The sequence below is a fragment of the Paraburkholderia phytofirmans genome (assembly GCF_046028095.1).
Taxonomy (GTDB): Bacteria; Pseudomonadota; Gammaproteobacteria; order Burkholderiales; family Burkholderiaceae; genus Paraburkholderia; species Paraburkholderia phytofirmans_A.
Genome location: NZ_JAQQDJ010000004.1, coordinates 1 through 57671 on the forward strand (window position 1 = coordinate 1; position 57671 = coordinate 57671).

Genomic DNA, 57671 nt, shown 5'->3' on the forward strand with positions numbered 1-57671 from the left:
CACGGCGATGTTCACGCCGCTCTTCGTGATCTCGCGCACGGCCGGCTGGAGCGCGCACATCATCGAGCAGCGCATCGACAACAAGATCATCCGTCCGAGCGCGAACTACACCGGACCCGAGAATTTGAAGTACCTGCCGCTAAATAGGAGAAAATAGCGGTCGCTGTGCGCTTTCAAAGCGCGTGCAGTTCAACCACGCGGTCGCCAGGACCGGTAGCCCGCGGAATGTTTAACTGAAACTAGATATAAAGGTTTTCTCCATGAAAAAGCTGATGATCGCCGCCGTGATTGGCGCCCTGTCCACGACGATGCTGTCCGTCGCGACTGACGCCGCCGCGCAAACGGCGACCACCACGAAGCCGGCTGCCAAGGCTGTGCCGAAAAAGCCGCAGCCGAAACGCCTGATCAAGCGCAAAGCGAACCCGGCCAAGGAAGCGAAGGTCGATCCGGTGCCGGAAGGCGCGGAAAAGTGGTCGTGCAACGAAGGCCTGGCTTTCGACCTGAAGGGCGACATGAAGCGTGACCAGATCGTCACGGTTCACTGGGCTAACAAAAATTACAATCTGCCGCGCGAAGCGACCACCACGGGCGCAGACCGCTTCCACGACGCCGCAACCGGCATGGACCTGGTTGTGATCCCGACGAAGGCGATGTTGTTCTCGGACAAGGACAGCTCGCGTCTGGCCGACGAGTGCAAGACGGCAGCGATGCAGCAAGGCGCGCCGGCTCCGACGCAATCGAACGCGATCGACAAGACCAGCAACTAATCCTCGTCATCAGGAAAGCTCCCCGATGTCCGCTCCGATTTCCAACGTGCGACCCGCCCCGGACCAAGTCCTGGCCGATATCGTCGACTACGTTCTGGACTATCAGATCGACAGCACGCTCGCGCTGGAAACCGCGCGTCACTGCCTGATCGATACGCTCGGCTGCGGACTCGAGGCGCTTACCTACCCGGCCTGCACCAAGCTGATGGGACCGATCGTGCCGGGCACGATCGTCCCCAACGGCGCGAAGGTGCCTGGCACGTCGTTCCAGTTGGAACCGGTTCAGGCCGCCTTCAACATCGGCGCCATGATCCGCTGGCTGGACTTCAACGACACCTGGCTTGCCGCCGAATGGGGGCATCCGTCGGATAACCTCGGCGGGATTCTCGCGACGGCCGACTGGCTCTCGCGCGGCGCCATCGCAGCGGGCAAAGCGCCGCTGGCGATGAAAGACGTGTTGATCGCCATGATCAAGGCGCACGAAATTCAAGGCTGTATCGCGCTCGAAAACTCCTTCAACAAGGTCGGGCTCGATCATGTATTGCTGGTGAAAGTGGCATCGACCGCGGTGGTCGGCCAACTGATCGGCCTCACGCGCGACGAACTGATCAACGCGGTGTCGCAGGCGTTTGTCGATGGGCACGCGCTGCGCACGTACCGCCACGCGCCGAACACCGGCTCGCGCAAGTCGTGGGCAGCGGGCGATGCGACCTCGCGCGCCGTGCGTCTCGCACTGATCGCAAAGACCGGCGAGATGGGCTATCCGTCGGTGTTGACCGCGAAGACGTGGGGCTTTTACGACGTGCTCTTCAAGGGCAATGAATTCAAGTTCCAGCGTCCGTACGGTTCGTACGTGATGGAAAATGTGCTCTTCAAGATTTCTTTTCCGGCAGAATTCCATGCGCAAACGGCGGTGGAAGCCGCGATGAAGTTGCATGCGCAACTCAACGCCGCGGGAAGGAGCGTGGACGACATCAGCAAGATCACGATTCGCACGCACGAGGCCGCGATTCGCATCATCGATAAAAAAGGTCCGCTGAACAATCCGGCCGACCGCGATCATTGCATTCAGTACATGATCGCCGTGCCGCTGATCCACGGCCGCCTGACGGCCGCGGACTATGAAGATTCGATCGCGCAGGATCCGCGTATCGATGTGCTGCGCGCAAAGATGGAATGTGTAGAAGACCCGCAGTTCACGCAGGATTACCACGATCCGGAGAAGCGTTCGATCGCCAATGCACTGACAATCGAATTCAACGACGGCTCGACATTCGACGAGGTCGTAGTCGAATACCCGATCGGTCATAAGCGTCGTCGCGAAGATGGGATTCCGTTGCTGGTCGAGAAATTCAAGACCAACCTCGCGCGCCGCTTTCCGGTCAAGCAACAACTGGCGATTCTCGACGTGTCGCTGGATCAGGCAAGGCTCGAAGCCATGCCGGTCAATGAATACGTCGATCTGTACGTCATCTAGTCAAGTACTGTAGTTCCGCGATCAAACCAAGGAAAACACCATGGCCCACAACCTCCACAAAACGCTCAAGGAATTCGACAGCGGTTCCGGCAAAGGCAAGTTCTACTCCCTGCCGCAACTCGGCAAGGCGCTGAACATCAAGATCGACCGCCTGCCGGTTTCGATCCGAATCGTGCTGGAATCGGTGCTGCGCAACTACGACGGCAAGAAAATCGCCGAAGAACACATCGAGCAACTCGCCAACTGGAAGCCGACCGCCGCGCGCGTCGACGAGATCCCGTTCGTGGTGTCGCGCGTCGTGCTGCAAGACTTTACCGGCGTGCCGCTGCTCGCCGACATCGCGGCAATGCGCGGTGTCGCGAAACACATGGGCAAGGATCCGAAGTCGATCGAACCGCTGGTCCCGGTCGATCTGGTCGTCGATCACTCGGTGCAGATCGATCACTTCCGCGAAAAGAACGCGCTCGATCTGAACATGAAACTGGAATTCCAGCGCAACAACGAGCGTTACCAGTTCATGAAGTGGGGCATGCAGGCATTCGACACGTTCAAGGTCGTGCCGCCGGGCGTCGGTATCGTTCACCAGGTGAACCTGGAATACCTCGCACGCGGCGTGCACAAGAAGGCTGAAGGCGCGGACACGGTGTACTACCCGGATTCGCTGGTCGGCACCGACAGCCACACCACCATGATCAACGGTATCGGCGTGGTGGGCTGGGGCGTGGGCGGTATCGAGGCGGAAGCCGGCATGCTCGGCCAGCCGGTGTATTTCCTGACGCCGGACGTGGTCGGCGTCGAACTGAAGGGCAAGCTGCGCGAAGGCCTGACGGCGACCGACCTGGTCCTGACCGTCACCGAACTGCTGCGTAAAGAAAAGGTGGTCGGCAAATTCGTCGAATTCTTCGGCGAAGGCACGAAATCGCTGTCGCTGCCGGATCGCGCGACGATCGGCAACATGGCGCCGGAATACGGCGCGACCATGGGCTTCTTCCCGGTTGACGAAAAGACGATCGACTACTTCAAGGGCACGGGCCGCACCGACGCAGAAATCTCCGCCTTCGAAAACTATTTCAAGGCGCAAGGTCTGTTCGGTATTCCGAAGGCTGGCCAGATCGACTACACCAAGGTCGTCACGCTGGATCTCGGCACGGTGACGCCGTCGCTGGCAGGTCCGAAGCGCCCGCAAGACCGTATCGAAATCGGTCACGTGAAGTCGACCTTCAGCGACCTGTTCTCGAAGCCGGTGGCAGAAAATGGCTTCGCGAAGAAGGCGGAAGATCTCGAAGCGCAATACACGACGAGCAATGGCGTCGACGTGAAGAACGGCGACATCCTGATCGCCGCTATTACGTCGTGCACGAACACCTCGAACCCGAGCGTGCTGCTGGCCGCCGGCCTGCTGGCAAAGAAGGCGGTCGAAGCCGGCCTGACGGTCGCGCCGCACATCAAGACATCGCTTGCGCCGGGATCGCGTATCGTCACGGAATACCTGACGAAGACCGACTTGATGAAGTACCTCGACAAGCTCGGCTTCACGCTGGCCGCTTACGGTTGCACGACCTGTATCGGCAACGCGGGCGATCTGACGCCGGAACTAAACGAAGCGATCACGAAGAACGACATCGTCGCGGCAGCGGTCCTGTCGGGCAACCGTAACTTCGAAGCGCGTATTCACCCGAACATCCGCGCCAACTTCCTGGCGTCGCCGCCGCTGGTCGTCGCTTACGCGATCGCCGGCAACATCACGCGCGACCTGATGACCGAACCGGTCGGCAAGGGCAAGGGCGGCAAGGACATCTACCTGGGCGACATCTGGCCGACCAGCGAAGAAGTCGACGCGCTGCTCAAGTACGCGCTGGACGCCGACGCGTTCCGCAAGAACTACGCGTCGCTGACCAAGAAAGGCGACCTGTGGAGCAAGATCGAAGGCGAAGAAGGTCAAGTCTACGACTGGCCGAAGTCGACCTACATCGCTGAGCCGCCGTTCTTCGGCAAGGACTTCTCGATGACGCCGGCCGACAGCATCGCCGCCGTCAAAGACGCGCGCGCGCTGGGCATCTTCGGTGACTCGGTCACGACCGACCACATCAGCCCGGCTGGCTCGATCAAGGAAGACTCGCCGGCAGGCAAGTGGCTGAAGGAAAACGGCGTGCAGAAGGCCGACTTCAACAGCTACGGCTCGCGCCGCGGCAACCACGACGTGATGATGCGCGGCACGTTCGCGAACGTCCGGATCAAGAACCTGATGATCCCGACGAACGCAGACGGCACGCGCGTGGAAGGCGGCCTGACGATTCACCAGCCGAGCGGCGAACAACTGTCGATCTACGACGCAGCGATGAAGTACATCGATGCCGGCACCCCGACCGTCGTGTTCGCGGGCGAAGAGTACGGCACGGGCTCGTCGCGTGACTGGGCTGCGAAGGGCACGCAACTGCTGGGCGTGAAGGTCGTGGTCGCACGCAGCTTCGAGCGGATCCACCGTTCGAACCTGGTCGGCATGGGCGTTTTGCCGCTGCAGTTCAAGGGCTCGGATAGCGTGCAATCGCTCGGCATCACCGGTGAAGAAACGTACGACATCGAAGGCCTGGGCGCTGACTTCAAGCCGCAGCAGGAAGTGACGCTGGTGATCCGCGACAAGGAAGGCAAGGAAAAGCGCGTGCAGGTGCTGCTGCGTATCGACACGCCGATCGAAGTCGACTACTACAAGCACGGCGGGATTCTGCCGTTCGTGCTGCGTTCGCTGCTGGCTGCTTGAGGTATTTGCTTACCTGAGTAGTCGCTACGAGCTGTTTTGCAGGAGCTGCGCCCTGTGGAGGACGCAGCTGACTTTGAAGCCCGACCGGTGGTCGGGCTTTTTTTTGGCCGCTTACTTTTGGGCGCGGCCTGTCTGGAAAGCGTCCGGGCTGTCGGTGATGCGGCGCTGGGTCATGCGGGCGTTCCAGTCGGTGTCGCCCGGCGTGGGTGTGCTGGCGCGCGTTGTGATGTTTGAGCGACGCTGTTGCGCCGCCCAGTCGCGTAGTGCTGCGCGCTCGGCTGTGTCGGTTGCGGACGTGGGGCGCTCGCGCTGCTCAGTCCATTCGGTCCGTTCGGGCTGTTTCGACGCGGAGGGCTGCATGGTTGGATTGGTCGTGCGGCTGAGTGCGAGGCGTTTGTCGACTTGCGGTTTGCTGAGGCGTGCGGCTGGAGTCTGGTAATGGGCCTTTGCGAGTTCGGTCGGCACTGTGTGCCGTATGGACACGCGGCCGTTTGGCTGCGGCACGAGGTGTTCGACGTGTTGCGGTTGCGACGCACGGCGAACAGTCGTCCCCAGTGTCACGTCGGGTGGCGTAGCAGCGCCGGGAGCCGTCGACTTCGGCCTCGAGCTAGCGGCCAATGGCGCACTCCGCGCAGTCGTCTGGGCGAATTCGACCGATGGTTGCGCCGGTTTAGCTCGCGCTTGTGGATGAATCGCCATTGCACTGCCGTCCGTCGACGCGACCGATCGTGTTCCTACGCTGGCCGCTGCCGTCGTCCTGTCGGCATCATGCGCAGTACAGGTGGCCAGCAACCAGGCCAGCGCGATGCTACAGCTCGCGAAAATCGCCGCGCCGAGGACATGATCAGAACGGGTCGAACTCGGACGCGCTCCGCCCATCTCAAGGTAATACCGGGCTTCGGCCAACTGCTCCTCAAACCGTCGCGAATGGTCAGGTTGCTGCGGCAACTTGTAGAAAAAGAGAAACCTGGCGCCGGGTGGAACCGGGCTCGCTGTTGACGCCGGACGCCGCATCGCATTCTGGATCGCCTGTTGCGCGACGCCGGGTGCGGCGGGTTGCGGTTTACGTTGCGCCGCGGTCGGCGCCTGACGACGCCACGAACCGAAAGGCGGCGGCAAGGCATCGAACGGTCGCGGAATCGGCAGCGCCAGATCGCCTTCGATCAAGGCAAGCGGTCGGTTCATTGCGATCTGCTCCGGAAGGCGCAGGACGTGGCCTCAAGTTGCGTAACGAGTCTTCTGGCGCGCGCCGTTAGCGCGTCGATTGCCGCAACGCCCTGGTCCGGCGGCGACATACTCGCGCGCCGCAACGCGTCCATCAAACTGTGCGCGCCGACGAGCGCCACTGCTCCGCTCAGGCGATGCAGCACACTATGAAAAGGTTCGAAGTCGCCTTCACGGGATAACGCGTCGAGGCGCGCAAGGTCTTCATTCATTGCTTGACGCCAGTTGTTAAGAAACACGTCAAGGTCGACGCCCTCTTCGGACAACGCGTCCAGGTAACGAATTTCAAAGGGCTCAAGAGGAGCGCTTGATAAGCTGTCCGATGACTGCGCGACGCTGCTGAAAAGAGGCGACAAGCTCAGCATATTCATAGTCCGCAACCTACTCGACCAACCGGTGCAACGTCGCGAACTCGATGAGTCCTGCCAACGACGTGAGGCCGAGTTTCTCCTGGATACGGCTCTTGTATGTACTGACGGTTTTGTCGCTGATAAACAAGGCGCCCCCTATCGCCTTGTTCGACATGCCTTTCGAAAGCATCTGCAAAATCACAAGTTCCTTATCCGACAGCAACCCGATTCTCGCCTCCTCGCCTCCCCGACCGTCGGCGAGCGCGATGCCGCCGCCGTGGGTCGTCACCGGGAACACGGTGTAGCCGGCGAGCACCGCCTCGACGCCGCGCATGATCTCCTTCATCTCCTGCGACTTGCCGACGAAACCATGGACACCCGAGCGCATCGCGCGCGGCGCGAACGTGGCCGGATCTTGTCCCGACAAGACCATCAAGCGGATCTGCGGATGAACGAGCTTGAGCCGCGGAATCACATCGAGTCCACTGATGCGCGGGATATCGAGATCCAGTATGGCGAGCTCAGGAGTGTGTATCCGCGCCATCTCGACGGCGGCCTGGCCGTTATCGGCCTCGACCACATCTTCAACGCCAAGCAATTGCACGAGTTGCATTTTGATGACCATGCGAAACGCAGGATGGTCGTCGATAACCAGAATAGTTGACATTTTTCTTTATCCTTCTGAATACACAGGCTTTGCGACGTTGGTCGCTGCGTGTCTCAAACTCGAAGACGCATCGATGTGCGCGGCATGGTTGCTAGCTCTCGATCCAAAAGCACTACGAGCCCGCCGCGACAAGTTCGATCTCGACGCGTCGATTCGGCGCGAGGCATCGCAGCAACGCATCTCGCTGCGTTTGCCGGCAGGTCACCAGCGGATTCGCACTGCCCCTGCCCTGTGCGGTCACCGGCAAACTCACACCCCGCGACTGTAGATACAGCTCGACAGTCCGCGCTCGCTGCATCGACAAACCCTGGTTGTACGACTTGTCGCCGAGGCGATCAGCGTAGCCGGTGATCTTCAGCTCACGCATCAGGGGCATCTTCTTCAAACGAATTGCCACTTCGTTCAACTGTCGTTTGCCGGCGGGCAATAACGCGGCATCGTCGCCGCCGTTGAAGCGGAAAAGGGAGTCGGCCTTCAGAGTGATTTTTCGCGGCGAATTCGCAGCAGAGACGGTCACAGGCGCACTGACTGGCGCCGGCGCGGATACCGGCATTAGCATCTTCTGCTTGCATTGCAGCGCCGTTTCCGCCGACTGACGCAACTTGTCCTGCACATCAGGCAAGCGTCGCTCGGCGTCGGAGAAACTGCGCCGCCACGCGTCGTGGCCGGCCTGCATCAGTTCGACTTCGGCACAAGCAAGCGGCGGCTGTGCCTGCGGACATTGGGCAATCGTGGGATCTGATTTGATGGCGCTAACGATCTTCCACAGATCTGGTCGCACCGTGGACACCGTGCGCAGCGCCGGATTGACGGCGGATAACGGCGCACCGTTCTCCAAGCTCATCGTGATCATGGCCGCCTGGCCGATCGCTTCTTCGACGAAGCCCCAGTGGTCGTTAGCTTGCCGCGCCTGTTTAGCGGCATTGATCCAGCATTGTGCCTTGGCGTGAAAATAGCCGGTCTGATCGCCGGGCAGACGGTCGAGCCGCGTCTGCAGAAGTGCCAACGCCGTGCTGCTGCTTACCGCCGGCGCGTAAGTGCTGATCCATTGTGAGTTGGCCGCGCCCGCAGCTTCGTCTTGTGTGACGCCGAAGCCGCTATGCAGCAAGGTGGCGTCTTCAATGCCGAGCCGGTCTCGCGCGGCGTGGTTTGCGCAAGCCGTCATGGCCAACGCGCACACTAGCACCGTGAGCTGGTGTTTCATTAATACCCTGCGTCGAGCGCATCTTCTTATTGAGGGCTACGAGTATGAAGAGCCGCCGATGCATCGGGAATGGGAGCAGTCTTAGATTAATAAAAAGCTCATTGATTATTATGCGTTTTAAATGAAAGGCTCTTGCAAGCTTAATCGAATCTCAAGCCTTAACTGCTCGCGCTGCATTTCTCCCACGCAGCCATTCAAGCGCCAATAAAAGGCTAGTGGAAAAAACAATCAGAATTGTCGCCAGCGCGGCGATGGTCGGGCTGATATTTTCGCGAATGCCGGTAAACATCTGTCGGGGCAACGTAGTCTGATCCGCGCCCGCCAGGAACAAGGTGACGACGACTTCATCGAATGAAGTCGCAAAAGCGAACAGCGCGCCTGAAATCACGCCTGGCGCGATCACCGGCAACGTGATGCGAAAGAACGTCTTCACCGGATTCGCGCCCAGCGACAGACTTGCCCGCACCAGGTTGTAGTTGAAACCCTGCAACGTCGCGGCCACCGTCGTCACGACAAAGGGCACGCCGAGCGACGCATGCGCGAGAATCAGGCCGATGTAGGTATTGGCCAACCCGAGCGGCGCGAAGAACAGATACATGCCGACACCGACCACCACTACCGGCACGATCATCGGCGAAATCAGGATCGCCATGAGCAGCCCTTTGCCACGGAAGTTCGCCTTGGTCAGGCCGATTGCCGCCAACGTGCCGAGCACGGTTGCAACCACAGTCGCCGACGGCGCGACGATAAAGCTGTTCTTGGCGGCCATGCGCCATTCATCGGATGCGATCAGATTCTGATACCACCGCAGCGACCAGCCCGGAATCGGATACACCAGAAACGTGCTCGACGAAAACGACAGCGGCACGATCGCCAGCACCGGCAAGATGAGATACAGCAGCGTGAGCACGGCCAGCGCACGCAACGCGAAATACCACACGCGTTCGACGATAGACGTATGCGGCGCGAACAAAGGCTTGGCAAGTTTCATCGCAATAGACTCCGTTCAGCCGAGGCTCAGTGACGAGCGCGTGAAGCGCCCGTAAATGACGTACAGCACGAGCGTCGCGGCGAGCAGCAGACCGCCGAGCGCGCACGCCATGCCCCAGTTGATCGTCACGTTGGTGAAGTACGCGACGTAGTAGCTGACCATCTGATCGTTCGGTCCGCCGAGCAAGGCCGGCGTGATGTAGTAGCCGATCGCCAGAATGAACACCAGCAATGCGCCCGCGCCGATGCCCGGATAGGTCTGCGGTACATACACGCGCCAGAACGCGGCGAACGGATGGCTGCCCAGAGAGATCGCGGCGCGCTGATAAGTCGGCGGAATCGACTTCATCACGCTATAGAGCGGCAGGATCATGAACGGCAGCAGAATGTGCGTCATCGAAATGTAGACGCCGGTGCGGTTGAACAGCAGCGCCAGCGGATCGTGCAACAGACCGCTGCCGATCAGCGCCTTGTTCACCAGCCCTTCGCTTTGCAAAATCACGATCCATGCGGCAACGCGCACGAGGATCGAGGTCCAGAACGGAATCAGCACGAGAATCATCACGAGATTCGCGCGGCGCTCGGACAGCGTCGAAATCCAGTAAGCGAGCGGATAGCCGAGCAACAACGCGAAGAACGTCACCGCTGCGCCGATCACGAAGGTGCGGCTGAATACGGCGAGGTAGATCTGTTGATCCGGATCGGTCGGAATGATGTGGCCGAACGCGTCCTGTTTGTGATCCAGCGAAGCGAGCAGATAAAACGGTGAATACGCGCCGGAATTTTTCGCAATGGCTTGCCAGTACGCGATGTCGTTCCAGCGCTCGTCCAGTTCGGCGAATTTCGCGTGGATCTGAGCGGGCGTCAATTGCAATGGCTTGCTGTTGTCGTCGACGAACGGCATGGCGCGTGCTGACTTGGCGACCAGCGAACGGTAGCCCGGAATCTCCACGTTCAGGCGTCGCGCGAGTGCGCCCATGCCGTCGCTGTCGGCGATCGCGGCGAGGTCGACAGCCAGCGCGGCGTAGGCGGTATCCGGTGGCGGCGTCTTGCGATCCCACGCGCTCAATGAGGCCAGCGTATGCGGCAGCGCGTTGACGACCTCGGGATTTTGCGCGGCACGCGTGAGAAGCGCGCCGATCGGCACGACGAATATCAGCAGCAGAAAAATCGCGAGCGGCGCGATCAGCAGCAGCGCCATCGCGCGCTTTCTGGCTTCCGCGGCCTTCAACTCGCGCTTGAGTCGGCCACTTGATTCAGGCGTCGAATCGGCAGCGATCGTCATCGTAGTCACACCTGTCTCCAGCTCTACGTTGGAACCGCGCGCACATCCATACGAAATGCGCGCGCGTCATTTCACGTGTAGAAGGCGCGGCTTCACTCAACCCACCACGCCCTCTCACACACCACTCATTACTTCGAAGCCCACGACGAAAAACGCTGCTCCAGTTCATCGCCATGATCCGTCCAGAACGCGAGGTTCTGCAGCACCGCGTTCTTTCCATTAGCCGGCGAGTTCGGCAGATTCGCAAGCGTCTTCGGATCGAGCGCCTTGATCGCCGCCACATTCACCGGACCGTACGCAATGTGGTGCGCGTAGTCCTGCTGCGGCTTCGAACCAAGCGAATAAGCGATGTACTTCTCGGCCAGCGCCTTATTCGGCGTGCCCTTCGGAATCGCCCAGTAGTCGAGGTCGTAGATGCTGCCGTTCCACACCACCTTCAGGTTCTTGCCCTCCTTCTGCGCGGCGTCGATCCGGCCGTTATACGCGGTGGACATCACTACGTCGCCCGCGACGAGGAATTGCGGCGGCTGCGCGCCCGCTTCCCACCACTGGATGTTCGGCTTCAGCTCGTCGAGCTTCTTGAACGCGCGGTCCTGGCCTTCTTTCGTGGCCAGCACCTTGTAGACGTCCTTCGGCGGCACGCCGTCGGCCATCAACGCGAATTCGAGGTTGTAGCGCGCGCCCTTGCGCATCGCGCGCTTGCCGGGGAATTTCTTGACGTCCCAGAAATCGGCCCAGCCGGCCGGCGCCGTTTTCAGCTTGTCGGCGTTATACGCGAGCGCCGTCGACCACACGAAGAAGCCCACGCCGCAAGTTTGCGGTGCTTCGGGAATCAGATCCGACTTCTTGCCGATCTTCGACCAGTCGAGTTTCTCGTACAGCCCTTCATCGCAACCACGGCCGATATCGCCCGATTCGACTTCCACCACATCCCAGTTCACATGCTTGGCTTCGACCATCGCTTTTACTTTGGCCTGCTCGCCGTTGTATTCGACGGCGGTGACTTTATTGCTGGTCTCTTTCTCGAACGGCTGGTTGAATGCAACCTTTTGCGCGTCGCCATTCGCGCCGCCGAAATTGACGACCGTCAATTCCGCTGCATTGACTTGCGCGGCGCCCAGCGCGAGCGCTACAGCACCGACAGCGATGGCGCAGCGCGATTTCCCGATCTTGCTCATGGTGTGTTGCTCTCCTTTGGTGGTGTGCTTCAGTACGTTCAGTGCGACTTTGTTATGTGCTGCCTGACCTGCTCTGCCTGCGTTGAACACATTGCGTATTCGACGCGTTCACGCCCCTGCGAAAACCCGCAGATGCTCGGGTGCGAATTCGAGTGCGACCGGTGCGCCGGGCGCGAAGGTGTCGAGCACGCCGGTGCCGAGCGGCACCTTCACGAAGCACTCGTCCTGTTGCGGCAGACCGCACCGCATGCGCACGTGGTCGCCGAAATAGATCAGCCCGCGCGCTTCACCGGCCAGCGCATTGGCGCCCGGACGTGACGACCCGTTGGCGAGCTTCATGCGCTCGGGCCGGATGCACGCAACCGCGGGCGTGCCCGCTCGCGCGCCACCGATATTGCGGCCGGTAAGTCGCGTGCCGTCGATCAGATGAAATTCGCAATACTCACCGTCGACGTTCGCGATCGTGCCGCGCAGCTTGTTGCTGTCGCCGATGAAATTCGCCACGAACTCATTGCACGGCGATTCGTACAGACGATCCACGGTATCGAGTTGCTGCACGATGCCTTTATCGAATACGGCGACGCGATCGGACATGGTCAGCGCTTCGCCCTGATCGTGCGTGACATACACGAACGTGACGCCGAGTTTCTCGTGCAGTGATTTAAGTTCGTACTGCATGTGTTCGCGCAACTGTTTATCCAGCGCGCCGAGCGGCTCGTCCATCAACACGAGTTTCGGCTCGAACACCAGCGCGCGGGCAAGCGCGATACGCTGCTGTTGGCCGCCGGAAAGCTGCGCCGGATAGCGCTTCGCAAAGCTCTCCATGCGCACCATCTTGAGCGCGTTATTCGTGCGATGCGCGCGCTCCTCAGCGGAAATCTTGCGCACGGTCAGCGGATACGCGACGTTCTGCTCTACCGTCAGATGCGGGAACAGCGCGTAGTTCTGAAACACCATGCCGATGTTGCGCTTATGCGGCGGCACGGTATTGAGCAGCGTGCCATCCAGCCAGATTTCGCCGCCGGTGGGAAATTCGAAACCCGCCAGCATCATCAGACAGGTGGTCTTGCCCGAACCGGACGGCCCGAGCAGCGTCAGGAATTCGCCCTGATAGATATCCAGATCGAGCTGTTTGACGACCAGCGTTTCGCCGTCGTAGGTCTTGCGAACACCTCGAAAGCTGACGATCACGTCTTCGGTTTTCATCGTCCAAGTCTCCTCTGCGGTCCGACTGGCTCCCGTGCAAGGCAGCGGGATTGCATCAATTGCGTGGCTCACTATAGACCGTTACGGTTCTACAATATGGAACCATTTCATTATTCCGGATAGAACCACTTGGACACCGTGATCTTGTCGGATTGGCTCGCCGCGCGGCTCGACCGCACGGCCGCCGAACCGGTCTACCGGCAGACCTTGCGGCTCATGCAGCAGGCGATCCTGACCGGCCAGCTGCCGCCGGGCACCAAGCTGCCCAGCTCGCGCACGCTCGCCGAAGACCTCGGCATTGCGCGCAACACGGTGCTGCACGTCTACGACCAGTTGACCGCCGAAGGCTATGTGATCTCGACCACCGGCAGCGGCACCTATGTCGCCGACACACGCCCGGACACGGCGGCCGTGAACATGCGCAGGAAGCCGGCGGTGACGGGCGTCGACAAAGAAGACAGCACGGCCAGGGAAACCACCAAGCCGCCGAAACGCGATCTGGGCGACCTGTCGACTCGCGGACGGCGTCTCATCGACAAAGCCGGCGTGTCCGCCAAACAGTGGGGCGCGTTCATGCCGGGCGTGCCCGACGTCGCGGAATTTCCGGCGCGCATATGGAGCCGCTTGCAGGCGCGCTTGTGGAAGGAAGCCAATCCCGATCTGCTCACTTACGCGCCCGGCGGCGGCTACCGGCCGTTGCGGCGCGCCTTGTCGGATTACCTGCGCGTGGCGCGCTCGGTGAATTGCACGCCGGATCAGATCATCATCACCACGGGCATTCATCAGTCGATCGATCTGGCGGTGCGCCTGTTGACCGATGTCGGCGACCGAGCGTGGGTGGAAGAACCTTGTTACTGGGGCGCACGCAGCGTGCTGCAGTCATCGGGGATTACCCTCGTGCCGGTGCCGGTGGATGACGAAGGCCTCAATCCGCGCGAGCAGGACTTGCAACAGCCGCCGCGGCTCGCGCTCGTCACGCCGTCGCATCAGTATCCGCTCGGCATGGTGATGAGCCTCGCGCGCCGCCGCACGCTGCTCGAATATGCGCGCCAGCACAACGTGTGGATCATCGAGGACGACTACGACAGCGAGTTCCGCTACGGCAGCCGTCCGCTCGCGTCGCTGCAAGGACTCGACGAAGCCGGCCAGGTGATCTATGTCGGCAGTCTGGGGAAGATGCTGTTTCCGGGCCTGCGGATCGGCTACATGATCGCGCCGGAGCATCTGGTGGACACGTTTCGCACGGGCGTGGCCGAGCTGTATCGCGAGGGTCAGTTGATGCAGCAGGCGGTGATGACCGACTTCATCATGGACGGCCATCTCACGTCGCACGTTCGGCGCATGCGCGCGCTATACGGTGAGCGGCGGCAGATTCTGATCGATGCGATCACCGCACGCTTCGGCAGCGAATTGCCGGTGATGGGCGACGAGGCCGGCCTGCATCTGGTGCTCGGCTTGCCGGATCACGCGAATGATCGCGCGGTGACGGCCGCCGCTTACGACGCCGGCGTGATCGTGCGCCCGCTCGCGAGCTATTACAGCAGCGATACGCCCGCGCGCCGCGGACTGCTGCTCGGCTATGCATGCGTGCCGAACGACAAGATCGGTCCCGCGTTCGACACGCTCGCGCGCGTGATCGAGCAAACCGCGTTGAAGGCGCCGACGCGCGCCGCTTGAGCACGTGCTCACTTCAAACCAAAGTCGACCCGCGTCGTCGCGCCCTTGTCGTTGATGCCGTCGGCATTCAGCTTCGGCGCGACGATAAACACGCGGCTGCTGTCGATCTTGCCGTCCAGATACTGCTGCACGCTCTGCGCCCTTTGTTGCGCGAGTTGCCGCAGGCTGGCGTCGTCGATCGGCGCGTTGGCCGCGAGCGCGCTCTTCATCTCGTCGTCCGGCAGGCTCTTGGTCAGGCCGACAATATTGCGCGGCTTCTTGAAGTCTGCCGACTTGTAGGCCTTGCTCAGATACTTGTCGTAGTCCTTCGGGTCGACGGTGACGGTCGACAGATCGACGCTCTCGCCGTTGCCCACCACGTCCTTGATCTTCTGCTGCTTGACCAGGCGATCCACATAGCCGGTGCGCAACGCAGGTTCGTCGACAGCCGGATCGACGCGGCCGATCAAATCCATACGGATCGACGGTTTGTCGGACAGTGCCTTCACGATCGTGTCGAGTTTCTGGTTGTCAGCGTCCGTGAGTTTCGCCGAGCCGGGTTCGAACTCGACGTAGCCCAACTCCTCGCCCTTGCCGCCGAATGCGTTGGCGATCAACGAGAATGGCGCGGTCACCGCCTTCTGCAGCAGATTGAGCACGGCGTGCCAGATCAGGCCGCCAATACTGAACTCGGGATTCGACAGCGAACCCGACACCGGCAGGTTCACGTCGATTTCGCCGCGCGAGTTTTTCAGCAGCGAGATCGCGAGACGCACGGGCAGCTTGGTCGCCGTATCGTTATCGACGTGATCGCCGAACGTGAGCTGGTCGATGAAGATGTGGTTGTTCGCGTCGAGCTGATCGTTCGCCAGCTTGTAATGCAGATCGACGTTCAGCTTGCCCTTCGTGATCGGATAGCCGGCATATTTCGCCGAATACGGCGTGAGGTTGGTCAGCTCGATATCGTGCGCGACCGCCGTCAGATCGAGCGCCGGTTTCGCAATCAGCGGATTGACCGTGCCGCGAATCGACAGCGGGCCATTGGCCGCCAGTTTAGCGGCGACGTCGACCGGCGCGGACGTGGTGGACTGCGTGCCGAATGCGCCGACCGTGCCCTGAATGTTGACCAGGTTCGCCGTGAAATTCGGCTTGATGAAGTTGTCGGTGTACGTCACGCGGCCCTGTTGCAGCACCAGTTGGCCGAAGTGGAGCTTGACCGGGCTTGACGGCGGAGTCGCAGCGGTGACCGTAGCGGGCGGCGCCGACGATGAAGCCGGCGCAGGCGCAGGCGCAGGCGCAGCCGCCACCGCCGATGCCGGTTGCGGCGTCAACGGCACCGGCTCGGCCCCGCTCTTGTCGCGCGTCAGCGATTGCGCGGCGCCGGTTTCGTGCGCGACCACGTCCTTCAGGTTGAGCTTGCCCTGCGCGTCGAGCAGCACGCGTCCATAGAACTTGGTGAACGTGACGCGGCCCGCGTCGACCACCGTGCCGTGCTCGTCGTAATCGGCCTTCAGGTTCGACAATGCAAGCGAACCCCATCCCGCGAATGGGTCCGAAGTCGCCTTGTCGAGCATGCGGACTTCGACGAGCGCCAGGTCGCCGTGATAATTGGCTTTCAGCGACTTCGCCTGATTCAGCGTCAGGTCGCCGTTCGCATTGAGCAGCGCGCTCGCGACCACCGCATTCAGCTTGCTGCCGAAGTACGGTTCGAAGGCCGCCGCGTCGAGCCGGTTGGCGTTCACCTTGACGGCCACCTTGAGCGGCGTCGCCGTGACGTCGCCCTTTACGCCGAGCGTGCCCTTCCTGTTCAGCGTCGCCTGCAAATCGATCGGCAACGGACGGCTGAGGTCGTCACTGACGTTCTGCACTTTCAGTTGCAGCGGCGTGATGTTCAGTTTCACCGGCTGCGGCGTGGTGTTGTCGGTGAAATTGGCGGTGGCGTCCTTCAGGTTCAACTCGCCGATCTTGTAGTGCCACGCGGGGCCTTCCGCCTGCGCCTTCTTGACCGCGTGAATCGCGGTGCGCTGCGGCGCGGCTTCGTGCTGGCCGGCAAGCGCGGCGAGGTTGATGCTGCCGTCCTTCAGACGCTGCGCATCGACCGCGAGACCTGTTGTGTCGACGCTGGCAATCTCGGCGTTGCGCGCCGCCACATCCACCTGCTTGATTTTCACGCTACCTTGCGCGAGCGAGATCAACGGGTCCTTGCTGTCGCGCGCCGCGACTTTCAACGATTGCAGGTTCAGTTGCGAGTCGGTGACCATCACCGCCACCGGCGACTTCGACCAGTTCGCGCCGACGTTGGCGGTGGCGGACAACGCGCCATCCGTGATCTGCGCGACGGTCGCGGTGTCGATATACGGCTGCAACAGCGGCAGCTTCAACGACTTCACATCGATCTTCGCGCTCGCCGTCTTCGCGACGAGGCCGAACGCGCCGGCCACGCCGAGCGAGCCGCCCGCGTTCTTGAAATCGGTGTTCAGCGTGTAATGCGCGGGCGCGGTGGCGAGCGTCGAGAAATCGGTCAGTGTCATGGCCAGCTTTTGCAGGCCGACGTCGACGGGCCGCGAGGCGGCGTTGTCGTGGACATTGACGGTGCCGTCACTGAGCAGGAAGCGTTTGATCGACAGATCCAGCGGCGGCGCCGTTTTTTCCGCAGCACTAGAACCGGATGCGGCAAGCGGCGCGCTCGCGGCCGATCGCGCCGCTGCGGCTTCAGATGCAGAAACGGGCGCGGGCGCGAACATCTTTTCGACGCTCACCACGCCATCCTTATCGCGTGCGAGATTGGCGGTCGGCGCGTCGATGCGGATCTCGTCGAAGTGATAGAGACTCTTCAACGGCTCGAGCGTGGCGGCGGCCACATGCAGCGCGCGCGCCGCGAAGAACGGCGCCTTGCTCTGATCCTGCACGTCCACGTCGTTCATATCGACGGTGCCCGCCACGCGCAGCGAAGGCGCGTCGTTGGAGACCACGAAGTTGAGCTTGAGATCGGTGGACAGTTTGCCGGACTGCACGATCACCGGCAGTTTGGTCGGCACATAGGAAATGAGACGCGGCACATCGAGCCCGTCGAAACGCAACGACACTTCCGACTCGCGCGACGCGGCAAACGGCTTGGTCCTGCCGTCGATAGCAAGCGGACTGCCGTCGATCCGCGCACGCAGCAAAGGCTCGACGAAAATATCGGTTTTCGACGGCAGCGTGGCGATGAACGGAATGCCGAGCTTCCATTGATCGATCACATGCGTTGCGCCGAGGAGTTTGTCGTCGAACGTGATCTGGCCGTTTTCGAGCCTGATGTTCGACACGGAGAACAACGTGGGTTTGCTATCGGGCTTGGCCGGCTGCTTCGAGAATTTCTCGATCAGGTCGGTGAAATTGAAGCGCTGCGCATCGTAGCGAACGATATGAAAGCGCGGCGAATCGAGCTGCACTTCGTCGATGATCGGCGCCGCGCGAAACAGCGAACTCCACGACGGCTGCACGATGAGCCGCGAGATATCCACGAAGTCGCCCGAGCCGCCGCGCTCGCCGATATGTACGCGATCGGCTTCGAGCTTGAGCGTGTACGGATTGAGCGCAATGCGGCCGATGGTGGCGGGACGGTCGAGTTGTTTGCTGAGCTGTTGCTCGGCAATGTGGCGAATCAGCGGCGGCGCCGCGAAGAAGCCCAGCAGACCAAACAGTACAACGAAGATCAGCAGACCGGTGATGACACGCCGGGTGCGGCGTGACTGCGCGACATCGCGCACGGTCTGCATGGACGAGGCTAACGATGCTTTATTGAGGCTTGCCATGCTCGGTCTTGGGTAGTGCGGCGGCAAGCCCGCCGCGAAAACGAAAATCCCGCAAGCGGCAGTATAAGTCGTGAATCTTTCGTGGGATATAAATGTAAGGCGTGGCTTACACATTACTCCACGCGACAGCGTCGCGTGTCCGCCGAGCTGATGCGGCGGACACGCGACGCTCGATGCTTCACGCGCTCGTTATTGAAGCGCGGCTGTCACATCACGGACATGCAGATATCACTGACGCATGACGGCCGGCGGTTGCCAGCTGCCGTCGGTGGCTTGCGGCTTAGGTGCGTACAGACGCAGCACGAGTTGCAGATCAGCACGCGGCGCCGGCAGCCAGTTGCCGCTCTTGCTCCGAGTGGACGACACCGTCACGTCGAGCGAGCCGTCGCGATTGCGGCGCGCGCCATTGCGATCGCCGACCGCGAGACGCGCCGGGGCGCTTTCGCCGAGTGCGCCGTCCTTCGTGTAAGCGGTGATCGACCAGAAGCCGCGCACCGGCGGCAGCTGATTCGGCGCGAAGTGGATCACGTAGCGGTTTGCGCCGTTGAGCGCGCGACCGTCGCTGTCCTGCGTAACGACTGCGCGGACTTCGTCGTCTTTCGTGCCGATGCCCGGTTGCGCATAAGCGGCATAGGCGCGCATCGCGTAGTCGGGGCCGTAGCTGCCCACGCCGTCGCCGAACCAGTTCCAGCCGTTGCCGCTCAGCAAATTCGACGGCGGCGTGACGACGCGTTCGTGACCGTCGGCGAGACCAGCCCCGATGGCGTCCGGCGCGTTCGGCAGTTTGACCGGCTCGCCGGGCGTCACACCGAGGTCCGAGAGGAATTTGAGCGCGTGCGGATCGGCCGGCGTCGGCGGATTGTCGGGCAAGGCCTGCGCGAGTCGCGTGAAGAAGCCGTTCGCGTCGAGCGCCGCGACCTGCGCGGCCGGCGTGCCGGAAGCACTTGCGGCGGCGTCGGCGGCATTGCTGCGCGGCGGCGTGATCGAGGCGGAGCGGCCGTCGCCCGCGTAGACACTGAGCGGCGCGACGCGAATGGCGCGCTGCAGCTTACGCACAGCCGTCAGGTCGCGCGTGCCGTTCGACTGGATACGCACGCTCACCCATGCGTTGCGAGTCGGCACGTCGACGCGCTTCACACCCTTGGGCAAATCGCCTTGCCAACCCGGACCGACGAAGGCGATCGCCTGCGCCTTGATGCCGGCCGCGCGCGTGTCGAACTGCGAACTGGTCGACCAGACCACGTTGGTCCACATGTCGAGCACGCGGGCGTCGACATAGCGGCCGTGCGAATCGGGCAGCGCAACGATCACCGGTTCGCTGCCGACGTCCAGCCAGCCGGTCGAATCGAATGTATCGAGACTCGGCTGCATCGGATTGGACGCGCCGATCGGCGGCAATGCCTGGGCGTGTCGCAGCGTATTAAGGGGCGCCTGGCCTGGATTGGTGCCGACCGCCGCATCGCGCGCGACGCCCATCAGCACGAGCGGGTAGCCGAATACGTACGAGTCGGCCACTTCGTCCTTGATCCAGCCCGTGGATTTTTGTGTCGCGGTGGGGGTCGACGCGCAACCGGCCAGAAATGCGAGGCCCGCGAACGACGCGCAGGTCCAGTGAATCGAAAACAATGCTCGGCGATTTTTTATCATTCGTTCAGGTGGCGGAACGTGTGGTCCTAAGGGAGATGCCGGCGTGCAACGAACCCTGTTTGCGCGGCCTCCCAAAGCCCAACGCAGCCAGTCCGCGATTCGCGATGCCGACAACATCGGGTTGTATCGTATCCTTGCTCACCAGGCAAGCGCAAAGGCAGGATTAGCGCCGGTACCCGCGCGCAAGCCGCTTTTTTGCGGTACGGTTGACGTTTTTTGTTACGTCGCCATGGCACCCCTCGCCTTGGGCGACTCTTTGTCACTGCTCTTTCGCCCCTCGTATCCGGAGCGCTTCATGTACATGCCCGCCCATTTCGAAGAGAACCGTCCAGAGGTTCTCCATCGCCTGATCGCCGAGCAGCCTTTCGGCTCGCTAATCACCAACGGGCCGAACGGGCTCGATGCGAACCACGTGCCGTTCGAGTTCGAAGTCCCGTCCGCGGCCGGTGAAACGCACGGCATTCTGCGCGCTCACGTCGCCCGCGCGAACCCGATGTGGCAGGAAGCCGCCGCGAGTCCGGAAGCGCTCGTGATCTTCCAGGGTCCGGCCGCTTATATTTCGCCGAACTGGTATCCGAGCAAGCATGAGGCGCATCGGCAGGTGCCGACTTATAACTATATGGTGGTGCATGCTCACGGCCGCATCGTCGTGCGCGACGACGAGTCGTTCGTGCGCGGCCTGGTGGCGCGTCTGACGCGCAAGATGGAAGCCGGCGAACCAGTGCCGTGGAAGATGGGCGACGCGCCCGCCGACTTCATCTCGCAGATGCTCGGCGCGATCGTCGGCATCGAGATCGAGGTGATACGGCTGGTCGGCAAGTGGAAGCTCGGCCAGAACAAGGCGGCGGACGACCGCCGCGGCGCGGCCGAAACCCTGCTGGCGCGCTCCAGCGACGAACAGCAGGCCGTCGGTCAAGCCATGCTGAACGCGCCGCCGGCCTTCTGAGCATGCGTTTCGGCGATGTGCGGGCGGCCTTGAAACGCGCCCTGCATTTCGTCCTTGACCTTCCCATCATGGGAAGGTCAATACTGGGTTCATGATGCGGCCCGATGCCGCCACGAGCCTTGCCTACCATGACCGAACTTGCCAACCCGCAGCGCCCCGCGGACGCTGCCCCTTCCGCCCGGACCGCCGAACTCGACATCGGCGGAATGACCTGCGCCTCGTGCGCGCTGCGCGTCGAAAAAGCGCTCAACAAAGTGCCGGGCGTTACGCGTGCGTCGGTGAATCTCGCTACGGAGCGAGCGCGCATTGAAAGCGACGCGACCGTCGATCCGGAGACGCTCGCCAACGCCGTGCGCAAGGCGGGCTATGACGCCACGCTGTCCGCCCCCCCGGAGACGCTTCCGCTCGTTGCCGAGGCGCAGCAGTCCACGGAACTGGCGATCGGCGGAATGACCTGCGCCTCGTGCGCGATGCGCGTCGAAAAAGCGCTGGCGAAAGTCCCGGGCGTAGTCGGCGCGTCGGTGAATCTGGCGACCGAAACCGCAACCGTCAGTCTGGATGGCGCGGCCGCCGCGCCGGACGCGCTGATCGCCGCCGTCAAGAAAGCGGGCTACGAAGCGACCTTGATCGTGCCGCCGGATGCATCGGCGGCTGCCGATCACGCTGACCACGCCGCGCCCGCCGACCGCAAACGCGACGAGGCCCGCCGCGAACTCGCAGCCGTGCTCGCCTCCGCCGTGCTGACGCTGCCGCTCGTCGCGCCGATGGTCGGCGAATGGTTCGGCCTGCACGCGATGCTTTCGCCATGGCTGCAACTCGCGCTCGCCTCGATCGTGCAGTTCGTGTTCGGCGCGCGCTTCTATCGCGCGGCCTATCGCGCCGTGCGGGCCGGCGCGGGCAACATGGATCTGCTGGTGGCGCTCGGCACGTCGGCGGCGTATGGCATCAGCGTGTACGAACTGGCGACCCATCCGGGCGACATGATGCATCTGTATTTCGAGGCGTCGGCGGTCGTGATCACGCTGGTGCGTTTCGGCAAGTGGCTCGAAGCGCGCGCCAAGCGCCAGACCACGGACGCTATCCGCGCGCTCAACGCGCTGCGCCCGGACCGTGCGCGCATTCGCATCGGCACCGATGAACGCGACGTGCCGCTCGCGCAAGTGCGCGTTGGCACAGTGGTGATCGTGCGTCCCGGCGAACGCGTACCGGTCGACGGCGCGGTGCTCGAAGGCCGCACGCATATCGACGAATCGCTCATCACGGGCGAAAGCCTGCCGGTGCCGAAGCAGGTGGACGACGCGGTCACCGCCGGCTCGATCAACGGCGAAGGCGCGATTGCCGTGACGACCACCGCGATCGGCGCGGAAACGACGCTGGCACGGATCATCCGCCTCGTGGAAAGCGCGCAGGCCGAGAAGGCGCCGATCCAGCGCCTCGTCGACCGGGTCAGCGAGATCTTCGTGCCGGCGATTCTGGCGATTGCCGTGCTCACGCTCGTCGGCTGGTTGATCGCCGGTGCTGGCGGCGAAACCGCGATTCTGAACGCGGTCGCCGTGCTGGTGATCGCGTGCCCGTGCGCGCTCGGTTTGGCTACGCCGGCGGCGATCATGGCCGGCACGGGCGTCGCGGCGCGGCGCGGCGTGCTGATCAAGGACGCCGAAGCGCTGGAGACGGCGCATCGCGTGACGATCGTCGCGTTCGATAAGACTGGCACGTTGACGCTCGGGCAGCCGTCGGTGACGGCTTTCGAGCCGATCGGCAGCATTGGCCGCGATGAAGCGCTGGCGCTTGCCGCGGCGGTGCAGCGCAATAGCAATCACCCGTTGGCGCGGGCGGTGTTGAAGGCGTATGAAGTCGCGGCGACGAACAGCGGCGATGGGACGGCGGTGGACGCTGGCGGTGTGGTGGCGGCGACCGCTGGCGGTGCGGTTGCGACGAGCGTTGGCGGTGCGGTGGCAGCGAGCGTTGGCGTCCCGGTGGCGCCAAGACAAATCCCGCCGCAGCATGCGAGCGCCGCGCGCGCGGTCGCAGGGCGCGGCGTCGAAGCGGACGTCGACGGACGCACACTGGCGCTCGGCAGCACCCGCTGGCTCAATGAACTCGGCATTAGGTTGCCGCCGGAACTCGCCGCTCGCGCTCACGAACTCGAAGCCGCGGGCAACACCGTCTCCTGGCTCATGCAGCGCAATCCGCAAGCGCCCGCGGCACTTGCGTTGATCGCTTTCGGCGACACCGTCAAACCGACCGCACGCGCCGCCGTCGAACGGCTTGCGCAAATGGGCATCAAGAGCGTGCTGGTCACCGGCGACAATCGCGGCAGCGCGGCGAGCGTGGCGAAGGCGCTTGGCATCGACGAATTCCACGCGGAAGTTCTGCCCGACGACAAGGCCCGCGTGATCCGCGACCTGAAAATCCGCAGCGCCGGCATCGTGGCCATGGCGGGCGACGGCATCAACGACGCCCCCGCTCTCGCCGCCGCCGACATCGGCATCGCGATGGCGACCGGCACCGACGTCGCCATGCACGCAGCGGGCATCACGCTGATGCGCGGCGATCCGGCGCTCGTGGCCGACGCCATCGACATCTCGCGCAAGACGTGGCGCAAGATCCAGCAGAACCTGTTCTGGGCGTTCGTTTATAACCTGATCGGGATTCCGCTGGCCGCCTTGGGCTTGTTGAACCCGATGCTCGCTGGCGCGGCGATGGCGTTTTCGAGCGTGAGTGTGGTGACCAACGCGCTGTTGCTGCGCACGTGGCGCGGCGCGCAGGATCGTTCGACGCACTGAGCGGACGTAGACAGAAATACCCCGCACACGGCGGGGCCAATTTGCAGCGTCGTCACCAACGCGCCATTGCTGCGCGCCCCATGCGGCGCGCAGCGCCATTCGGCACACTGAGCGCGCCTCGTACCAGAACGCTGCGCTGCCAGCAGAACCAATTACTAAGTGCTTTCAAAACCCTAAAGAAAGCAGACGCCGTGGCCGTAAACAAGTCGTCGATGCCGGGCATGCCTACGCATGGCTCATGCAGCACTTGTCCTCCTTTACTCCACAAAAGCGTCCATGGAATTTCTCTCTTTGCGCCGCGCCAGCGTTGGCGCGCGGCTCGCCATTCTTTCGTGCGTGCTGGTGGCGTTGATTTTTGCCGCGTTCACGTGGGCGCTCACCCGCACCGCCGGCCAGCAGATCAGCGATCAGGTGCTCGAACGCATCGCCGATAAGGACCGCTCGATCGCCGCGATGATCAAGCTGTTCGACAAAGCCTTGTCGAACGAGGTCGATCGCTCGATGTCGCTGTTCGCGAGTTTCCTGCCCGCTGGCTACACACTCGACGAAACCCAGAAGGTCGACATCGGCGGTGTCGCCACGCCGACCATCAAGGCGGGCGACAAAGTCCTGAACATGGACTTTTCCATCCCCGATCTGTTTCTCGAACGCAGCGGCGCGGTGGCCACGATCTTCGCGCGCAGCGGCGATGATTTCGTGCGCGTCACGACTTCGCTGAAGAAACAGGACGGCTCGCGCGCGATCGGCACGCTGCTGGACCGCAAGGCGCCGGCCTACGCGCTGCTGCTCGCCAACAAGCCTTATACGGGACTCGCCGCGCTCTTCGGCAAACGTTTGATTACGCAATACCGGCCAATCACGGACGCAAGCGGCCGCGTGATCGGCGCGCTGTTCGTCGGTGTGAATGTGGACAAGGAAATCCAGTCGGTGCAGGACGGCATTCGCAACCTGAAGATCGGCGACAGCGGTTATTACTTCGTCGTGAATGCGTCGAACGGCGCGGAGCGCGGCAAGCTGATCGTGCATCCGGCCGCCGCCGGCCAGAACGCCGACAACGCGAACGCGCCGTATCAGCAGATGCTCGACATGAAGGAAGGCCAGCTCGAATACAGCTCGGCCGATGCGACACTCGGCGAACGCGGCTCGCGCGACAAGTTCGTGTCGTTCGTTACCGTGCCGGAATGGCAATGGCTGGTGGGCGGTGTCGCGCCACGCGACGAAGTGATGGCCGGCGTCATCACCACGCGCAATGAATTCCTGCTGCTCGGCCTGGTGCTCGTCGGCGTGTTCGCGGCCGTGTTCCTGTTCGCGGTGCGGCGCCTCGTGAGCCGTCCGCTCGACGAAGCCGCCAAGGCATCCGAACGATTCGCCTCGGGCGATCTGAGCGTACGCGTCGCGAAAGGCGCGAACGCGCGCGCCGATGAAATCGGCCGCCTGATGCAGTCGATCGACGGCATCGGTGAAGGTCTCGCGCGCATCGTTTCGCAAGTGCGCAATGCATCGACGGATATGTCGCACGGCACCGAAAAGATCGCCACCGGCAGCGGCAATATCGCCGCGCGGATCGCCACCCAGGCGAGCAGTCTCGAAGAAACGGCGGCCAGCATGGAAGAGATCACCTCGACCGTGCAGCAGAACGCCGACCACGCCGCGCAAGCCAACACGCTCGTCACGCGCGCCGCCGACGCCGCGCTCGAAGGCGGCCGCGCTGTCGAACGCGTGGTGTCGACGATGGGCGAGATCAGCCGCTCGTCGCAGAAGATCGCCGAGATCACGAGCGTGATCGAAGGCATCGCATTCCAGACCAATATCCTCGCGCTGAACGCGGCGGTGGAAGCGGCGCGCGCCGGCGAGCACGGCAAGGGCTTCGCGGTCGTGGCCTCGGAAGTGCGCGCGCTGGCGCAGCGCAGCGCGGCTTCGGTGAAGGAGATCGAAAGCCTTATCGCGACATCCACGGCGACCGTGCGAAGCGGTTTTCAGATCGCCGAAGAAGCCAGTTCGACGATGCAGGGCATCGTTCAACAGGTCGGCCAGGTGCGAGCGATCATGGGCGAGATCAGCGTCGCCTCGCGCGAGCAATCGGGCGGTATCGAGCAGGTGAATCTCGCCGTCACGCAGATCGGCGAAGCCACGCAGCAGAACGCGACGATTGTCGGCGAGGCCGAACTCGCGGCGGCCGAGTTGCGCGATCAGGCCGCGCGTCTTGCGCAAGTGGTCAGTGTGTTCAAACTGGGAAGCGGGCGCGATTGAGGCGCAGTGGTTGCGGCGCGGTGTGGCTCGCCACGCCGAACGCCGCCCGCTGTTGCAGCAGTGTCGCCGCACGGCTTCTTCAGAACTCGACGTCCAGTTCGTCGATCTCTTCCACCTCCTGTTGCGCGTCGGCGATCCACTCCTGCATCTCGGGCAGCGCCATGATCCGCTGTCCGTATTCGACGATCTCCGGATCGAGTTTGACGTCGTAGGTCACGAAACGCGTCACCACGGGCGCGTACATCGCGTCCGCCGCAGTGCGCTCGCCGAATAGAAACGGCCCGCCGTACTGCTTCAGACAATCGCCCCAGATCGTCACGATCCGATCGATATCCGACTGCGCCCGCGCCCACACCTTGAAGCCCGGAAAGTGCGCTTTGAGGTTCATCGGCAGAGCCGAGCGCAGCGAGCCGAATCCTGAATGCATCTCGCCGCAGATCGAGCGGCAATGCGCGCGGGCGCGAATATCTTCGGGCAGCAGCTTCGCGTCCGGTTTCAGTTCGTTTAAATATTCCGCGATCGCCAGCGTGTCCCAGACCTTGATGCCGTCATGAACGAGGCATGGCACCAGGATCGACGGCGACAACAGCAGGAGTTCGGCGCGTGCCGCGGGATCGTCGATTGGCATCACGATCTCTTCGAAAGGCAAACCGCTGAACTTGGTCAGCAGCCAGCCGCGCAACGACCACGACGAATAATTCTTGCTGCTGATGGTGAGCGTGGTATTCGCCATACGATTCTCCTCCAGATGAGGCGCTCGGCCGGCGCCCGACGCCATGCGTGCACGTTGCCGTGCGCGCCCGCACCAAAGCGCGGCAAATTCGGCCCGTTCCCCCGACTCGCGCAAATGCTATGCCAACGTAAGCGCACGGCTGCACCAGTGCGTATGCATGCATGGCACATGACTTGCCTTTATTTGGGCTCCTTCCTCTTCAGCATTCGTGCGAAGGTTATGAACCTGTTCGCATATCCCACATACCAGGCTTTCGCCGACATGATGCTGCCGATGCGGCACGGCGCGGCACTGGTGAATCATTCGCTCGACGCGTGGCCTGCGTTCGGTGAAACCTCGCATGGACGCTCGATCCGCGCGGCCTGCGAGTTGTTGACGCTGGCCGGACTCACGCCCGTGCGGCCGCCGTTCGAGATCGACAGCGTGATATCGGAAGGCAAATCCGTGGCGGTCGTCGAGGAAATCGCAGCGCACACGCCGTTCTGTTCGCTGCTGCATTTCCGTAAGGAGACGCCGCCGTCGGCGCCGCAACCGCGCGTGCTGGTGATCGCGCCGATGTCCGGCCACTTCGCGACGCTGCTGCGCGGCACCGTGCGAACGATGCTGGCCGAACACGACGTCTACATCACCGACTGGCACAACCCGCGCGACGTGCCGTTAAGCCAGGGCCGCTTCGGTTTCGACGAATTCGTGCAGCACGTGATCGACTTCACCGAAACGATCGGGCCCGGCGCGCATCTGCTCGCCGTGTGCCAGCCGACCGTCGCCGCGCTGGCCGCGGTCGCGCTCATGGCCGCCGACGATCATCCCGCGCAACCGGCGAGCATGACGCTGATGGCCGGTCCGCTCGATACGCGCATCAATCCAACGCGCGTCAACGAACTCGCCAAAAGCAAACCGCTGGAATGGTTCGAGCAGAAGCTGATCAGCGCGGTGCCGTTCGGTTTTGCGGGCGCGCACCGGCGCGTGTATCCGGGCTTCATGCAGTTGACCGCGTTTATGTCGATGAACCTAAACCGCCATCTCGACTCGTTCGAGACGATGCATTACGAGCGCGCCAAAGGCGATCCGGCAAAGGCCGACACGATCCGCACGTTCTATGAAGAATACTTCGCGACGATGGATCTCACGGCCGACTTTTACCTGGAAACCGTCGATACGGTTTTTCAGCGTCATGCACTGCCGTTGCATGCGCTCGAAGTGAAAGGTCGTCTCGTCGAACCGTCGAAGATCCGCCGCACGGCGTTGCTCACCGTGGAAGGCGAGAAGGACGATATTTGTGCCGTCGGTCAGACGCTGGCCGCGCAGGACATGTGCGACAAGTTGCGGCCGTATTTGAAGACGCATCACGTGCAGACCGGCGTCGGACATTACGGCGTGTTCAATGGACACCGCTGGGAGCGGCACATTTATCCGCGAGTGCGCGCCGTGATTTACGACAACGAACCGCGCGCGGTGCTGGTGAGTTCGCGCGCGCGCACGATTCAGCCGGTGTCAGCCGCGACGGCTGCAGAAGTGACTCCAGCAGCGCCGGCGGCAACGGCGGTGGTCGATGTTGAAGTGGATGCGGCGGCAACGGACGCTGCGAACGGAACTAGCGCGACGCCAAGTGCGAGTTCGGCGGCGGCCATCAAGCCGCAAGCGGCGCGCGCGCCGCGTAGACGGCCGCCGGCGGCGCAATGAGTTGTTGTTCCGGATCGCGCGGCGGCTCCCTGCTTGCTTGATTGCGTAGCACCCGCTATTCGAGCGTGCAGCCGCCTTCTGCGTTCGCTAAGCCGCAACGCTCTTCCAAGGCGTCACGGTCGGCACGTCGCAAGGCCCTTCGACTTCGATCGATTTGAAATCGGCCGGCGAGACGATTTCGATGTACTCCATATCTTCCGAGTAGTCGAACAGATAGTGGACGATGCCCGGCGCCTGATGCACGCAATCGCCGGCGGCGACAAGCGTCTCCTTGTCGCCGTACATGAAGCGCGCCCAGCCCTTCAGCATGATCACAATGTGGAAATCGGCCTCATGACGGTGCCAGCCGGTGCCTTGCTCTGGTGCGTGATTCGCCTTGACGAGTTGCGCGAGCACCTTGCCGCCGGTCGCCTGCGCGATGCCTAAATCACGGTAGAGAAAAAAGTCGCGTAAGCCCTGATCCACATAGGACGTGTCTTGCGGACGGACATGACTGAATTGCGTGGCGAATTCGGTGGACATGATCGCGCTCCTCGCGAGTGAGCCGGCAGTTGAAAACGACGCGTTGGAGCGTCGGTTGCAAGCATCAAGCGCGCCAGTATGCGGGCGCTGCATTTTGCTTTTGCGCGTTTTCGGAGGCGATGCCGTGAATGTCGCGCCATCTGGCCTAGCGCGACATGGTTTTGAGCGCTGTGCAGTCTATGCAGTCGGGCGGAACATCTGGAACATGTCGCCGATTTCCGCGTAGTCGGCGCGGTAGCCGGCGCGCATGATCGGCTGCGCGGCGTGGGTGTCGAACAAGCCGTCTTTCAGATACGCCTCGTTGATATGCACGCCGACCACTTGCCCGAGCGAAAGATAGTTGTCCATCGGCGTGCCGTCGAGCGTATGCAGCCGCACCACTTGCAGCAGCTTGCATTCGAGCGCAGCCGGCGATTCCGCGACGTGCGGCACGGCCACGTTGCGGCCCGGCGCGGGCGTGAGGCCGGCGAGTTCGAATTCGTCGACGTTCGGCGGAACGGGCGCCGACGAGCGGTTCATCTGCTCGGCGAGCGGTTTGGCGGCCAGATTCCAGACGAATTCGCCGGTGGCTTCGATGTTGGCGACGCTGTCTTTACGGCCTTCGCTGCAGAAACCGATGATGGCCGGAAAGGTGGCGAACGCGCCGAAGAAACTATAGGGCGCGAGGTTCAATGTGCCTGCAGTGTCGCGCGAGGAAATCCAGCCGATCAGACGCGGCGCGACGATGGCTTTGAACGGATCGTGTGGGAGGCCGTGGCCGGTGGCGGGGTCGTAAAAGTAGTGGGACATGAAGATTGGAGGCCTTGCAGATGGGGCGAGACGGCATTTATACCGCAGAGCGGCGCGGGCTGCCGTACGTGCCTTGGTGGCGAGGCTTCTCGTGACGCCGCACTTTCGAGCCTCGCCATTTTCGCGTCAATCAGCCCTGACTGATCACACGCTTGCGCCCTTGCTTCACCTGCTCCAGATGCGCATCGTCCCAGTCATGGAAACCCGCGCCGCTGCGCACGCCGACACGCCCTGCTTCGACCTGCTCGTGCAAAAGATCGAGCACGTCTTCGTCTTTAGCCAGTTCCGGCATCAGATGGGAAGCGATATCGAGGAAGGTGTCGAGGCCGCCCATGTCCGCACCTTCGAACGGTCCGACGATCCCCCAGCGGCGACCCAGCGACGCCTTCATCACGCGATCGACCACGTCCGGCGTCGCCGCGCCCGAGCGCACGATGTGCAACGCCTCGCGCAGCACCGCGAACTGCAACCGGTTGCCGACGAACCCCGGAATCGCCTTCGCCAGCACAACGGGTTCCATGCCGATCGCACTCATCAACGTAGCGGTCTGCTGCGTCACTTCGGGCGCGGTCGCCGTTCCCGGCACGACTTCGACGAGCGGAATCATGTGCGGCGGATTCCAGAAATGCGCGATCACAAAGCGGTCTTTCGCGCGCAACGGGGCGGCGAGTTGATCGGGATGAAAACCGCTGGTGTTGCTCGCGAGAATCGCGTCGTCGGCCAGCAACTGGGTCAGCGCCGCATACAGGCGATGCTTGAGGTCGAGGACCTCGGGAATTGCTTCGATCACGAATTGCGCCGATGCCATCACGTCGAGTTCGGCATGTGTTTCGATGCGCGCCAGCGCCGCCTGTTTGGCCGTCGGGTCGATGCGCCCGGCGTCGATCAGTTCGTCGAGCACCGCTTGCGCTTTCGGCGCGACGCTCGCGAGACGCGCCGGATCGACGTCGTGAACGATCGTCCTGTGTCCGTGCAATGCGCTTTGCGTCGCAATGCCGACGCCCATCAACCCCGTGCCCACTACGCCAATCACTGCCTTGTCCAAGCCGCTCTCCTGCTGCCGTCGATAAAAGCGTTCAAGCATAGCGCAGCAAGCCGATTCGTAAGCTCGAACGTGACAAAGCCGGTCTTCCGCGAGGAAGGACCGGCTTTGTGGACTTCAGGCCGACGCCGCGTCGTGCGGCGCCGTCACGCGCGAATTAGTAGCGCGGGGGCGGGCGATGGTCGTCGCGGTGATGCGGATCGTAGTCGCGCGGATGACGGCGCATCCAGTCGTCGTGCGCCCAATAGCGATGGCCGTCATAGTAACGATCGCCGTGCCAGCCGATATTGATCGACACGCCCACCGGCATCATGTGCGGCTGACCGTAGACCGCCGGTCCCGGGCCGTTTTCGACAACCACGCGTTCTTGAGCGAATGCGCTGCCGGCCGCAAGCAATGCGCCGCCAGCCAGCAAGGTTGCGATGATCGAACGCGATGTCCTGTTCAAGGTTTTCATAGTGACCTCCCATCAAAGTTTTGTATCAAGCCAGCGTCCGTGCTCGAGATCGACCTGGACCTGCACCTTCAGGCTCGAACCAGACGCCGTACGCTTGAGACCAACTTTAGCGGCGCAAACCGCATGAAGACGTGAGCACTTGTAAGCGCACATTTCATAGAAAGGGACGGATGGTCAAAGTGCATTTTCCGCGTACTGCCCTGCCTACAAAGCCATTCGCCATGACTGGACCCTGCGGGCCCGGCAGCCATCTTTCAGGCTCCGTTACATTCATTTCGGCCGGGAAATATTCGGAGACAACGCCCGAGCGGCGGAAACGAGCCTGAAAAACAAAAAGCCACGGTACGCGTTTCGCGAACTGTGGCTTCAATAGTGATGCGATGCGCACCCGAAGTGCGCGCCCGTACGCGGTTGCTCCGCGCTTGGGCCGGTACGGCTTTGCTCTTAGTCGCTCAGCTTGACGCCGAACAACGTAGCTTGTGCTCTACGCACGCGCTCTGCTTCGCGGCTACGCGCTTCGTACGAGTAGTCCGAATCCAGCGGCAGATGGGGCGACGCAAAGAGGTCGCTGACCTTTTGGAACAATGCAAAAATGAAGCTCATGGCGACTCCCGGTTAGTTACTGCATTTGCTAGGGTTTTCCCTTAAGAAGAAGTATAGGGTTTTCCCTAGGCAAAAGCTAGTGCAATGCAGCAATTTTTCGGCGTGGTGCTTTGCCGCGGGTATTTTTCATATGTTGCGTTGCATCATTACAACGTCCCTGTTTTTTTGGTTTTCAGGGTCATAAGGGGTCCGCGTCTGCAGCGGGTTTGTCACCGGGCTTTCTGCTGCGCACGAACTTTGGCTCTCGTAGTTGCCTTGCGCGGGTGGACTACGGCGGCGTCGACGGCGCTTGGTGCCGCGCTGTCCGCAGGTGTCAACGTCGCGTTGGCGGACACGGGTAGCTGATCGACGGGCGGGGTGGGCGGTGGGGCGTGGGGTGCCGGTTTCGGGTGGCAGACACCGGACCACAGTGGAAAAGTGAATCACCACAACCGGCTTGTCGCCGGCGCGGCGCTCACTAATTGTCAGTGCGGCGTAACCGCTTTCTGCTTATGTACATGCAGCGCTCGCGCTGCATGCCTCGCATGCGCCGGCGTGGCGGGCGCCTGCTGTGGCGCGGCGGGCGCTGCCGCGGCCGCGTCGGAAGCGGCATTGGTGGCGGCTGCGGTCGCCATCGCCAAGTGCGTGTCGAGCAAACTGGCCATGGCTGCCTGCTGGTTCTGCATCATCTGCTCGATGCGGTGCTGCTGCGCGGTGGTCTCGCGCGTGAGGCGCATCAGCAGCACGGTTTGCGTGATGCCGATCGCGACCGTCACCAGCAATGCGCCCACCACGATCGACAGCATCCATTTCATGCGTCGTGAATGATCGGTGGCGGCGTGGCGTTGATCGGCGATCACGCCATAGAGCGCGTCGACGGTATCGGCGAACGCAGTGGCTCGTGCGCGATCGAGTTCCGGCGCGGCGCGCAGCGCGGCCGCGGCCGCTTCGGCACGCCGGGCTTCCCGCCAAGGCGTGGCGAACGCGGCGTTAGCTTGCGCGGACGCCGATGAATTCATCGACGTCTCCGACGCCGTGCTGTTCGGCGCAGCAATTGCCGCTTCCGTCGGCGCCCTATGCTGGTCCGGCACCGCACCCGGCTTCGACCCTGCAGTAGCAGCGTCCGGTTGTGCCGATGCCGATTCGTCCGTTGTGCCCGTCACGCTGGTTGCGACCGAGGCCTGTTGTTGCGATGCCGATGCCGATACCTTTGCCGCACCAGAAGCCGAAGCCGCCTTGGCAAAAGTCGCCGCGAACCGTTGCGGCGCCTTGACACCGCCAGCGGTCGACGCAGCCGCCGCACCGCCCGCCGAATCCGGCTCAGCCGCCTGGCGCAGCGCGGTCACGCTGCGCGCCACGGTCGCTGCCGCCATCGCCGGGGTAAGCGGCGCCGACGCATCGCGCGCCGCTGCAGCCGATTTCTCTTCGGCAGACGCGGCTGCATCCGCTGCCGGTTTCGCATCGCCCAAAGCCAGTTCGCCGGCCGGCGAAGCCGCCACCACCAACGGCTCGATTTCGAGCCCGCTCAACAGCGCGTTAACCGGCACCGGTTGGTCGTCGGCCTTGGCAACGCGTGGCGCACGGCGCGTAGCCCGCGCGTCCACCGCCAGACCATCACCGCCATCGATCGCCCCGACCGCGGCCAACACCACATCAGGCAACTCGAAACCGTGCAGCGTACCTTGCCGGATGTCGATATTCATCGCTTCCAGCGTGGCGCGGGTGGGATCGTCGGGGAACAGGTCGAGCGTGCTGTCGTCGCGGGAGGCGTCGCTCAGTTGCGCGAGGCGTTGTGCCGAGCGCGCGGCGCGCGCCAGCTTGTTTTCGGTTTCGGTCGGGACGTTGGCCTGGCGGCGCTTCTTCGAAGCGGCGCGCTGAGGCCGGGACTGCGTGGATGCTACGGAATCTGCCATAGAGAAAAAAGCGGTCGTCGCCGGAATGCGGGCGCCGAGCACCGCTCGTCAATGCCGTTGGAATTTTTCGAGACCGCATTGTCGCATGGCCGCCCGCGCCCGCCGAAGCCATTCGGCGAGGATTTTCGTTTTCAGGAAGTCGCGTCGTCCTGCCTGAACTGCTTGACGCCGTGCAGTTGCCGCAAGCGCCCGCAGATCGCCTCATATTCCGTATTCGACACGCGATGCAGGGTGATCACCACTTCATCGCACTCGGGCGCGTCCTCGCTTTGCTGCATCACGAACTGCTTGACGCGCGGGCTCGCGGCGCCGAGCTCGTCGTGCAGCGAGTGGAACGTCATGGCGCCGCGCTCGACGATCATCGTCAGTTGGCGCCGTTGTTTGACCGTGATGAAGCGGCGCTCGAGCGGCTTGATGCCGGCCAGGATAATCAGAATGATGATGGTCGCCGCGATCGCCGCCGTGTACAGCCCGCCGCCGACCGCGAGACCGATGGCGGCCACCGACCAGAGGCTCGCCGCCGTCGTCAGTCCGCGCACGATCTCGCCACGCAGCAGGATCGAGCCCGCGCCGAGAAAGCCGATGCCCGACACCACTTGCGCCGCCATCCGCGAAGGATCCAGTACGACGTGGTCGCCGCTCAGCACTTCCGCAAAACCATACGCCGAGACGATCATGATCAGCGTCGAACCGACGCACACCAGCATGTGCGTGCGCAGCCCCGCGGCCCACGAAAGCCGCTCCCGCTCGAAGCCGATGACGCTGCCGAGCGCGGCGGCCACCATCAAACGGGCGATGAGTTCGAGATTCCCCAGCATTGTTCTTCCTCCTGATCGGAAATTATTTGAAGTAGTTTCCGCACCGGTGACGCAGTGCCAGTGTGACCCGTTTGCTTTATGCTAGGCCGCACATCGCGAGGCGGTTCGCACCGCTGGTCGCTATCCTGATTTTGCGGTTGCCGGTTTGCAAAACAGGTAGCATCCACGCTCGCCGGCAGGTTCGCCCACAACTGCGCCGCGCTGAAACTCTGGCCACGGACACAACAAACACGTCCACCGTCGCTTCGCTTCGAAATACCCTGTTCGCCCCATTTGACTATGCAGAGCATGAACCCACCCGCCGCTTCCACCGTCGCACTCGCTGCCAGTCTGCGCGATCACTTCACAGGCGTGGTGCTACCGATCTGGCGCGGGCCGGGTTTCAACACCGCACTGAAGCTGCCCTACGAAGCGGTCAGCGCCGAAGATCATCGGCCGCTGCCCGCCGAGCGTTACCGGGCAATGGCCTGCGCGCGCCAATTGTTCGTGTTCTCGCAGGCAGGCGACGCAGCCCATGCGCAGGTGCTGTTCGATTCGTTGACGCACACCTTTCAGGACATGCGCCACGGTGGATGGTTCTACAGCGTGGATGCGCAAGGCGCACCGCTCGACACCACCAAGGACCTGTACACGCACGCGTTCGTGGTGTTTGCGTGCGCGGAGTATGCCCGGCGCTCCGGCAATCACAATGCGCTGGAAATCGTGCATCGCACGTCCGCGCTGATCCAGTCGAACTTCGCCGCCGAGGACGATCTGTTCAACGCCGCGCTGACCGCGGACTTCGCCGGCGTGACGGGCACGCCGATCCAGAACCCCTTGATGCACCTGACCGAAGCCTGGCTGGCCGCTCGCGAAGCCACCCACGACAACGCTTTCGACGCCGCGCTGCGGCGCCTCGCCGGCGCGGTCGCGCGGCGTTTCGTGCATGCGCCCACGGGCTGCATCGCCGAATTGCCGATCGGCGCGGACGACAACCGTCTGGAACCCGGGCATCAGTTCGAATGGTTCTGGCTGGTGAAACAGGCGGGCGCCGTGTTCGAAGACTCGGGTCTCGCCGAAGCCATGCCGCGTGCGTTCAGCTTCGCGCAGCAACATGGCGTGGACCTGGAAACCGGCGGCGTGTACGCCTCGCTCGACGAAACCGGCCGGATCAAGGACGCGACTCAGCGGATCTGGGCCCAAACCGAATATCTGCGCGCGCTGGCGAGCCATGACGAACCGGCGGCCCGCGCCGCGCTGCCCCGGCAAATCGAACTGTTCCAGCAACGGTTTCTGCGTCCGCAGGGCTGGTTCGAATGCAAGACGCCGGCGGGCGAAGTGGCGCGCGCCGACATGCCGTCGACCACGCCGTATCACCTCGCAACCGCCTACGAGGCATTGCCGGCCGCCTGAACGCCGCCGGTTAGGCCACACAACTGTCGAGCGCCAGAAACTCCGCTAGCCATTCGTCAGGCCATGGCCAAGAAACTTGCCGAACCTTGGTATCGACCACCGCCCGCGGACGAAATCTGCCCGCTCTGCGGCCGGCCGATCCCGGCGAGCCAACGCGATTTGCATCATTGGGTGCCGAAAACAAAAGGCGGCAAGGAAGTCGCCGCCTTGCACCGCATTTGCCATCGTCAGCTCCACGCGCTGTTTTCGGAAGCCGAGCTGGCGCAGCGCTATTCGACGGTCGAGGCGCTCCTCAGCGACGAGGCGGTCCGCACCTTCGTCCGCTGGGTTCGCACCAAGCCGAACGATTTTTACGAACGCACGCGCCGCAGTGGGCGCAAAGGCTGAGAGTCGAACTAACCGAGCGAAGCCGGCTGAACGCCGGCCGCGATCTCACGACGGGACGCGGACACAAAAGCCGACCGCCCGGTCGATCAATACTCTTCGCGCTGCCAGGGGCTCCAGCCGCTGTCGGCCGATTTAAAACGCATATAAGTTGCGCTGTGCCCGGTGGGGGTGTCCGACGTGTCGCCGTGCGGCTTCTGATCGGTGACGTGGAGGGCGAAAGCCTGACGGTCTTCGGTATCGACGGTGATACGGCCGACCGGGTCCGGGGCGCCTTCTTGAGGTGATTTAGACTCCAATATCGCCAGATAGGGGGTCAAACGACTCCAGAACGAGGTAAGTTCTTCTTGCAAGTAATGTGTCAATGTTTTTCCTGGAAGAGTAATACGAGCAGTTTACCCTACCCGCGGGAACAGCCTTCCAATTGCTTTCCGGGCCTCAAAAAGACCGGAGCGGGGGAATACCCGAATACTGGTTGGTTGGCGTCCGTCATTAAGACGTGATACAACTCCTACTTCGCGCTCGATCTCGTGTTGAGAAATAGCGGTCGCGAATGCAACACACAACATTTACTGGATTAAAAATGGCAACAGGTACTGTGAAGTGGTTTAACGATGCAAAGGGCTTTGGCTTCATCACGCCGGACGACGGCGGCGAAGACCTGTTCGCGCACTTTTCGGAAGTTCAAGGCAGCGGCTTCAAGTCCCTGCAGGAAAACCAAAAAGTGACGTTTGAAGTTAAGCAAGGCCCGAAGGGCAAGCAAGCTGCGAACATCCAGCCGGCCTAAGTACCGTCAGGTACGTTGAGGCACCCTTAGGCGCTTGCGTCTAATGCAAAATGGCCCGCTTCGGCGGGCCATTTTCTTTGTCTGACGTTTTCTTTTTGAGCGCTTTCGCGAGCTAGATTGCGCGCATACCGGACAACGAAAAATCGGCCGATTGCCCTCGCACTTCGTCGATTTGTTGCATCCGCAACACAGATTCAGAAATTTCGAAGACAGAAACAGCCTGCTTCAATTGCTGCGTCTGCTGATGCAGCGAAGCCGCCGCAGCAGCAGCTTCTTCGACGAGCGCCGCGTTCTGCTGCGTCATCTCATCCATCTGCACCACCGCCTGATTGACCTGCTCGATGCCCGTGCTCTGCTCGAGCGACGACGCGCTGATCTCCGCCATCATCTGCGTGACGCGCGAAATCGAGGCGGACACGTTGCTCATCGCTGAGCCGGCGTGCTCGACCAGTGCCGAACCGCCCTGAATCTCGGCGACCGACTCGCTGATCAGCGTTTTGATTTCCTTCGCCGATTGCGCGCTGCGCTGCGCGAGGCCGCGCACTTCGCCCGCCACCACGGCGAAGCCGCGCCCTTGCTCGCCCGCGCGCGCCGCTTCGACGGCCGCATTCAGCGCGAGGATGTTGGTCTGGAAGGCAATGCCATCGATCACCGAAATGATCTCGGCGATCTTGTCCGAGCTCTGCGCAATACCGCGCATCTTGTCGACCACCTCGTTGACCACTTCGCTGCCGCGCGAGGTCGCTTCGAGCGCGGTCTCGGCGAGCGCGTTGGCCTCGCGGGCGTGCTCGGCGTTCTGGCGCACGGTAGCCGTCAGCTCCTCCATGCTCGACGCGGTTTCTTCGAGCGACGCAGCCTGGTTTTCGGTGCGCGCCGACAGATCGGCGTTGCCGGTCGCGATTTCATCAGCGCCCAGGTGGATCGAGTCGGCGGATTCGCGCACGGTCTGCACCGTGCGCGCTACGCTCGCCTGCATTTTCGCGAGGCCCGAGAACAGCCGGCCAATTTCGTTGGTGCCGCGCGCGGCGATAGGTTGGTCGAGACGGCCTTGCGCGATCCGGTCGAAGTGACGGCCCGCCTCTTCCAGCGGCGCCACCACGCCACGGCGCAGCCCGGCGTACACGGCGAACGTGCCGGCCACCAGCGCCAGCAGGATCGCGATGCTGACGGCACGGAAAGTTGCCATGCGCGTATCAATCGAGTCGAGCGACGCACGGCTCGCCGCGTTGCCGAATTGCACGAAGTTATGCGACTCGCCGAGGTACGCGTCCTGGAACGACTGCGTCGGTTGATCGAGGAAGGCCTGGATGTTGTTCGAATCGAGGAACTGCACCAGTTCCGCGAGCGCGTCGTGCAGCTTCTTGTAGCGCTCGGCGAGCGCGGCGGCACGGGTGCCGTTTTCGTCGCCGGTCTTCGGCGCGCTCATGAAGGCCGCGAACGACTGGTCGGCGGCCGTCAACTGTTCGCGGGCGTGCTGCACGATGTCGGTCGGCTCGGAGCCGCCGCGCACCATGCGCGTCCCGGCGCGCGAGAGGTTGATGCGCGCGTCCATCAAATGCTGAGTCGTTTCGTTGACCGCGTCCACCTGCTTCAGGGCGATGTTCGACAGATCGCCCACGTCGTCATGCGTGCGCGTGAGCGACCAGAACCCCAAACCCACCGTGACAAGCTGGAAAACGCAGAACGCGGCCAGAACACACAACAGGCCGGATGCGACCTTGATCTTGCTGAACATCGTGAATACCTGAAGACAAAGAATGACGGGAGCTACGTCAGGGTTAACGGCATAAGCGCGCCGCGCTTGAGGCCAATTCCATCAAAGATCGTCTTACGCCCCCTTTTCATCGGTCAACGTCACCATTGCAATCGATTCGCGCAACAATGGACCGCACGAATTGCCGATTCACCTTGACGCGGTGCGTGCGCGCTTCCTAGAGTGGGTAGGGACTGCACGACGCAGGCCAGTGCAGATTGCCACCGCGGGCCACGCCCGAAGGAATCACAATGACCGACCTCCTCGACCGGGCGCGCGGCGCACTGCATGCCCAGCCGTTCAGCATGCTGTTAGGCGCCGAGCTGATGCAGACAAGCACCAGCGAACTCACGCTGAGCCTGCCGATCCGCGATGAGTTGCGGCAGCAGCACGGCTTCGTGCATGGCGGCGTTATCAGCTATCTCGCCGACAACGCGCTGACCTTCGCGGGCGCGCTGCTGCTCGGGCCGAAGGTCGTGACCGGGGAATACAAGATCAATTATCTGCGGCCGGCCATCAACGGCACGCTGATCGCGCGCGCGAAGGTCGTCTACGCGGGCCAGCATCAGGCGACCTGCCAATGCAACGTGTATGTGATGGAAGGCAACCGCGAAAAGCTGATTGCCGTCGCACAAGGCACGGTCAACCGGATCAGCGAAAACGGCGAACATGAACACGCGGGCTGACGTCACGGCCCTTGGGTGAACCACTTCGCGCCGCCCTCAAGGCGCTTGTTCACGTTTCGTCATTTAGCTAATATACGAAACGTTATCGATCCAAGGCTCCCGTTCGGCGCACCGTTTCATGACAGACGAACTCACCCGCATCAACGCGCTCGCCAACGCAAGCCGCCTCGCCGTCATGCGCTGGCTGAAAGAGCCGACGCGGCATTTCCCGTATCAGGACCACGCCGATATCGAAACGGTCGGCGTGTGCTGCACGTTCATCACCGACAAACTCGGCATTGCGCCCGCCACCACCACGCGCCACATGCGCATCCTCGCCGATGCGGGACTCGTGCGTGCGCAGCGGATCGGCAAGTTCACCTACTACAAGCGCATCGACGCCGAATTGCAAAAGCTCGGCCGCGACCTCGCCAATCTCTAAGGGCGTGGCCTTCTTCAGGCTGCCGCGCCATCACGTTATCGATACTTGAAGGAACCACATGAACGAACTTGCTCTGATTGCCGACGCCGACCGACGCGCGCACGCTTACCTTGCCGACATCGGCAAGCGCCGGGTGTTTCCGGACGCGGCCGCGCTCGCGCAACTCGCCGCCTTCGACGAAGCCTTCCCGCAGCACGGCCACGCGCCCGCTGACGTGCTGCGTCTGCTCGACGAAAGTGGTTCGCCCGGCACGGTCGCGTCGAACGATCCGCGCTATTACGGCTTCGTGATCGGCGCAGTGCTGCCGGCTGCGGCGGCTGCCGAGCGTCTGATGGGCGCGTGGGATCAATGCGCGTCGACCTTCGACAACTCGCCGGTCGCGGCCACGCTGGAGAAAATCGCGGCGCGCTGGGTGCTCGACGCGCTCGATCTGCCGCGCGAAGCGGCGATCGGCTTCGGCACCAGCGCGACGGCGTGCACGCTCGTTTGCATCGCGGCTGCACGGCGTGCGCTGCTCGCGCGCAAGGGCTGGGATTTCGACAATGATGGCTTGAGCGGCGCGCCGCCTGTGCGCGTCGTGATCTCCGAGATGGCCCACATCACGGTGAAGAAGGCGCTGCGCGTGCTCGGCTTCGGCATGAAGCGCGTGATCAGTGCACCAGTCGACGAGCACGGCCGCATCGACCCCGCGCAGCTACCGCCGCTCGACGACATGACGATCTTCTGCGTGCAAGCCGGCGAAGTGAACACCGGCGAGTTCGATCCGTTCGCGGAATTGGTTCCGCGCGCCAAAGCGGCCGGAGCATGGGTTCATGTGGATGGCGCGTTTGGTCTGTGGGCGCGGGCATCGTCGAAACGGGCGCTGACCGATGGCATCGACGGCGCCGACAGCTGGACCACCGACGGCCACAAGTGGCTCAACACGCCCTACGACGGCGCCATGGCGATCTGTCGCGACGCGCAGGCGCTTTCATCGGCGATGAACAGCGACGCGGTCTACCTGACCGGCGCGCACGACGCGCAGAAGAACGTGAACCTGGAGTTCTCGCGCCGTGCGCGCGGCATTCCGATCTGGGCAGCGCTGCGTTCGCTCGGACGCAGCGGCGTGCAGGAGATGGTCGATCGGCATTGCGCGCAGGCTTCACGGATCGCCGAAGGTCTGCGTGCTGCGGGCTTCGAAGTGGTGAATCGCGTGGTGCTGAACCAGGTGCTGGTACGCGCGAAGACCGACGCGCAGACGGTCGCGATTCGTGAAGCGGCGCAGGCGTCGGGCGAAACGTGGTTCGGTCAGACTGTCTGGCAAGGGCGGCCGGCGTTTCGCATCAGCGTGTCGTCGTGGCGTACTGAAGACGCTCACGTCGATCAGTTAGTGGCGCTGCTCGCGCGACTGCTCGCCGAACACTGCGATTAAGCAGCGTGCCGAAAACAAGTGTGGCGGTGGTTTAGCCGCGCCGCACGCGCGAGTGCAAATGGAGAGCGACGCGCGTAAGCAGCAGCGGCAGCGGCGCACACAAAAAAGCGGCTCCTGCCTGTTAGCGCAGGAACCGCCGTTCTTCATGCCCCGCGAAGCCCGCAGGCGCGAATCACTCCGCCGCGTACGTCTTCTGCGTCTGCTCGCCCAGCCCTTCAATACCCAGGCGAATCGTCTGACCCGGCTTCAGGAACACCGGATTCGGCTTCACGCCCATGCCGACGCCCGGCGGCGTGCCAGTCGAAATCACGTCGCCCGGTTGCAGGCTCATGCACTGCGATACATACGAAACCAGTTTCGCGACGCCGAACACCATCGTCTTCGTGCTGCCGTTCTGATAGCGGTGGCCATCCACTTCGAGCCATAGGCTCAGGTTCTGCGGATCGGCGACTTCATCGCGCGTGACGACCCACGGGCCGATCGGGCCGAACGTGTCGAAGCCCTTGCCCTTGTCCCACGTGCCGCCCTTTTCGATCTGCCATTCGCGTTCCGACACGTCGTTGATCACGCAATAACCGGCGACGTAATCGAGCGCGTTGGCTTCGTCGATATATTTCGCCGGCTTGCCGATCACCACGCCCAGTTCCACTTCCCAATCGGTTTTCTTCGAGCCGCGCGGAATTTCAACGTCGTCGTTCGGGCCGCTGATCGCGCTGGTCCACTTGTTGAAGATGACCGGCTCGGCGGGCACCGGCAGATTCGATTCAGCCGCGTGATCCGCGTAATTCAAGCCGATGCAGATGAATTTGCCGATCTTGCCGACGCACGGACCCATGCGCGGATTGCCTTCGACCAGCGGCAGCGAAGCCGGATCGAGCGCGCGCAGTTTGGCGAGACCTGCGTCGGTCAGCGCGGCGCCGTCGATGTCGGCGACCACTTTCGACAGATCACGAATCTTGCCTTGCGCGTCGAGCAAGCCCGGCTTTTCCTGGCCCTTCGGCCCATAACGAAGCAGTTTCATCCTGGCACTTCCTTTCAGTGGTGTTCGGTTCGTGGTTCAGCGTGCGTCATGCGTGCGTCAGTTCGACCAACCGCCGTCGATCACATGCGCATGGCCCGTGGTAAATGACGATTCGTCGGACCCGAGATACAGCGCCAACGCGGCGATCTCTTCCGGCTTGCCGATGCGGCCCATCGGCTGACGCGCGACAAAGGCGGCCTGCACGGCGTCCAGCGTCGCGCCTTGCGCCTGAGCCTGCGCGACGATCCGCTGTTCGAGCGACGGCGAAGCCACCGTGCCCGGGCAGATCGCGTTACAGCGTACACCACGCGTGATGAAGTCCGCAGCAACGGACTTGGTCAGCCCGATCACCGCGGCCTTGGAAGCGCTGTACGCGAAGCGGTTCGGCACGCCCTTCACACTCGACGCCGCCGACGACATATTGATGATCGACCCGCCACCGTGCTCCAGCATGGCGGGCAGGAACGCGCGAATCATGCGGTACATCGCCTTCGCGTTCAGGTCGAAGGCGAAATCCCAATCCTCTTCGCTGCATTCGAGAATGTTGCCGGCGTGCACGAAGCCCGCGCAGTTGAATAGCACGTCGACCGCGCCGATTTCGGCGGCTAGCGCCTTGATCGCCGCGTCGTCGCGCACGTCGAGCTTGCGCGCTTCGACCGGCTTGCCGGCCAGTCCGTCGATGCGGATATCCGTGGCGATCACGCGCGCGCCTTCGCGTGCGAAGAGTTCGGCGGTGGCGAGTCCAATGCCTTGTCCTGCCGCCGTGATCAGGGCCGTCTTGCCGGCCAGTCTTTGTGTCATCTACGACTCCAGTTGAATGGGCTGTTGCTTGTCTCTTCCAGAAATCACAATCGATAAAACGCGGCGGCATTGCCGCCGAAAACCGCTTCGCGCTCAGCATCGCTTAACGACGTGAGCAAAGTGTTCGCCACCGAATGCCAGAGCAGATAGTCGCCGTTCAGATCGAGCACGGGCCAGTCGCTGCCCCACATCAATCGTGCCGGACCGAATGACTTCAGCAGATGCTCGACATACGGATGCAGCGTTTCCTCGGTCCAGCCGGGCGACGCCTCGGTGACGAGGCCCGACAGCTTGCAATGCACGTGCGGCAGTTGCGCGAGCCGCGTGATCGCGTCGGCCCAGCTTTGATAGCCCGCGCGTCCATAGCGGATGGGCGGCTTCGCCCCATGATCGACGACGATGCGCAACGCTGGAAAGCGCGTCGCGAAAGTTTCGAACGGCTCGACGTGGCGCGCGTAAATCAATGCGTCGAAGGCGAGGTCGTGTGCAATCAGCGCTTCGATTGCCGGCGCGAGATCGGGGTTCGCGATCCATGTATCGTCCGGCAAATCCTGCAGCATCGGCCGCACGCCTTTGAACTTCGGCTCATGCGCCAGCGCTTCGATCACCTGCGGCGCAGTGGGCAGCAACAACGGCACCCAGCCGACCACGCCCGCAATCGACGGCTCATGGCGCGCCAGGTCCAGCAAATAACGCGTTTCGTCGATGGTCGGCGCCGCCTGCACCACCACCGTCCGCTCGATGCCCGCGCGTTCGCGCAACGGCTTGAGATCCTCCGGGCCAAACGTCCGGTACAGGATTTTCAGTTCCGGCGTGAGCCACTCGTAATCGCCGCGAGCGGGATCCCAGTAGTGCTGGTGGGCATCGATATGCATCGTCAAATCAATCCTCTGGCGCGGGCGCACGGCTGTCGAGCAAGCCTTCGTCACGCAACGCGGACCACAAGGCCGCGGGGATCGGCTGCTCGAACGACGCGGCGTTCTCGCGCAATTCATCGGCACTGCGCGCGCCGGTCAGCACGGTGGCGACCGCCGGATGCGCATACGGAAACTGCAAGGCGGCGGCCGCGAGCGGCACGCCGTGCGCGCGGCACACTGCTTCAAGCCGCGCGACGCGCTCGATCACTTCGGGCGGCGCCTCGCCGTAGTTGAATTTCAGATCGCCTTCGACACCGCGCGCCAGAATGCCCGAATTAAACGCGCCGCCTAACAGGATGCTGACGCCTTGTTTTTCACAGGCCGGCAACAGGTCATCGAGCGTGGTCTGTTCGAGGAGCGTATAACGGCCCGCGAGCAACGCGCAATCGATATCGAACTCGGCCATCGCATCCAGTATCACCGCGCCTTCGTTGACGCCAAGTCCGACGGCCTTGATCGCGCCAGAAGAGCGCAACGCGTCCAGCGCGCGAAAGCCGCCGCCTTCGGTGAGTTGCCGCCAGTAATGGGGATGGTTGTCGCCGTGCGTGACACGGCCAATATCGTGCACCAGCAAAATGTCGATATCGACGATGCCGAGGCGCTGCTGGCTGTCTTCGAACGAACGCAGAATGCCGTCGTGCGTGTAATCGTAGATCGCTTCGAAAGGGAGCGGGTTTTGCCAGCCTTCCTTGTCGTCGAAAGGCGTGGTGCGCGGCACGAAACGGCGGCCCACTTTGGTGGACAGCACGTACTGGCCACGCGGATAGCGCCGCAACGCGTCGCCCAGACGATGCTCGGCCTTCGTGTTGCCGTAATGCGGTGCGGTGTCGAAGTAGCGCACGCCGGCGTCCCACGCGGCGGCGATGGTGGCATGAGCTTCTTCATCGGACAGATCGCGGTACAGGCCGCCGAGCGGCGCCGTGCCGAGTCCCAAACCGGTCACCTGCAACGGCCCGCGGCCGATGCGGCGCCGTTGCCCGATCTTCGATCCGATCGTTGCGGTCATTGAGCGCGTCTCCAATTTGTCGTGTTTTACCATGCATGGGCGAGGTTTGCCCACGGTGTGTACAGACGGCTTGCCGCCAGGACCGCGCGGCCAGGACGCAGCCGCTCAGTGCGGCTCGATCGCGACGACCCGATGCTGCGCTGCGGCGCTCGACGGCAGGCAAGCCGGTCCAACCGGCTCGAACGTCTTGTACGTCAGGATGAATTCCTGATGACCAAGCGTCTCCGACTTCGAAGCGGCACCGCGCGACACCGCCACCGTTTGCTCGAACACCTCGCGGCCCACTTCGTCGAGCGTGCCGCGGCCTTCGAGAATGCGGCCTGCATCGACATCCATGTCGCCGGAGAGGTTGCGATACGTCGCGGGATTCGCGCACACCTTGATCACCGGCGAGATCGCCGAGCCGACCACCGAGCCGCGTCCGGTCGTGAACAGAATCACATGCGCGCCGCAGGCGATCAGTTCGCCGATCTCCGCGTTGTCGCTGATATTGGGAAAACCGAAGCGCGGTTCGCCGTCCGGCACGACGTCGAGCAGATAGAGTCCGCCGGTTGGCGGAATGTCGCCGGGTTTGATGATCCCGACGATCGGCGAAGCTCCGCTTTTGGCATACGCGCCCAGCGATTTCTCTTCCTGCGTGGTGAGTCCGCCGTCCGCGTTGCCGACCGCGAAACTGCCGTGGCCGAGAATCGAGTAATAGCGCGCCGCCTTCGCGACGCAGGCCACGATTTCGTCGCCGAGCGCAGGGCGCGCCGCACGCGTCTTCATATGGAATTCGCAGCCCACCAGCTCGCCGGTTTCTTCGAAGATACACGTTGCGCCCGCGTCGATCAGATGATCGAACGCGCGGCCCACCGCCGGATTCGCCGTGATGCCGCTGGTGCCGTCCGAGCCGCCGCAGATCGTGCCGATCACCAGTTCGCTCAGCGCCATCGGCACTTTCTGCTGCGCGGCGAGTTGCTTGCGCGCGCCGCGAATCCAGTCGACGCCGTATTGAATCGTGCTGCGCGTGCCGCCCTTTTCCTGGATCGTCAGCACTTCGACCGGACGGCCACTCGCGCGCACCACGTCCACCAGATAGTGCTTGTTCATGCTCTCGCAGCCGAGCGACACGAACAGCACCGCGCCCACGTTGGGATGCGTGGTGAGCCGCTCGAGCATTTTTTCCGCGTACCCATTCGGATAGCAGCCCGGAAAGCCGATCAGATGCACCGGCGGCTCGCGTTCGGCGGAAGGATCGTCGAAGGCGTCGAGCGGTTCGCGAAACTGCGTGACGATTTCGCGCGCGACGTGATGCGCGCACTCGACCAGATACGCCACCGCGACCACATTGCGGATGCCCTTGCGGCCGTCGCGGCGCAGATAGCCCTGAAGCGTGGGCTGCTGCGCGGCGACAGGTAGAGATGCTACGGAAGTGTCAGTCATGATCGTTCCAGCGCGGCGCGAGGCCACGTCGTTGTGCGCACATCAGTGATGGACGAATTCGTGGCCCGCGTCGTGCGTATAGGTCGGCAGGTAATCGCTTTCGAGGTTGTGCGTATGCAGATGCGCACCGCGTGCCACGGCTTCTGTCACGTGACCGATCACTGCGCCGTAGCGCAGCACCTTGTCGTCCTTCGCGAGTTCATGGCGCGCCACCTTGTGACCGAGGTCGATGGTTTTGGTGAGCGTCACGCGCTCGCCCTCGATCTCGATCTGCGTGCCGCCGTCGAGGCGCGCCGCCGCGATCAGGCAGTTGTCGGCGGGGCTGAGCAGGATCAGGCGTGGGTCGGTTTGCAATGGCAACGGGCGGCTGGTCAAATGAGTTCTCCGAGGTGCATATGCATCAGTTCTGGCCTTCGCCGCTCGCAAGGCGCGCCACCATCAGCGAGCCCAGAATGATCGCGCCGTAAATCGCCTGAATCCAGAAAGACGGCACCTGGGCAAGCGTCAACAGGTTCTGCACGACGCCGAGCAGCAGCACGCCGGTGAGCGCGCCAAACATGGTGCCCTTGCCGCCGTCGAGCGAAATGCCGCCGATCACCGCCGCCGCGAACACCGTGAAAATCATACCGTTGCCCTGGTTCGCGTTGATCGCGCCAACATAGCCGGTCACGATCAGACCGCCCACCGAGGCGAGTATGCTGCCGAGCACGAATACACCCCACGTGATGCGCTCCACGCGAATCCCTGCCGCGCGCGCCGCTTCCGGATTGCCGCCGATGGCGTACAGCGCGCGGCCCAGCCGGTGGTAGCGCAACATGAACGCCGCGATCGCGAACGCCACCGCCGCGAGCCACACGGACAAAGGCAAGCCGAGCACGATGGTGGTCGCGAGCTCGAAGAACGACGGCGGCATATCGAACAGCGTGCCGCCCTTGGTCGCGCCCACCAGCATGCCGCGCAACACGATCAGCATGGCCAGCGTGACGATGAACGCATTGAGCCGCAAACGCACCACGAGAAAGCCGTTGATGAAGCCGATCACCGCGCCCACCAACACGATGGCGAGCAAGCCGGCCGCCGCGGGCCATTGCATGCCGAAGCCCGCGGACGCCGCGGGCATCACGAGCATCGCGCCCACTGCGGGCGCGATGCCCACCGTCGATTCGAGCGACAAGTCGAACTTGCCGGTCAGCACGATCAGCGATTCGGCGAGCACGACGAGCGCCAACGCCGCCGACGCGCCCAGTACGCTGATGAGATTGGCCTTGGTCAAAAAACTCGGGCTCACAAACGCGCCGATCACGATCAGCAAAGCGAGCGCGGGCAGCAAGGCCAACTCACGCAGACGCGCGAGTTCCGAGCGCGCGCGTTTGCCGCGTGACGCCGGCGCGGCCAACTGCGGCTGAGCCTGAGCTTGCGCGGCGCCGAAAGCGGGACTGGGCACACTATTCTTCATGAAGACTGACTCCTTCAACGGATGCGATCAGGTCGTGGTCCTGCCAACCCGCGGGAAATTCGGCCGCGACACGGCCACGGAACATGACCAGCACGCGGTCACAGGTGCGCAGATCGTCGAGTTCGCCGGACACGACCAGCACGGCCTTGCCCTCTTCGCGCACGCGATCCACGACGGAGAGCAACGCTTCTTTCGATTTGACGTCGACGCCCGCGGTGGGATCGATCAGCACGAGCACATTGGGATTGGTGGCGAGCGCGCGCGCCATCACCACCTTCTGCTGATTGCCGCCGGACAGACCCGACACGACATGCTCCGGACCTTGCGCGACGATGCCGAGCGCGTCGATCATCTTCTGGCCGAAGGCGTTCTTCTTCGCGGGCGGCGCGATGCCGAACTTGCCGAGCACACGCGCGATCGTCATCGATGCGTTTTCCGCGACCGATTGCGTGAGCACCAGCCCTTCGTGATGCCGATCTTTCGGTACGCAGCCGATGCCGTGCGCGAGCGCTGCGGGCACATCGCCGGGCGGCAAGATTGCGCCGTCCACGCTGATCGTGCCGCGTTTGGCCGCGCGCAGGCCCGCAATCGCTTCGGCCACGCTCGTGCGGCCGCTGCTCGTCGCGCCAGTCAAACCCACGACTTCGCCGCGCTTGACGGTGAATGACACGCCTTCGTAATCGGCGCCCGCCAGTTCCTTGAGTTCCAGCGCGATCGCCGTATCGGCGGGCAAAGCCGCGCGTTGTGCAGCATCGGCGACTGCGAGACCGCCGCGTTCGCCGGTCATCGCTTCGATCAGTTGCTCGCGCGGCAACGCGGAAACCGGCGCGCTGACGATATGCCGCGCGTCGCGCAACACCGTCACGGCCTGGCAGATTTCATAGACTTCCTGAAGATGATGCGAGATGAAGAGGAACGTCACGCCCTCGCGCTGCAACTCGCTGATGCGGCGGAACAGGCGCTTGATCTCGTCGCCGTCGAGCTGCGCGGTCGGCTCGTCGAGAATGATGAAGCGCGCGCCGTACGACAGCGCGCGCGCGATCTCCACCAGTTGCCGCGCTTCCACCGACAGATCGCCGGCGCGGGCATCTTCGCGCACGTCGATCTTCCAGTGATCGAGCAACGCGCGCGCGTCGCGCCGCATGGCTTGCCAATCGATCACGCCGCCGCGTAACGGCTGCCGGTTGATGAACAGATTCTCCGCCACGCTCAAATCGCGGATGATCGTCGAATGTTGATAGACGCATGCCACGCGCTCGCGCCATGCGTCGCGATCCGCGATCGACGGCGCGGCCGCGCCGCTAAAACGTACCTCGCCGGTGTCGGGCTTGCGCAGGCCGGTGAGAATCGACACCAGCGTCGATTTACCCGCGCCGTTGCGCCCGACGAGCGCATGCGACTCGCCAGGCATGACGCGAATGCTCACGTCGTTCAGCGCGGCCGTCGAGCCGAAGCGTTTGGTGACCTCGAGCGCTTCGACGACGGGCACGGAGGACGTGAGTTCGCTCATTTGACCGCTCATTTAACGGTGTTGCCCCACAAGGCTTTGTCGTCGACGTTCGATTTCGTCACGAGCGGCGCGGGCAACTGGTCTTCCAGAATGCCTGGCGCCAACTGGATGATGTTGCTGCCGTGATCGGTCGGGCCCGGCTTGAAGGTCTGGCCGGCCAACGCCGCCTTGATATAGAACAGCCCGTATTTCGCGTACGAGTCGGCGGGCTGCGACACGGTCGCGTCGATATCGCCGCGGCGGATCGCGTCGAACTCCTGAGGAATGCCGTCGTTGCTAACGATCACGACGTGCTTGGCGTCGCCTGCCGGAAACAGCATCTGCTTGCGACGCAAGGTTTGCAGCGTCGGCGACAGGTACACGCCGCCCGCCTGCATGTAGATGCCCTTCACGTCAGGATTCGCGGTCAGCAGACTGTCGAGCGCAGTGGCCGCGACATCGCCCTTCCAGGCTGCGGGAATTTCCAACACCGACACACCGGGATAAGCCTTCATGCAGGTGCGAAACGCTTCGGAGCGGTCACGTCCGTTGACCGATGCCAGGTCGCCCATGATCTGCACGACCTTGCCCGACTTCACGTGATCGCCGATGTATTTGCATGCCTTCTCGCCATACGCATGATTGTCGGCGCGCACCACCATCGCGACTTTGCCTTGCGTCGGCGCGACGTCCACGGCGACCACCGGCACGTTCTTCGCCGCGGCGGCGTCGAGCGCGCGGCTGATCGCCGCCGAATCCAGCGGGCCGACCACGATGCCCTTCGCACCGAGGTTCAGCAGGTTGTTCATGTCCGTGATCTGCTGAACGGGATCGCCGTTCGAATTCACCGGCGCGAGGATGTCGAGGCCGCTCTCCTTCGCATACTTGGGCAGGTAGTTGTTGTACGACTGCCAGAACGGCGACGTCAGCAACGGCAGACCGAGGCCGATCTTGCCGGAGTCGGCGGCTTGCGCAGCGCCCGTCACGGCGAGGCCGGCGAGACACGCTGCGCCTGCTGCAACGGAGAGCGAAGTGCGGAACAAACGGCGGGCCGTGAGCGGCCCTTTGGCGAACGACATGGTTGTCTCCAGATATGCGTTGTGGGAACTGCGTGAACCGGCTCTGAGCCGGGCACTTCGTCCTGCGCTTTCTTATTCGAGTCTTGTCCAGTATTGGCGGCGTTCATTTACCAATGAACGCATTATTCATATATGGACTTCTCGAAGTCAAGGAAGATACACTGCACAGACCGTCCGTGTTTTCCCTGGACGTGGGCCATCTCCGCGAGATTCGTCCCGCACGTACACTCACGCGCCACATAATGAGAACAGCCTAAGGAACCACCCTCACGATGGACGCAGACGACAAAGACGACGCCGATCGCTACCGCGCCCCGGCGCTCGACAAAGGCCTCGACATCCTCGAACTGCTCGCCGAGCAGAAGGAAGGACTCACACGCGCCGAAATCACCAAGCTGCTCGGTCGCAACGCGAGCGAGATGTATCGCATGCTCGAACGGCTGGTCGCGCGTCAGTACGTGGTGCGCTCGGCGGCGGGAGACCGCTATTCGCTCAGCCTCAAGCTGTATGCGCTCGCGCACCGTCATCCGCCGATGAACCGTCTGATCTCCGAAGCGCTGCCGCTCATGCAGCGCTTTGCCGATGCTGCCGAACAATCATGTCACCTCGTGGTGTACGACCGCGGCAATCTGCTGGTGATCGCGCAAGTGGATGGTCCGGGCACGTGGGGCATGTCGGTGCGGCTCGGGTCGCGCGTCGGCCTGATCGACACGGGTTCGGGGCGCGTGATGCTGGCGTTTCAAAGCATCGAGCAGCGTGAACAGATGCTGGCCGAACACACCAAGGTCAAGGGCGAGGTCACGATCGATCGCGACGCGCTCGAACAGGCTTGCGAGCGGATTCGCGCGGCGGGTTTTTCGCAGAAGGACAGCCAGCAGACGTTCGGCGTGACCGACCTCACGTTTCCGATCCAGGGGCCGTCCGGCCAGGCGATCGCGGTGCTCACCTGTCCGTACTTGCGGCGCATTGACGAATACGTCGCGCCCACGCTCGAAGCCGCCACCGCGCTGTTGCGCGAGACGGTTCAGGCACTGTCGATGTTTCACGAGAACGCCGCTTAGCGCGTGATGCGGCGGGTCGAACCTGAGCGGCGGTCCGTTGAAAATCGGCCGCTCGCGCACATGGTTTAGAATGGCGACCCTCTCAAAAATCACGCCGCATGAGTTCGCTCATGCGCGCTCATCGATAAGCAATGGCGAAACTTCTGACCGATTCCGAATTCCAGCGTTTTTCCGAACTCCAGCAGAAGCAGTCGAGCTTCACGATCACGCCTGAGGAAGCCGACGAACTGCGCGACATCGTCGCTCATGCGCAAAAGCGCCGCGACGACCGCGCGGCGGCGATGCAAAGCATCGAGACGTTCATTCAGCAATTCGACATCAGCCCGGACGAGCTGTTTTCGCCGGAGCAGATCGGCGAGGCCGCGCGCACGTACGGCCTGATTCCGGCCGCGAAGAAAGAGCGCGTGCTGCCGCCGCAATTCACGTTCAACGGCAAGCCGTATCAGTGGACGACGCGCGCGCTGCCGGACGATATTCGCGTGCCTTTGTTCGACGCGTTCAAGGCGGGTGAGTCGGTGAAGTCGTTTATCGCGACGCCGAAAGATGCGAGTCGCTGTGCGGCGACGATTGCGCGGCTGGAGCGCGAGACCGGCGCGGTTTACGGGGATGCGTGGCTTGAGGAGTTGGCGGTGACGCGCTCGCAAGTCGATGAGGCTGCGGCCAAGCTGGCGGCCTGAGGTCGTTCGCAGCCTTCCGGCTTTTCGCGGCGCGAGGCCTTCAGCGCCTCTCGTCGCGTTGATCACCGCCTCGAGCGCATTGAATGCGGTGATCCATTCAACTCAGCGCGTTGGGCACGCCGCTTAAGCGCTTGCCTCTGTCGCTTCATCCAGCGCCATTCTGAATCCGACCACACCCGGATCCTCCGTCCGAGTGATCGTAAAGCCGCTGGCTTTGGCGAGTCCGATCATCGGGGCATTCTCGCGCAGCGCCTCGCCGACCAGCCAATGGATGCCGCGCATCCGCGCGTATTTGATGATCCGGTCGATCAGCAATTGGCCAAGGCGCCGGCCCTTCTGATCGGAGCGCACCGCCACCGCGAATTCGGCGGTTTCGTTATCGGGATCGGCGACCGCGCGCACCACGCCCAGCGTCCGCGTGAAACCTTCGTCGCTCTGCACGGTGGCGATCAGCGCCATTTCGCGGTCGTAGTCGATCTGCGTCATGCGCGCGAGCTGCGAGTGATCGAAGCTGCCCACCGCACCGAAAAATCGCAGGCGCAAATCCTCGGGCGTCATTGCTTCGACGAAGTCGTGATGCGCCGCCTCGTCTTCCGGACGGATGGGCCGGATCGTCACCCGCAATCCTTGCCAGTCCAGCGTTTCTTCGAAGCGGCGCGGATACGGCACGATTGCGAGGCGGCTGCGCGTCGGCGCAATTTTCAGCGTGGGCTCGACGATCGTCACGCGATCTCGGTACACCCTGAGCGTCAGGGTGAGCCCGACGAGCTCCTTGACGTCGCACACGGCTTGCGAGAGTGACGTCAGCGCGACCAGCGCCGGCTCCGGCGCAACCAGCCGCGCGTACGGCGAGCGCGTAACCATGTCGCGCGCGAGCATTGGGTTGAGCGGCGGCAAGCCGTAGACGCGCAAGGGCTCGGACACACCGTCGGCCGATGGGGTCGTGAAGCGGAAGACAGGGCCGAAGTTGTCGTCGTCGTGGAGTTCGACGGCGATGTCGACGACGGGTTTGGTGGATGAGTCGGTGCTTGCTTCGGCACAGTCCGAAGAGGTCGTGGACGCCGTTGAGGCCTGCACGGCGTGCTGCGCAATGGTCGGCCCCGCGCTTTGCTCAGCGCCGCGCGCTGTTGCCTGCGCGACGGCTTGCGTAGCGTCTCTTGCCATATCGCCGCCTGCTGCGCGTCCGTCCTGCGCTTCCACCCGCAACCCGAACCGCCCCAAAAACCTTGCCGCCGCCTCGCCGGTTAGTTGGTGCTCACCAGCCGCAAGCGCCGCACGCGCCTGAGCCTGAGCCGCGTCAATGCATTCGGGAATTTGCGCCGGCAATCCGTCTGGCGTCTGCATCAGCAGTTCGCGTCCCATCCGGTAATCGACCAGCCGCGCGAACGCGCGCGCGAGACGCTGCGGCGTCGTATGAACGGGGATGCCCTGCGCGTGCAGCGCGTCGCGCGTGGCGGCATCCACGCCGCCGAAGAAGCACGCGAGCAAGCCGCGATAAGCGAAGCGCTGATTTGCGATCAAGGCCTGCGCCACTTCGCCGACCGGCGCGCCGTGCGTCGACGCGTGAACCACGAAGGCCGTGCCGGTGCTGCGATGATCCGCGAGCAGTTTGAGCGCGGTGCCGAAGTGCTCCGGACGCGCGTCGTCGCCGAGCTGCAGCGGGTTGCCGCCGACCGCGTACGGCAAGGTCTGCTGCAAGGCCTCCGATGCCTCATCGGGCCACGGCGCGAGCGTATCGCCGGCGGCGGCGAAGGCGTCGCGAGCCAACGTGGCCAGGCCGCGGTCGCTCGTAATCAGCGTGGCCGTGGCGCCCGCCGCCACGCGGCCCACGCCGAGCGTCTCGATCTCGTCGAGCAGGTCGTCGAGCGCATCGACGCGCACCATGCCGGCGCGGCGGAACGCGGCGGTGTAGAGCGCGTCGGCGGGATCGGCGCGGCCGGAGCGCAGCGCCAGCACCGGCTTGTTGCGCGCCGCCGCGCGGGCCGCCGACATGAACTTGCGGGCCGCCCGCACGCTGTCCAGCTCGAGCAGGATGGCGCGCGTGCCGGGGTCGCTGGCCAGATAGTCGAGCACGTCGCCGGCGTCCACGTCCGCCTCGCCGCCGAGCGCCACCGCGTGCGAAAAGCCGAGGCCGCGCGCGTGCGCCCACCCGAGCACGGCGTTGGTCAGCGCGTTCGACTGCGACACCCACGCGACGCCGCCCGCCTTGACCGTGCACGACGGCGCGCCCAGATGCGCGCGCAGCGCCGGCGACACCACGCCGAGACTGCCCGGCCCGACAATGCGCAGCAGATTCGGCCGCGCCGCCGAGAGCGCGTGCCGCAGCGCGAGCCGGTCCTCATCGCAGCGCACCTCGCCGACGATAATCGCCGCGCGCGTGCCTAATCCGCCGAGCTTATGGATGATGCCCGGCCACGTTGCCGCTGGCGTGCAGATCAGCGCGACCGTGGGCGCTTCCGGCAGATCGCCCGCGTCGTGGATCACGGCGTGGCCGCCGAGCGTTTCGTACTTCGGATTGACCGGCCAGAGCGGGCCGTCGAAGCCCCCATCCAGCACGCGCGTCCACACCATCTCGCCGGTGCTGCCGGGCCGCTCCGAAGCGCCGATCACGGCGACGGATTTGGGTCGAAACAAGGCGTCGAGATTGCGAACGGTCACAGGCGCTCCGAGGACAGGGAAAGCGAGCCGGCTTCGTGGCCTTGGCGCGCGTCTTCGTCAGCATAGGCGAAGTTGAGCGCTCGCGCGGCGCTTCTCCTTCAGCGCCAGGCCGGCACCCGATCGCGGCCGGCACTTCAGGGCGCGACAGGGATATTTGTTATCGAGATCAAGCAAATAACGAGCGCCAATGCGACAATCTTCCAGCCGCCCCGATGGCGGTTTGCCTTGAAAATCGCCGGCCCATGGCGGTTCGAATCGCGTGCGCCGGAGACGCGCCAAAAGCGATTCGTTTGTGGACAACGCCCGGCTAGCGATGCAGCACAACCACCGTTCGCGGTCCGACCATCTTGTCGGCCAGATCGCGCACGATTAAAAGTAATAGAAGGTGATTTATGCGGCGCTTGCCATCGCTGATCGCGTTGCGCTTCTTCGAAGAGACGGCCCGGCACATGAGCTTCAACCGCGCCGCCATTGCGCTGTGCGTGACCCAAGGCGCGGTGAGCCGGCAAATCAAGCTGCTCGAAGAATCGCTCGGCGCGAAACTGTTCGAGCGCGACCACAAGGGCATCCGTCTGACGCAGGCTGGCCTGCAGTTGCTGCCCTGCCTGTCCGAAGCCTTCGATACGATCGAGCACGGCTTTCGTCAAATCACGGCGGCTAAAGGACGACGGCGTCTCGTGCTCGCTCTGCCGCCCACTTTCGCCACGCAATGGTTTTCGCCGCGGCTGGGCTCGCTCGCGGTGGAATTGCCGGATGTCGAACTGTCCGTTCGTACCGAAGCGCACGGAGACCTTCACTGTCAGATTCGCTTCGGCCGCCAGGCGCTATCGAACGCGCACTCCGAACTGCTGATGATGGAGCGCCACGTGCTCGTAGGCGCGCCGCGTTTGCTCGGCCAACCGCTCGACGCGCTGCTCGAACGCATGCCGGCGCTGCACGTGCTGCACAACGACGCCCGGCTCGAATTGTGGCCGAACTGGCTCGCCAAGGCGGGCATGCCTGCGCGTTACGCGGACAACGGCATCGAGTTCTCGACGCTGGAACAGGCGATTCGTGCGGCGAGTAAAGGCGCGGGCCTGGCGATCGTCGACCGGAACATGATTGTCGAGGAACTGGCGGACGGCAGTCTCGCGCAGTTTTCCGACGTCGAGGTGAGCGGGCCGTTTGGTTATTGGCTCGATATTCCGCAGCGGCATGTGGCGCTCGAGCACGTGCAAGCGCTGGCCGGGTGGATGCGAGATGAAGTGTTGAAGCTGGATCCGCGCTGATGAACCTCTGGTGTTCGTAGTGCCGTTAACGCAAAAGGCCCCGTTTTCAACGGGGCCTTTCGATTGGCGCTGCTTTACCCGGCACTCGCGTACCAGCGCGGCGAACTTACATCGCCTTCTTGAACGGCGCGCCCGAGTGCTCGCGCAACTCGTTGAACACGATCTTCGGCCACGCCTTCTGCGCGACTTCGATCTCCGACACGTGCGAGGCCAGATACGTCGGCGCGTCGGACGCATCGAGCGCGATCCGCGCCGCGTACGAATCGGTGAAGCGGCGCAGTTCGGCTGCGTCGTCGCAAGTCACCCAGCGTGACATGCGGTAACGCGCCGGCGCCATGCGCACGTCGACCTTGTATTCCGTCGACAAACGGTGCGACACCACTTCGAACTGCAGTTGCCCGACCGCGCCGAGAATCATCAGGCCGCCCACTTCCGGACGAAACACCTGAATCGCGCCTTCTTCGCCGAGTTGCTTGAGCGCCTCGCCGAGCTGCTTGGCGCGCATCGGATCGACCACTTCGACGGTCTGAAAAATTTCCGGCGCGAAGAACGGCAGGCCGACGAATTGCAACTGCTCGCCTTCGGTCAACGTATCGCCGAGACTCAGCGTGCCATGATTCGGAATACCGATGATGTCGCCCGGATACGCCTCGCTCACCGTCTCACGACGTTGCGACAGGAACGTCACCACGTTATTGGCGCGGAAAGTCTTGTTCGTGCGCGTCACCTTCACGGCCATGCCGCGTTCGAAATGCCCCGAGCACACGCGGATAAACGCCACGCGGTCGCGATGCGCCAGATCCATGTTCGCCTGCACCTTGAACACGACGCCGGTGAACTTCGGCTCGTCCGGCATAACCGGACGCTGCACGGTCATGCGCATCGACGGCGGCGGCGCCAGATCGACCAGCGCATCCAGAATTTCCTTCACGCCGAAGTTGTTGATCGCCGAGCCGAACAGCACCGGCGATTGCTGACCGGCGAGGAACTGCTCGCGATCGAAATCAGGCGACGCGCCGGTGATCAGATCGATCTCTTCCTTCGCCTTGATCCAGGCGTGGCCGAAGCGGCGCTCGCCCTCTTCGTCGCTCGGGGCTTGCAGCGTTTCCACTTCGCCGCCGGCCTTGTCCTGTCCCGCGCGGAAAATGCGCACCTGATCGCGCTGAATATCGTAGACGCCCTGGAAGTCCTTACCCATGCCGATCGGCCACGTGAAGGGCACGGCGGCGACGCCCAGATGCTGCTCGATTTC

Annotated in this window: 49 protein-coding genes (1 of these 49 running past the window's edge); 18 read left to right on the top strand and 31 right to left on the bottom strand. The window is 63.3% G+C overall.

From position 1 onward, the window contains the following. The 4 genes from PQR54_RS12685 to acnA all read left to right on the top strand — a co-directional run. Positions 1–157, top strand: a 157-nt coding sequence (locus PQR54_RS12685) for a citrate/2-methylcitrate synthase (protein WP_408247144.1), incomplete at its 5' end; no start/stop codon positions are given. Between the two features lie 103 nt (positions 158–260). Beyond that, positions 261–767 (top strand): hypothetical protein, encoded by a 507-nt coding sequence (locus PQR54_RS12690; protein ID WP_408246089.1) that lies wholly within the window; start codon positions 261–263, stop codon positions 765–767. Between the two features lie 25 nt (positions 768–792). Further along, positions 793–2244, top strand: a complete 1452-nt coding sequence (locus tag PQR54_RS12695; RefSeq protein ID WP_408246091.1) for a bifunctional 2-methylcitrate dehydratase/aconitate hydratase — start codon at positions 793–795, stop codon at positions 2242–2244. Positions 2245–2284: 40 nt separating this feature from the next. Beyond that, positions 2285–5002: an aconitate hydratase AcnA gene (gene acnA / locus PQR54_RS12700; protein WP_408246093.1), complete on the top strand. Its 2718-nt coding sequence runs from the start codon at positions 2285–2287 to the stop codon at positions 5000–5002. A gap of 111 nt (positions 5003–5113) precedes the next feature. Here acnA and PQR54_RS12705 read toward each other — a convergent pair whose 3' ends face one another. From PQR54_RS12705 to PQR54_RS12740, 8 genes are all read right to left on the bottom strand, one after another. Beyond that, positions 5114–6187, bottom strand: a complete 1074-nt coding sequence (locus tag PQR54_RS12705; protein WP_408246095.1) for a hypothetical protein — start codon at positions 6185–6187, stop codon at positions 5114–5116. Beyond that, on the bottom strand, positions 6184–6597 hold the full coding sequence (locus PQR54_RS12710; protein WP_408246097.1) for an Hpt domain-containing protein: 414 nt from the start codon (positions 6595–6597) through the stop codon (positions 6184–6186). The genes PQR54_RS12705 and PQR54_RS12710 overlap by 4 nt, the downstream gene beginning before the upstream one ends. 10 nt (positions 6598–6607) lie before the next feature. Beyond that, positions 6608–7243: a response regulator gene (locus tag PQR54_RS12715; protein WP_408246099.1), complete on the bottom strand. Its 636-nt coding sequence runs from the start codon at positions 7241–7243 to the stop codon at positions 6608–6610. A 112-nt stretch (positions 7244–7355) separates the two neighbouring features. Beyond that, positions 7356–8447 (bottom strand): OmpA family protein, encoded by a 1092-nt coding sequence (locus PQR54_RS12720; RefSeq protein WP_408246101.1) that lies wholly within the window; start codon positions 8445–8447, stop codon positions 7356–7358. A 151-nt stretch (positions 8448–8598) separates the two neighbouring features. Continuing rightward, positions 8599–9438 carry an ABC transporter permease gene (locus tag PQR54_RS12725; protein ID WP_408246103.1) on the bottom strand — a complete coding sequence of 280 codons (840 nt, stop codon included), beginning with the start codon at positions 9436–9438 and terminating at the stop codon, positions 8599–8601. Positions 9439–9453: 15 nt separating this feature from the next. Then, complete coding sequence (locus tag PQR54_RS12730; protein WP_408246105.1) at positions 9454–10731, bottom strand: ABC transporter permease; 1278 nt, start codon at positions 10729–10731, stop codon at positions 9454–9456. Positions 10732–10850: 119 nt separating this feature from the next. Beyond that, complete coding sequence (locus PQR54_RS12735; protein WP_408246107.1) at positions 10851–11900, bottom strand: ABC transporter substrate-binding protein; 1050 nt, start codon at positions 11898–11900, stop codon at positions 10851–10853. A 108-nt stretch (positions 11901–12008) separates the two neighbouring features. Next, positions 12009–13106, bottom strand: a complete 1098-nt coding sequence (locus PQR54_RS12740; protein ID WP_121309615.1) for an ABC transporter ATP-binding protein — start codon at positions 13104–13106, stop codon at positions 12009–12011. 129 nt (positions 13107–13235) lie between these two features. Here PQR54_RS12740 and pdxR point away from each other — a divergent pair, with 129 nt between their 5' ends. Continuing rightward, positions 13236–14783 (top strand): MocR-like pyridoxine biosynthesis transcription factor PdxR, encoded by a 1548-nt coding sequence (pdxR, locus tag PQR54_RS12745; protein WP_408246110.1) that lies wholly within the window; start codon positions 13236–13238, stop codon positions 14781–14783. An 8-nt stretch (positions 14784–14791) separates the two neighbouring features. Here pdxR and PQR54_RS12750 read toward each other — a convergent pair whose 3' ends face one another. Both PQR54_RS12750 and PQR54_RS12755 read right to left on the bottom strand, forming a co-directional pair. Next, the gene (locus PQR54_RS12750) at positions 14792–18559 is read right to left on the bottom strand and encodes a DUF748 domain-containing protein (RefSeq protein WP_408246112.1); all 3768 of its coding nucleotides are present in this window, start codon (positions 18557–18559) and stop codon (positions 14792–14794) included. Between the two features lie 228 nt (positions 18560–18787). Further along, positions 18788–20206: a DUF1254 domain-containing protein gene (locus PQR54_RS12755; RefSeq protein WP_408246113.1), complete on the bottom strand. Its 1419-nt coding sequence runs from the start codon at positions 20204–20206 to the stop codon at positions 18788–18790. A gap of 295 nt (positions 20207–20501) precedes the next feature. Between PQR54_RS12755 and PQR54_RS12760 the strand changes: the two genes are divergently transcribed. From PQR54_RS12760 to PQR54_RS12770, 3 genes are all read left to right on the top strand, one after another. After that, positions 20502–21152 carry an FMN-binding negative transcriptional regulator gene (locus tag PQR54_RS12760; RefSeq protein ID WP_408246115.1) on the top strand — a complete coding sequence of 217 codons (651 nt, stop codon included), beginning with the start codon at positions 20502–20504 and terminating at the stop codon, positions 21150–21152. Between the two features lie 128 nt (positions 21153–21280). After that, positions 21281–23938, top strand: a complete 2658-nt coding sequence (locus PQR54_RS12765; protein WP_408246117.1) for a heavy metal translocating P-type ATPase — start codon at positions 21281–21283, stop codon at positions 23936–23938. 276 nt (positions 23939–24214) lie between these two features. Further along, a complete protein-coding gene (locus tag PQR54_RS12770; protein ID WP_408246119.1) occupies positions 24215–26188 on the top strand; it encodes a methyl-accepting chemotaxis protein in 1974 nt (657 codons plus the stop codon). A gap of 79 nt (positions 26189–26267) precedes the next feature. Here the strand turns inward: PQR54_RS12770 and PQR54_RS12775 are convergent, their stop codons facing one another. Beyond that, positions 26268–26921 (bottom strand): glutathione S-transferase family protein, encoded by a 654-nt coding sequence (locus PQR54_RS12775; protein WP_012428686.1) that lies wholly within the window; start codon positions 26919–26921, stop codon positions 26268–26270. Between the two features lie 219 nt (positions 26922–27140). Here PQR54_RS12775 and PQR54_RS12780 point away from each other — a divergent pair, with 219 nt between their 5' ends. Next, on the top strand, positions 27141–28604 hold the full coding sequence (locus tag PQR54_RS12780; protein WP_408246121.1) for a polyhydroxyalkanoate depolymerase: 1464 nt from the start codon (positions 27141–27143) through the stop codon (positions 28602–28604). An 87-nt stretch (positions 28605–28691) separates the two neighbouring features. On the opposite strand, the gene PQR54_RS12785 is transcribed toward PQR54_RS12780, so the two are convergent. The 7 genes from PQR54_RS12785 to PQR54_RS12815 all read right to left on the bottom strand — a co-directional run bounded on the left by PQR54_RS12785 (position 28692) and on the right by PQR54_RS12815 (position 34727). Beyond that, on the bottom strand, positions 28692–29126 hold the full coding sequence (locus tag PQR54_RS12785; protein WP_408246123.1) for a cupin domain-containing protein: 435 nt from the start codon (positions 29124–29126) through the stop codon (positions 28692–28694). A gap of 177 nt (positions 29127–29303) precedes the next feature. After that, on the bottom strand, positions 29304–29915 hold the full coding sequence (locus PQR54_RS12790; RefSeq protein WP_408246125.1) for a flavin reductase family protein: 612 nt from the start codon (positions 29913–29915) through the stop codon (positions 29304–29306). A gap of 130 nt (positions 29916–30045) precedes the next feature. Beyond that, positions 30046–30999 (bottom strand): 3-hydroxyacyl-CoA dehydrogenase family protein, encoded by a 954-nt coding sequence (locus PQR54_RS12795; protein ID WP_408246127.1) that lies wholly within the window; start codon positions 30997–30999, stop codon positions 30046–30048. A 115-nt stretch (positions 31000–31114) separates the two neighbouring features. Beyond that, positions 31115–31414 carry a hypothetical protein gene (locus PQR54_RS12800; protein ID WP_408246129.1) on the bottom strand — a complete coding sequence of 100 codons (300 nt, stop codon included), beginning with the start codon at positions 31412–31414 and terminating at the stop codon, positions 31115–31117. A 444-nt stretch (positions 31415–31858) separates the two neighbouring features. Then, positions 31859–32017, bottom strand: a complete 159-nt coding sequence (locus PQR54_RS12805; protein WP_012428692.1) for a hypothetical protein — start codon at positions 32015–32017, stop codon at positions 31859–31861. A 464-nt stretch (positions 32018–32481) separates the two neighbouring features. Next, a complete protein-coding gene (locus PQR54_RS12810; protein ID WP_408246132.1) occupies positions 32482–33909 on the bottom strand; it encodes a hypothetical protein in 1428 nt (475 codons plus the stop codon). Positions 33910–34040: 131 nt separating this feature from the next. Beyond that, complete coding sequence (locus PQR54_RS12815) at positions 34041–34727, bottom strand: MgtC/SapB family protein (protein WP_408246133.1); 687 nt, start codon at positions 34725–34727, stop codon at positions 34041–34043. A 279-nt stretch (positions 34728–35006) separates the two neighbouring features. Here PQR54_RS12815 and PQR54_RS12820 point away from each other — a divergent pair, with 279 nt between their 5' ends. Continuing rightward, complete coding sequence (locus tag PQR54_RS12820; protein WP_408246135.1) at positions 35007–36119, top strand: AGE family epimerase/isomerase; 1113 nt, start codon at positions 35007–35009, stop codon at positions 36117–36119. 63 nt (positions 36120–36182) lie between these two features. Next, the gene (locus tag PQR54_RS12825) at positions 36183–36506 is read left to right on the top strand and encodes an HNH endonuclease (RefSeq protein WP_408246137.1); all 324 of its coding nucleotides are present in this window, start codon (positions 36183–36185) and stop codon (positions 36504–36506) included. An 86-nt stretch (positions 36507–36592) separates the two neighbouring features. Here PQR54_RS12825 and PQR54_RS12830 read toward each other — a convergent pair whose 3' ends face one another. Continuing rightward, positions 36593–36823: a hypothetical protein gene (locus tag PQR54_RS12830; RefSeq protein ID WP_408246139.1), complete on the bottom strand. Its 231-nt coding sequence runs from the start codon at positions 36821–36823 to the stop codon at positions 36593–36595. A gap of 263 nt (positions 36824–37086) precedes the next feature. Here PQR54_RS12830 and PQR54_RS12835 point away from each other — a divergent pair, with 263 nt between their 5' ends. Next, the gene (locus PQR54_RS12835; protein ID WP_007178724.1) at positions 37087–37290 is read left to right on the top strand and encodes a cold-shock protein; all 204 of its coding nucleotides are present in this window, start codon (positions 37087–37089) and stop codon (positions 37288–37290) included. Between the two features lie 112 nt (positions 37291–37402). Here the strand turns inward: PQR54_RS12835 and PQR54_RS12840 are convergent, their stop codons facing one another. Next, on the bottom strand, positions 37403–39025 hold the full coding sequence (locus PQR54_RS12840; protein ID WP_408246141.1) for a methyl-accepting chemotaxis protein: 1623 nt from the start codon (positions 39023–39025) through the stop codon (positions 37403–37405). 269 nt (positions 39026–39294) lie between these two features. On the opposite strand from PQR54_RS12840, the gene PQR54_RS12845 reads away from it, so the two are divergent. The 3 genes from PQR54_RS12845 (at position 39295) to PQR54_RS12855 (ending at position 41561) form a co-directional block, all read left to right on the top strand. Next, positions 39295–39729, top strand: coding sequence for a PaaI family thioesterase (locus PQR54_RS12845; protein ID WP_012428699.1), 435 nt, complete (start codon positions 39295–39297; stop codon positions 39727–39729). Between the two features lie 118 nt (positions 39730–39847). Beyond that, positions 39848–40150: an ArsR/SmtB family transcription factor gene (locus tag PQR54_RS12850; protein ID WP_106281679.1), complete on the top strand. Its 303-nt coding sequence runs from the start codon at positions 39848–39850 to the stop codon at positions 40148–40150. Positions 40151–40208: 58 nt separating this feature from the next. After that, the gene (locus PQR54_RS12855; protein WP_408246144.1) at positions 40209–41561 is read left to right on the top strand and encodes a pyridoxal phosphate-dependent decarboxylase family protein; all 1353 of its coding nucleotides are present in this window, start codon (positions 40209–40211) and stop codon (positions 41559–41561) included. Between the two features lie 172 nt (positions 41562–41733). Here the strand turns inward: PQR54_RS12855 and PQR54_RS12860 are convergent, their stop codons facing one another. The 9 genes from PQR54_RS12860 to PQR54_RS12900 form a co-directional block, all read right to left on the bottom strand. Beyond that, a complete protein-coding gene (locus PQR54_RS12860; protein ID WP_408246146.1) occupies positions 41734–42582 on the bottom strand; it encodes an ureidoglycolate lyase in 849 nt (282 codons plus the stop codon). A gap of 57 nt (positions 42583–42639) precedes the next feature. Next, positions 42640–43383, bottom strand: a complete 744-nt coding sequence (locus PQR54_RS12865; RefSeq protein ID WP_408246148.1) for an SDR family oxidoreductase — start codon at positions 43381–43383, stop codon at positions 42640–42642. 44 nt (positions 43384–43427) lie between these two features. Then, positions 43428–44258 (bottom strand): amidohydrolase family protein, encoded by an 831-nt coding sequence (locus PQR54_RS12870; protein ID WP_408246150.1) that lies wholly within the window; start codon positions 44256–44258, stop codon positions 43428–43430. Between the two features lie 7 nt (positions 44259–44265). Beyond that, positions 44266–45306 (bottom strand): aldo/keto reductase, encoded by a 1041-nt coding sequence (locus PQR54_RS12875; protein ID WP_408246152.1) that lies wholly within the window; start codon positions 45304–45306, stop codon positions 44266–44268. A 105-nt stretch (positions 45307–45411) separates the two neighbouring features. Continuing rightward, positions 45412–46731 (bottom strand): UxaA family hydrolase, encoded by a 1320-nt coding sequence (locus tag PQR54_RS12880; RefSeq protein ID WP_408246154.1) that lies wholly within the window; start codon positions 46729–46731, stop codon positions 45412–45414. 42 nt (positions 46732–46773) lie between these two features. Then, on the bottom strand, positions 46774–47106 hold the full coding sequence (locus PQR54_RS12885; protein ID WP_208328503.1) for a UxaA family hydrolase: 333 nt from the start codon (positions 47104–47106) through the stop codon (positions 46774–46776). A gap of 25 nt (positions 47107–47131) precedes the next feature. Further along, positions 47132–48187 carry an ABC transporter permease gene (locus PQR54_RS12890; RefSeq protein ID WP_408246156.1) on the bottom strand — a complete coding sequence of 352 codons (1056 nt, stop codon included), beginning with the start codon at positions 48185–48187 and terminating at the stop codon, positions 47132–47134. Then, positions 48177–49697, bottom strand: a complete 1521-nt coding sequence (locus PQR54_RS12895; protein ID WP_408246158.1) for a sugar ABC transporter ATP-binding protein — start codon at positions 49695–49697, stop codon at positions 48177–48179. The genes PQR54_RS12890 and PQR54_RS12895 overlap by 11 nt, the downstream gene beginning before the upstream one ends. Positions 49698–49705: 8 nt before the next feature. Next, on the bottom strand, positions 49706–50755 hold the full coding sequence (locus PQR54_RS12900) for a sugar ABC transporter substrate-binding protein (protein ID WP_408246161.1): 1050 nt from the start codon (positions 50753–50755) through the stop codon (positions 49706–49708). A 272-nt stretch (positions 50756–51027) separates the two neighbouring features. Here PQR54_RS12900 and PQR54_RS12905 point away from each other — a divergent pair, with 272 nt between their 5' ends. Both PQR54_RS12905 and PQR54_RS12910 read left to right on the top strand, forming a co-directional pair. Beyond that, on the top strand, positions 51028–51816 hold the full coding sequence (locus PQR54_RS12905) for an IclR family transcriptional regulator (RefSeq protein WP_168791891.1): 789 nt from the start codon (positions 51028–51030) through the stop codon (positions 51814–51816). Between the two features lie 131 nt (positions 51817–51947). Next, positions 51948–52493: a hypothetical protein gene (locus tag PQR54_RS12910; RefSeq protein ID WP_106281660.1), complete on the top strand. Its 546-nt coding sequence runs from the start codon at positions 51948–51950 to the stop codon at positions 52491–52493. A 123-nt stretch (positions 52494–52616) separates the two neighbouring features. Here the strand turns inward: PQR54_RS12910 and PQR54_RS12915 are convergent, their stop codons facing one another. After that, positions 52617–55151 carry a bifunctional acetate--CoA ligase family protein/GNAT family N-acetyltransferase gene (locus PQR54_RS12915; protein WP_408246163.1) on the bottom strand — a complete coding sequence of 845 codons (2535 nt, stop codon included), beginning with the start codon at positions 55149–55151 and terminating at the stop codon, positions 52617–52619. Positions 55152–55543: 392 nt separating this feature from the next. On the opposite strand from PQR54_RS12915, the gene PQR54_RS12920 reads away from it, so the two are divergent. Beyond that, on the top strand, positions 55544–56419 hold the full coding sequence (locus PQR54_RS12920) for a LysR family transcriptional regulator (protein ID WP_408246165.1): 876 nt from the start codon (positions 55544–55546) through the stop codon (positions 56417–56419). 106 nt (positions 56420–56525) lie between these two features. On the opposite strand, the gene PQR54_RS12925 is transcribed toward PQR54_RS12920, so the two are convergent. Further along, on the bottom strand, positions 56526–57671 hold the 3' portion of the coding sequence (locus PQR54_RS12925) for a peptide chain release factor 3 (protein ID WP_012428715.1). Its footprint extends 456 nt past the window's final position; 1146 of the gene's 1602 nt are visible here — the last part of the coding sequence; its start codon lies beyond the right edge, outside the window; the stop codon is at positions 56526–56528.

Bases quoted from the DNA above. Each gene is read 5' to 3' on its own strand.
- PQR54_RS12755 (WP_408246113.1), bottom strand. From the start codon at position 20,206: ATGATAAAAAATCGCCGAGCATTGTTTTCGATTCACTGGACCTGCGCG.
- PQR54_RS12810 (WP_408246132.1), bottom strand. From the start codon at position 33,909: ATGGCAGATTCCGTAGCATCCACGCAGTCCCGGCCTCAGCGCGCCGCT.
- PQR54_RS12750 (WP_408246112.1), bottom strand. From the start codon at position 18,559: ATGGCAAGCCTCAATAAAGCATCGTTAGCCTCGTCCATGCAGACCGTG.
- PQR54_RS12705 (WP_408246095.1), bottom strand. From the start codon at position 6,187: ATGAACCGACCGCTTGCCTTGATCGAAGGCGATCTGGCGCTGCCGATT.
- PQR54_RS12815 (WP_408246133.1), bottom strand. From the start codon at position 34,727: ATGCTGGGGAATCTCGAACTCATCGCCCGTTTGATGGTGGCCGCCGCG.
- PQR54_RS12735 (WP_408246107.1), bottom strand. From the start codon at position 11,900: ATGAGCAAGATCGGGAAATCGCGCTGCGCCATCGCTGTCGGTGCTGTA.
- PQR54_RS12715 (WP_408246099.1), bottom strand. From the start codon at position 7,243: ATGTCAACTATTCTGGTTATCGACGACCATCCTGCGTTTCGCATGGTC.
- PQR54_RS12835 (WP_007178724.1), top strand. From the start codon at position 37,087: ATGGCAACAGGTACTGTGAAGTGGTTTAACGATGCAAAGGGCTTTGGC.
- PQR54_RS12880 (WP_408246154.1), bottom strand. From the start codon at position 46,731: ATGACTGACACTTCCGTAGCATCTCTACCTGTCGCCGCGCAGCAGCCC.
- PQR54_RS12695 (WP_408246091.1), top strand. From the start codon at position 793: ATGTCCGCTCCGATTTCCAACGTGCGACCCGCCCCGGACCAAGTCCTG.
- PQR54_RS12805 (WP_012428692.1), bottom strand. From the start codon at position 32,017: ATGAGCTTCATTTTTGCATTGTTCCAAAAGGTCAGCGACCTCTTTGCG.
- PQR54_RS12850 (WP_106281679.1), top strand. From the start codon at position 39,848: ATGACAGACGAACTCACCCGCATCAACGCGCTCGCCAACGCAAGCCGC.
- PQR54_RS12860 (WP_408246146.1), bottom strand. From the start codon at position 42,582: ATGAAACTGCTTCGTTATGGGCCGAAGGGCCAGGAAAAGCCGGGCTTG.
- PQR54_RS12765 (WP_408246117.1), top strand. From the start codon at position 21,281: ATGACCGAACTTGCCAACCCGCAGCGCCCCGCGGACGCTGCCCCTTCC.
- PQR54_RS12865 (WP_408246148.1), bottom strand. From the start codon at position 43,383: ATGACACAAAGACTGGCCGGCAAGACGGCCCTGATCACGGCGGCAGGA.
- PQR54_RS12870 (WP_408246150.1), bottom strand. From the start codon at position 44,258: ATGCATATCGATGCCCACCAGCACTACTGGGATCCCGCTCGCGGCGAT.
- PQR54_RS12725 (WP_408246103.1), bottom strand. From the start codon at position 9,438: ATGAAACTTGCCAAGCCTTTGTTCGCGCCGCATACGTCTATCGTCGAA.
- PQR54_RS12770 (WP_408246119.1), top strand. From the start codon at position 24,215: ATGGAATTTCTCTCTTTGCGCCGCGCCAGCGTTGGCGCGCGGCTCGCC.
- PQR54_RS12920 (WP_408246165.1), top strand. From the start codon at position 55,544: ATGCGGCGCTTGCCATCGCTGATCGCGTTGCGCTTCTTCGAAGAGACG.
- PQR54_RS12720 (WP_408246101.1), bottom strand. From the start codon at position 8,447: ATGAAACACCAGCTCACGGTGCTAGTGTGCGCGTTGGCCATGACGGCT.
- PQR54_RS12740 (WP_121309615.1), bottom strand. From the start codon at position 13,106: ATGAAAACCGAAGACGTGATCGTCAGCTTTCGAGGTGTTCGCAAGACC.
- PQR54_RS12690 (WP_408246089.1), top strand. From the start codon at position 261: ATGAAAAAGCTGATGATCGCCGCCGTGATTGGCGCCCTGTCCACGACG.
- PQR54_RS12710 (WP_408246097.1), bottom strand. From the start codon at position 6,597: ATGAATATGCTGAGCTTGTCGCCTCTTTTCAGCAGCGTCGCGCAGTCA.
- PQR54_RS12800 (WP_408246129.1), bottom strand. From the start codon at position 31,414: ATGAAAACCTTGAACAGGACATCGCGTTCGATCATCGCAACCTTGCTG.
- PQR54_RS12825 (WP_408246137.1), top strand. From the start codon at position 36,183: ATGGCCAAGAAACTTGCCGAACCTTGGTATCGACCACCGCCCGCGGAC.
- PQR54_RS12795 (WP_408246127.1), bottom strand. From the start codon at position 30,999: ATGCTTGAACGCTTTTATCGACGGCAGCAGGAGAGCGGCTTGGACAAG.
- PQR54_RS12895 (WP_408246158.1), bottom strand. From the start codon at position 49,697: ATGAGCGAACTCACGTCCTCCGTGCCCGTCGTCGAAGCGCTCGAGGTC.
- PQR54_RS12780 (WP_408246121.1), top strand. From the start codon at position 27,141: ATGAACCTGTTCGCATATCCCACATACCAGGCTTTCGCCGACATGATG.
- PQR54_RS12845 (WP_012428699.1), top strand. From the start codon at position 39,295: ATGACCGACCTCCTCGACCGGGCGCGCGGCGCACTGCATGCCCAGCCG.
- PQR54_RS12855 (WP_408246144.1), top strand. From the start codon at position 40,209: ATGAACGAACTTGCTCTGATTGCCGACGCCGACCGACGCGCGCACGCT.
- PQR54_RS12875 (WP_408246152.1), bottom strand. From the start codon at position 45,306: ATGACCGCAACGATCGGATCGAAGATCGGGCAACGGCGCCGCATCGGC.
- PQR54_RS12905 (WP_168791891.1), top strand. From the start codon at position 51,028: ATGGACGCAGACGACAAAGACGACGCCGATCGCTACCGCGCCCCGGCG.
- PQR54_RS12840 (WP_408246141.1), bottom strand. From the start codon at position 39,025: ATGTTCAGCAAGATCAAGGTCGCATCCGGCCTGTTGTGTGTTCTGGCC.
- PQR54_RS12790 (WP_408246125.1), bottom strand. From the start codon at position 29,915: ATGTCCCACTACTTTTACGACCCCGCCACCGGCCACGGCCTCCCACAC.
- PQR54_RS12890 (WP_408246156.1), bottom strand. From the start codon at position 48,187: ATGAAGAATAGTGTGCCCAGTCCCGCTTTCGGCGCCGCGCAAGCTCAG.
- PQR54_RS12910 (WP_106281660.1), top strand. From the start codon at position 51,948: ATGGCGAAACTTCTGACCGATTCCGAATTCCAGCGTTTTTCCGAACTC.
- PQR54_RS12775 (WP_012428686.1), bottom strand. From the start codon at position 26,921: ATGGCGAATACCACGCTCACCATCAGCAGCAAGAATTATTCGTCGTGG.
- PQR54_RS12820 (WP_408246135.1), top strand. From the start codon at position 35,007: ATGCAGAGCATGAACCCACCCGCCGCTTCCACCGTCGCACTCGCTGCC.
- PQR54_RS12760 (WP_408246115.1), top strand. From the start codon at position 20,502: ATGTACATGCCCGCCCATTTCGAAGAGAACCGTCCAGAGGTTCTCCAT.
- PQR54_RS12900 (WP_408246161.1), bottom strand. From the start codon at position 50,755: ATGTCGTTCGCCAAAGGGCCGCTCACGGCCCGCCGTTTGTTCCGCACT.
- PQR54_RS12785 (WP_408246123.1), bottom strand. From the start codon at position 29,126: ATGTCCACCGAATTCGCCACGCAATTCAGTCATGTCCGTCCGCAAGAC.
- acnA (WP_408246093.1), top strand. From the start codon at position 2,285: ATGGCCCACAACCTCCACAAAACGCTCAAGGAATTCGACAGCGGTTCC.